Annotated in this window: 56 protein-coding genes (2 of these 56 running past the window's edge); 20 read left to right on the forward strand and 36 right to left on the reverse strand. The window is 55.4% G+C overall.

Annotation, left to right across the window (positions count from 1 at the left end):
• Both flgC and IBT47_RS07080 read right to left on the reverse strand, forming a co-directional pair.
• Positions 1–211: the start of a flagellar basal body rod protein FlgC gene (gene flgC, locus IBT47_RS07075; protein ID WP_105590942.1), read on the reverse strand. The gene continues 215 nt to the left of window position 1, outside the view; 211 of the gene's 426 nt are visible here — the first part of the coding sequence; it begins with the start codon at positions 209–211; its stop codon lies beyond the left edge, outside the window.
• A 2-nt stretch (positions 212–213) separates the two neighbouring features.
• Entirely contained in the window at positions 214–564 is a 351-nt protein-coding gene (locus IBT47_RS07080; RefSeq protein ID WP_200559921.1) for a flagellar basal body protein, read from the reverse strand.
• 97 nt (positions 565–661) lie between these two features.
• Here IBT47_RS07080 and flgA point away from each other — a divergent pair, with 97 nt between their 5' ends.
• The 3 genes from flgA (at position 662) to flgN (ending at position 2,243) form a co-directional block, all read left to right on the forward strand.
• Complete coding sequence (flgA, locus tag IBT47_RS07085; RefSeq protein WP_200559922.1) at positions 662–1,405, forward strand: flagellar basal body P-ring formation chaperone FlgA; 744 nt, start codon at positions 662–664, stop codon at positions 1,403–1,405.
• Positions 1,406–1,590: 185 nt separating this feature from the next.
• Positions 1,591–1,815: a flagellar biosynthesis anti-sigma factor FlgM gene (gene flgM / locus IBT47_RS07090; RefSeq protein ID WP_200559924.1), complete on the forward strand. Its 225-nt coding sequence runs from the start codon at positions 1,591–1,593 to the stop codon at positions 1,813–1,815.
• The gene (gene flgN / locus IBT47_RS07095) at positions 1,812–2,243 is read left to right on the forward strand and encodes a flagellar protein FlgN (protein WP_200559926.1); all 432 of its coding nucleotides are present in this window, start codon (positions 1,812–1,814) and stop codon (positions 2,241–2,243) included. Before flgM ends, flgN begins: the two co-directional genes overlap by 4 nt.
• 899 nt (positions 2,244–3,142) lie before the next feature.
• On the opposite strand, the gene IBT47_RS07100 is transcribed toward flgN, so the two are convergent.
• The 9 genes from IBT47_RS07100 to IBT47_RS07140 form a co-directional block, all read right to left on the reverse strand.
• Entirely contained in the window at positions 3,143–4,042 is a 900-nt protein-coding gene (locus IBT47_RS07100) for a hypothetical protein (protein WP_200559928.1), read from the reverse strand.
• Positions 4,039–5,469, reverse strand: a complete 1,431-nt coding sequence (locus IBT47_RS07105; RefSeq protein ID WP_200559929.1) for a glycosyltransferase family 2 protein — start codon at positions 5,467–5,469, stop codon at positions 4,039–4,041. Before IBT47_RS07105 ends, IBT47_RS07100 begins: the two co-directional genes overlap by 4 nt.
• A gap of 16 nt (positions 5,470–5,485) precedes the next feature.
• Positions 5,486–5,932: a flagellar export protein FliJ gene (locus IBT47_RS07110; protein WP_105590935.1), complete on the reverse strand. Its 447-nt coding sequence runs from the start codon at positions 5,930–5,932 to the stop codon at positions 5,486–5,488.
• 65 nt (positions 5,933–5,997) lie between these two features.
• Positions 5,998–7,317 (reverse strand): flagellar protein export ATPase FliI, encoded by a 1,320-nt coding sequence (gene fliI, locus IBT47_RS07115; RefSeq protein ID WP_200559931.1) that lies wholly within the window; start codon positions 7,315–7,317, stop codon positions 5,998–6,000.
• Entirely contained in the window at positions 7,314–8,027 is a 714-nt protein-coding gene (fliH, locus tag IBT47_RS07120; protein WP_200559933.1) for a flagellar assembly protein FliH, read from the reverse strand. The genes fliI and fliH overlap by 4 nt, the downstream gene beginning before the upstream one ends.
• Before the next feature lie 4 nt (positions 8,028–8,031).
• Complete coding sequence (locus IBT47_RS07125; RefSeq protein WP_200559934.1) at positions 8,032–9,075, reverse strand: flagellar motor switch protein FliG; 1,044 nt, start codon at positions 9,073–9,075, stop codon at positions 8,032–8,034.
• Entirely contained in the window at positions 9,050–10,675 is a 1,626-nt protein-coding gene (fliF, locus tag IBT47_RS07130; protein WP_200559936.1) for a flagellar basal-body MS-ring/collar protein FliF, read from the reverse strand. The genes IBT47_RS07125 and fliF overlap by 26 nt, the downstream gene beginning before the upstream one ends.
• An 8-nt stretch (positions 10,676–10,683) precedes the next feature.
• Positions 10,684–11,040 carry a flagellar hook-basal body complex protein FliE gene (locus IBT47_RS07135; protein WP_370569867.1) on the reverse strand — a complete coding sequence of 119 codons (357 nt, stop codon included), beginning with the start codon at positions 11,038–11,040 and terminating at the stop codon, positions 10,684–10,686.
• Positions 11,041–11,073: 33 nt separating this feature from the next.
• A complete protein-coding gene (locus tag IBT47_RS07140) occupies positions 11,074–12,081 on the reverse strand; it encodes a sigma-54 dependent transcriptional regulator (RefSeq protein ID WP_200559937.1) in 1,008 nt (335 codons plus the stop codon).
• A gap of 554 nt (positions 12,082–12,635) precedes the next feature.
• On the opposite strand from IBT47_RS07140, the gene IBT47_RS07145 reads away from it, so the two are divergent.
• The 8 genes from IBT47_RS07145 to IBT47_RS07180 all read left to right on the forward strand — a co-directional run bounded on the left by IBT47_RS07145 (position 12,636) and on the right by IBT47_RS07180 (position 19,579).
• Entirely contained in the window at positions 12,636–13,457 is an 822-nt protein-coding gene (locus IBT47_RS07145; RefSeq protein ID WP_234471762.1) for a FliM/FliN family flagellar motor switch protein, read from the forward strand.
• Positions 13,450–13,830 (forward strand): flagellar motor switch protein FliN, encoded by a 381-nt coding sequence (gene fliN / locus IBT47_RS07150; protein WP_105590928.1) that lies wholly within the window; start codon positions 13,450–13,452, stop codon positions 13,828–13,830. The genes IBT47_RS07145 and fliN overlap by 8 nt, the downstream gene beginning before the upstream one ends.
• Positions 13,827–14,594, forward strand: coding sequence for a flagellar type III secretion system pore protein FliP (fliP, locus tag IBT47_RS07155; protein WP_105590927.1), 768 nt, complete (start codon positions 13,827–13,829; stop codon positions 14,592–14,594). Before fliN ends, fliP begins: the two co-directional genes overlap by 4 nt.
• Complete coding sequence (gene fliQ / locus IBT47_RS07160) at positions 14,591–14,863, forward strand: flagellar biosynthesis protein FliQ (protein WP_172606528.1); 273 nt, start codon at positions 14,591–14,593, stop codon at positions 14,861–14,863. Before fliP ends, fliQ begins: the two co-directional genes overlap by 4 nt.
• Before the next feature lie 2 nt (positions 14,864–14,865).
• Positions 14,866–15,639 carry a flagellar biosynthetic protein FliR gene (fliR, locus tag IBT47_RS07165; RefSeq protein WP_200559939.1) on the forward strand — a complete coding sequence of 258 codons (774 nt, stop codon included), beginning with the start codon at positions 14,866–14,868 and terminating at the stop codon, positions 15,637–15,639.
• A complete protein-coding gene (gene flhB, locus IBT47_RS07170) occupies positions 15,639–16,772 on the forward strand; it encodes a flagellar biosynthesis protein FlhB (protein ID WP_200559940.1) in 1,134 nt (377 codons plus the stop codon). The genes fliR and flhB overlap by 1 nt, the downstream gene beginning before the upstream one ends.
• Positions 16,759–18,864, forward strand: a complete 2,106-nt coding sequence (locus IBT47_RS07175; protein WP_200559941.1) for a flagellar biosynthesis protein FlhA — start codon at positions 16,759–16,761, stop codon at positions 18,862–18,864. Before flhB ends, IBT47_RS07175 begins: the two co-directional genes overlap by 14 nt.
• Positions 18,865–19,420: 556 nt before the next feature.
• Positions 19,421–19,579, forward strand: coding sequence for a hypothetical protein (locus tag IBT47_RS07180; protein ID WP_172606527.1), 159 nt, complete (start codon positions 19,421–19,423; stop codon positions 19,577–19,579).
• Positions 19,580–19,623: 44 nt separating this feature from the next.
• On the opposite strand, the gene IBT47_RS07185 is transcribed toward IBT47_RS07180, so the two are convergent.
• The 10 genes from IBT47_RS07185 to alsR all read right to left on the reverse strand — a co-directional run bounded on the left by IBT47_RS07185 (position 19,624) and on the right by alsR (position 30,564).
• Positions 19,624–20,055, reverse strand: coding sequence for a PTS sugar transporter subunit IIA (locus IBT47_RS07185; RefSeq protein WP_105590923.1), 432 nt, complete (start codon positions 20,053–20,055; stop codon positions 19,624–19,626).
• Between the two features lie 39 nt (positions 20,056–20,094).
• Positions 20,095–21,492 (reverse strand): sugar porter family MFS transporter, encoded by a 1,398-nt coding sequence (locus tag IBT47_RS07190; protein ID WP_200559942.1) that lies wholly within the window; start codon positions 21,490–21,492, stop codon positions 20,095–20,097.
• Positions 21,493–22,305: 813 nt separating this feature from the next.
• Entirely contained in the window at positions 22,306–23,541 is a 1,236-nt protein-coding gene (locus IBT47_RS07195; RefSeq protein ID WP_200559943.1) for an MFS transporter, read from the reverse strand.
• Positions 23,542–24,375 carry an MBL fold metallo-hydrolase gene (locus IBT47_RS07200; protein WP_200559945.1) on the reverse strand — a complete coding sequence of 278 codons (834 nt, stop codon included), beginning with the start codon at positions 24,373–24,375 and terminating at the stop codon, positions 23,542–23,544.
• Positions 24,376–24,533: 158 nt separating this feature from the next.
• Positions 24,534–25,469: an allose kinase gene (gene alsK / locus IBT47_RS07205; protein ID WP_200559946.1), complete on the reverse strand. Its 936-nt coding sequence runs from the start codon at positions 25,467–25,469 to the stop codon at positions 24,534–24,536.
• Positions 25,453–26,148: a D-allulose 6-phosphate 3-epimerase gene (gene alsE, locus IBT47_RS07210; protein ID WP_105590918.1), complete on the reverse strand. Its 696-nt coding sequence runs from the start codon at positions 26,146–26,148 to the stop codon at positions 25,453–25,455. The genes alsK and alsE overlap by 17 nt, the downstream gene beginning before the upstream one ends.
• Before the next feature lie 10 nt (positions 26,149–26,158).
• On the reverse strand, positions 26,159–27,139 hold the full coding sequence (alsC, locus tag IBT47_RS07215; RefSeq protein ID WP_105590917.1) for a D-allose ABC transporter permease: 981 nt from the start codon (positions 27,137–27,139) through the stop codon (positions 26,159–26,161).
• Entirely contained in the window at positions 27,118–28,650 is a 1,533-nt protein-coding gene (alsA, locus tag IBT47_RS07220; RefSeq protein ID WP_200559947.1) for a D-allose ABC transporter ATP-binding protein AlsA, read from the reverse strand. The genes alsC and alsA overlap by 22 nt, the downstream gene beginning before the upstream one ends.
• A gap of 26 nt (positions 28,651–28,676) precedes the next feature.
• Positions 28,677–29,612: a D-allose transporter substrate-binding protein gene (alsB, locus tag IBT47_RS07225; RefSeq protein ID WP_105590915.1), complete on the reverse strand. Its 936-nt coding sequence runs from the start codon at positions 29,610–29,612 to the stop codon at positions 28,677–28,679.
• Between the two features lie 61 nt (positions 29,613–29,673).
• Positions 29,674–30,564, reverse strand: a complete 891-nt coding sequence (gene alsR / locus IBT47_RS07230) for a D-allose utilization transcriptional regulator AlsR (RefSeq protein WP_105590914.1) — start codon at positions 30,562–30,564, stop codon at positions 29,674–29,676.
• Positions 30,565–30,913: 349 nt separating this feature from the next.
• Between alsR and rpiB the strand changes: the two genes are divergently transcribed.
• Both rpiB and clcA read left to right on the forward strand, forming a co-directional pair.
• Positions 30,914–31,363: a bifunctional allose-6-phosphate isomerase/ribose-5-phosphate isomerase RpiB gene (gene rpiB, locus IBT47_RS07235; protein ID WP_200559948.1), complete on the forward strand. Its 450-nt coding sequence runs from the start codon at positions 30,914–30,916 to the stop codon at positions 31,361–31,363.
• 137 nt (positions 31,364–31,500) lie between these two features.
• Positions 31,501–32,835 (forward strand): H(+)/Cl(-) exchange transporter ClcA, encoded by a 1,335-nt coding sequence (gene clcA / locus IBT47_RS07240; protein WP_200560058.1) that lies wholly within the window; start codon positions 31,501–31,503, stop codon positions 32,833–32,835.
• A 76-nt stretch (positions 32,836–32,911) separates the two neighbouring features.
• Here the strand turns inward: clcA and IBT47_RS07245 are convergent, their stop codons facing one another.
• The 7 genes from IBT47_RS07245 to IBT47_RS07275 all read right to left on the reverse strand — a co-directional run bounded on the left by IBT47_RS07245 (position 32,912) and on the right by IBT47_RS07275 (position 41,308).
• Positions 32,912–34,198 (reverse strand): MFS transporter, encoded by a 1,287-nt coding sequence (locus IBT47_RS07245; protein ID WP_200559949.1) that lies wholly within the window; start codon positions 34,196–34,198, stop codon positions 32,912–32,914.
• Positions 34,199–34,225: 27 nt separating this feature from the next.
• A complete protein-coding gene (locus IBT47_RS07250) occupies positions 34,226–37,327 on the reverse strand; it encodes a beta-galactosidase (protein ID WP_200559950.1) in 3,102 nt (1,033 codons plus the stop codon).
• A 71-nt stretch (positions 37,328–37,398) separates the two neighbouring features.
• Entirely contained in the window at positions 37,399–38,547 is a 1,149-nt protein-coding gene (gene dgoD / locus IBT47_RS07255; protein ID WP_105590909.1) for a galactonate dehydratase, read from the reverse strand.
• Positions 38,544–39,161 (reverse strand): 2-dehydro-3-deoxy-6-phosphogalactonate aldolase, encoded by a 618-nt coding sequence (locus tag IBT47_RS07260; protein WP_200559951.1) that lies wholly within the window; start codon positions 39,159–39,161, stop codon positions 38,544–38,546. The genes dgoD and IBT47_RS07260 overlap by 4 nt, the downstream gene beginning before the upstream one ends.
• Complete coding sequence (locus IBT47_RS07265; protein ID WP_200559952.1) at positions 39,145–40,023, reverse strand: 2-dehydro-3-deoxygalactonokinase; 879 nt, start codon at positions 40,021–40,023, stop codon at positions 39,145–39,147. Before IBT47_RS07265 ends, IBT47_RS07260 begins: the two co-directional genes overlap by 17 nt.
• Positions 40,020–40,709: a D-galactonate utilization transcriptional regulator DgoR gene (gene dgoR, locus IBT47_RS07270; protein WP_200545478.1), complete on the reverse strand. Its 690-nt coding sequence runs from the start codon at positions 40,707–40,709 to the stop codon at positions 40,020–40,022. Before dgoR ends, IBT47_RS07265 begins: the two co-directional genes overlap by 4 nt.
• Positions 40,710–41,077: 368 nt before the next feature.
• Complete coding sequence (locus IBT47_RS07275) at positions 41,078–41,308, reverse strand: DUF333 domain-containing protein (RefSeq protein WP_264546810.1); 231 nt, start codon at positions 41,306–41,308, stop codon at positions 41,078–41,080.
• Between the two features lie 112 nt (positions 41,309–41,420).
• On the opposite strand from IBT47_RS07275, the gene IBT47_RS07280 reads away from it, so the two are divergent.
• Genes IBT47_RS07280 through IBT47_RS07295 form a run of 4 tightly spaced genes read left to right on the forward strand, consistent with a single transcriptional unit; the run spans position 41,421 to position 45,364 of the window.
• On the forward strand, positions 41,421–42,323 hold the full coding sequence (locus tag IBT47_RS07280) for a YafY family protein (protein ID WP_200559953.1): 903 nt from the start codon (positions 41,421–41,423) through the stop codon (positions 42,321–42,323).
• A gap of 51 nt (positions 42,324–42,374) precedes the next feature.
• Positions 42,375–43,472 (forward strand): chemotaxis protein, encoded by a 1,098-nt coding sequence (locus IBT47_RS07285; protein ID WP_200559954.1) that lies wholly within the window; start codon positions 42,375–42,377, stop codon positions 43,470–43,472.
• A gap of 48 nt (positions 43,473–43,520) precedes the next feature.
• Complete coding sequence (locus IBT47_RS07290; protein WP_200559955.1) at positions 43,521–45,092, forward strand: cobalamin adenosyltransferase; 1,572 nt, start codon at positions 43,521–43,523, stop codon at positions 45,090–45,092.
• The gene (locus tag IBT47_RS07295) at positions 45,089–45,364 is read left to right on the forward strand and encodes a YkgJ family cysteine cluster protein (RefSeq protein ID WP_200559956.1); all 276 of its coding nucleotides are present in this window, start codon (positions 45,089–45,091) and stop codon (positions 45,362–45,364) included. The genes IBT47_RS07290 and IBT47_RS07295 overlap by 4 nt, the downstream gene beginning before the upstream one ends.
• Before the next feature lie 21 nt (positions 45,365–45,385).
• Here IBT47_RS07295 and IBT47_RS07300 read toward each other — a convergent pair whose 3' ends face one another.
• The 8 genes from IBT47_RS07300 to IBT47_RS07335 form a co-directional block, all read right to left on the reverse strand.
• Entirely contained in the window at positions 45,386–45,688 is a 303-nt protein-coding gene (locus IBT47_RS07300) for a cupin domain-containing protein (RefSeq protein WP_264546812.1), read from the reverse strand.
• A 139-nt stretch (positions 45,689–45,827) separates the two neighbouring features.
• The gene (locus IBT47_RS07305) at positions 45,828–46,757 is read right to left on the reverse strand and encodes an ROK family protein (RefSeq protein ID WP_200559957.1); all 930 of its coding nucleotides are present in this window, start codon (positions 46,755–46,757) and stop codon (positions 45,828–45,830) included.
• A 101-nt stretch (positions 46,758–46,858) separates the two neighbouring features.
• Positions 46,859–48,037: a carbohydrate porin gene (locus IBT47_RS07310; protein WP_200545476.1), complete on the reverse strand. Its 1,179-nt coding sequence runs from the start codon at positions 48,035–48,037 to the stop codon at positions 46,859–46,861.
• An 82-nt stretch (positions 48,038–48,119) separates the two neighbouring features.
• The gene (locus IBT47_RS07315; protein WP_200559959.1) at positions 48,120–50,030 is read right to left on the reverse strand and encodes a transcription antiterminator; all 1,911 of its coding nucleotides are present in this window, start codon (positions 50,028–50,030) and stop codon (positions 48,120–48,122) included.
• Positions 50,031–50,039: 9 nt separating this feature from the next.
• Positions 50,040–52,673, reverse strand: a complete 2,634-nt coding sequence (gene mngB, locus IBT47_RS07320; RefSeq protein ID WP_200559960.1) for a mannosylglycerate hydrolase — start codon at positions 52,671–52,673, stop codon at positions 50,040–50,042.
• A gap of 27 nt (positions 52,674–52,700) precedes the next feature.
• Entirely contained in the window at positions 52,701–53,807 is a 1,107-nt protein-coding gene (locus tag IBT47_RS07325) for a PTS fructose transporter subunit IIC (RefSeq protein WP_200545473.1), read from the reverse strand.
• 13 nt (positions 53,808–53,820) lie between these two features.
• Entirely contained in the window at positions 53,821–54,144 is a 324-nt protein-coding gene (locus tag IBT47_RS07330; protein ID WP_105590900.1) for a PTS fructose transporter subunit IIB, read from the reverse strand.
• A complete protein-coding gene (locus IBT47_RS07335) occupies positions 54,141–54,602 on the reverse strand; it encodes a PTS sugar transporter subunit IIA (protein ID WP_072046265.1) in 462 nt (153 codons plus the stop codon). The genes IBT47_RS07330 and IBT47_RS07335 overlap by 4 nt, the downstream gene beginning before the upstream one ends.
• 377 nt (positions 54,603–54,979) lie before the next feature.
• Between IBT47_RS07335 and IBT47_RS07340 the strand changes: the two genes are divergently transcribed.
• From IBT47_RS07340 to IBT47_RS07350, 3 genes are all read left to right on the forward strand, one after another.
• Positions 54,980–55,330, forward strand: a complete 351-nt coding sequence (locus tag IBT47_RS07340) for a DUF1304 domain-containing protein (RefSeq protein ID WP_105590898.1) — start codon at positions 54,980–54,982, stop codon at positions 55,328–55,330.
• An 87-nt stretch (positions 55,331–55,417) separates the two neighbouring features.
• Positions 55,418–55,963, forward strand: coding sequence for a hypothetical protein (locus IBT47_RS07345; protein ID WP_200559962.1), 546 nt, complete (start codon positions 55,418–55,420; stop codon positions 55,961–55,963).
• A 306-nt stretch (positions 55,964–56,269) separates the two neighbouring features.
• A protein-coding gene (locus IBT47_RS07350; protein WP_234471763.1) for an MFS transporter crosses the window boundary here: on the forward strand, positions 56,270–57,177 show its 5' portion. The gene runs 382 nt beyond the window's last position; only the first 908 of its 1,290 coding nucleotides appear in the window; its start codon is at positions 56,270–56,272; its stop codon lies off the right edge, out of view.

Here is a 57,177-nt window from a genome sequence, read left to right on the forward strand (position 1 = left end):
CCTGTACACGGGCTCCCGGCATAGCTGAGGAGTCCATCAGCTGACTGCGCTGATAAACCGCCGCAAAAACCGGGCGGCGCGCTTTATACGTCGCTTCTTCGCTGGCCGCCGGGGATTCCGCATTCGCCAGGTTGCTGGCGATGGTATTCAGGCGCACCGTCTGCGCCGTCATCGCTGAACCTGACACGCGATAAATGTCGTTAAATGACATGGTTATTTCCCTTCAATGGCCTGCTTGAGGCCAATTAGTTTCGAATTCAAAAATTGCAGGCTGGTCTGATAATCCAGCTGGTTCTTCGCGAATTCGGCCTGCTCCACTTCAAGGGCAACGGTGTTGCCATCCGTAGAAGGTTGATAAGGCACGCGATATTTCACCGAAGGAGAGGAACTTAACGAACTTTTGTTCTGATAACGTTGCATCTCAGCGGCAAAATCAATATCTTTAGCCTGAAAGTTTGGGGTGTCGACATTAGCCAGGTTGGCCGACAACAGCTCTGCTCGGGAAAGTCGAAGCTGTAGTGCGGCTGGATGAATGCTCAATGCCTTGTCAAAACTTATTCCCACGTTAAAACCTCAGTTAAACAATGATTCACACGCTTATAGCAACAAGCGTGCCAACTTTTTAATTGATTGATTTTTCGAGGTTTATATGAATAATCCGATGACAAAGGGGAAGGCCTCTTTCCTCTGCCTGGCACTGTGGGGAGTAACCTTCTTTTCCGCTGCCGCCCCCGAACCGCAAACCGCCCGCAAGCAGATCTACAACCAGGCCGTGGCCAGCGCCGACGCGGATATCAAACGCGTGGCCGCACTGAAAAAATGGCAGGGCTATCAAACCAAAATCAACGTCTTTATCCCTGGGGAAGCCAGCCGCTTTGCGCGCTGTTCCCGCCCGCTAAGCGTGGCCATGCCGGTCAGCGATCGTCCTGATTTGTCGCGAATGCGCTACGATATTCGCTGTGAGGGAGCGAACGGCTGGGAAATTAACGTTACGGTCAAACCCGACATCTACCTGCCGATTCTGGTCGCAAAAAGCACGCTGGAGCGCGGTAAACTGCTGGCGGCCAGCGACGTAGAGATAAAAAAGAAGAACATTACCGGGCTACGCGACGGCATTATCGTTAACCCTGACGACGCCATCGGTCTGACGGTGAAGAAGCGCATTCGTGATATGCAGCCGATTTCCCCTTCGCTGCTGGATCAGCCGGTGATGGTGGAACGCGGCCAGCGCGTGGTAATGCTGGCCGAGCAGGACGGCGTGCAGGCGAAGATGATTGGCGAAGCCATGAAGAAAGGTCGTAAGGGCGACGTGATCAAGGTGAAAAACCTGACCAGCCAGCGCACCGTCAGCGCCGTGGTGGAAGGGCCTGGGGTGGTGCATATGCTGCTGGCCCCTTCTCAGTAATGGCCTGAGCGGAAGGAAAACTTCCGCTTTGGCACTGCCCGGCGGATATCAGGCGGAAATTATTTCATCACTGATTTAAGTTCGTTTTCTGCGGGTCGCTATTTGAAGTCAGACGATATTTAAACGAATTTGGGTTATAACCAGCGATGAAAATTACTTCTAATCTCTTAGTCCCAGGCAGCGCCATGCAAAATACGATAAAAAGCCCGGCAGCAGAGAATGTGAAAACCTCTGTTGCGGCCCCCTCCGTTTCAGCTGCGCCGATCAGTCAGGCCCAGCAGGCGCTGCGCGGTATGCCTGAAGTGGATAGCCAGCGCGTGGCGGAACTGAAGGCGGCCATCAGCAAGGGTGTGCTGGATACCGACCCGGCATCACTTGCACAAACCATGATGGATTATTACCGCCGATGAGTAACCCGACCGAACGCGTTAAGACGCTGCTGCACGATCTGCAGCAGGATACCGATCGCTATCAGCGGCTGCTGGCTTTACTGGAGCAGCAGCGCAAGGCGATGCTGGCCTGTCATGCCGCTCGCAGCGAGGAGATTGGCGGTGAGCTAATGACGGTTTATCCGCTGCTACAGGCCAGCGCGCGCCGCCGGGCTGAGACGCTGGTCGGTTTCTCGCTGTCGCCGGACGGCCGCGGGCTGCTGGCACTGTTTTCCCGCCTGCCCACCGCGCTGCGTGAGCGGGCCACCGGGTGGTGGGCTCAGCTTGAGCAGCAGGCACAGCGCTGCCAGCAGTTGAATCAGCACAACGGTTTGTTGTTGAGCAGCCAGCAGGAGATGCTGGGTTCACTGTTGCATAACGATCCGCAGGATTTCCTTTATTCCCGGTAAATTCGGGGAGCGCTGGTTGCTGGCATCATGGTGCACCGGGGTTCGGCGTGGGGGGCTACCCGGCGGTCCTCGCGTCGCTACGCGATGCCTTCGTTTCCGGCATCGGGCCGACGGATCGGCCAGGAGTGGGCTTCCTGCCCACGCCTGGCCTGATGTCAGCGTCCATGCTGCCATCTCCTGGCCCGCTGCCTCCACCTCAGCGCTGCGGATTGCCGGGTAGCCCCCCACGCCGATCCCCTCGATACATTGTGCTTGCTGTTTTTCCTGTCCCCATTTCGCTTACAACGCCGAACTCACACAACCGGTCGACAAGTAACACTTCCGTTGTAAAAACCGCCAAACTAAAAAGTCCAAAACACCTTCCCCATCGTCATTGCACGCTCTTTTAACCCGCAGGTGACGCATTATTAATCTCAGGCAACACGAATATCAGAAAGCAGGCTGGCTGTGCCCCCGAGCGGGCAATCCACAGCGCTGACGGAAAGTGAAAACAGATTCACCATCAGGGACACTCTTTTAATTTCAGGCAACACGAAAGTCAGAAAGCAGGCTGGCTGTGCCCCCGGGCGGGCAATCCACAGCGCTGAACGGAGAAAGGAAGCCAGGATTCGGCCGCATGGACGCGGCCGAAAGTCACAGCCGCGCAGGACGCGCGTCTGTGGCGGTCCGTCAGGCTGACGAACGCAGTGAAGGCACTGCGAAGCGGCGCGAGGACCGCCCGAACGGGGGCACAGCCAGCCTGCGCCAGCCACCGATTCCGCAATAAACACGACACAGTTACTCGCCTGTGACAGTCCGTCAGGCTGACGAACGTAGTGAAGGCACCGCGAAGCGGCGCGAGGACCGCCCGAACGGGGGCACAACCAGCCAGCGTAACGCCCCGAAATTGCAGGCTAAACCTATCTCAATAACGAAATCCCCGCCAACAGCGGATTGTCACCGCCCCTGACATCCTCCGAACGATGCCAGGCAGCAAACAGCGCAGCGATCGTCTCATCATCCAGCACCAGATAACCTTGAATAAACAACCCACAAAGCATTTTCAAACTAAAGAAATGCTGACACAAACGGTTGAACTCCTGCTCCCATGCCCGCTCGTCCGCACCGGGAAAAACATGGTGATAAAACGCATACAGCAAAACATTAATAAACACACTGCGCCGCGACTGCATAAACGCCGCCAGCTCACTATCGCTCTCCAGATCGCTCAGCATCTCCTGCAAATAGCGCGGAGTCATCACGTTAATTTCATTCAGCTTCAGCACCAGCGTCATCCCGGTAAGCGGATCGAGGCTGGCATCCAGATCCCTGCGGCTTAATGCCTGAAGCTCGGCAAGCTTGTAGGTATCCACCGGCGGCAGCTGGGCAAACGCCTCTGCCATCGCGCCCTGCTGCATCATCATCACCAGCTCGTCACCAAACGCCGAAATCTGCTGTGGCTCAGCAAGCTGAGGACTTTTCCCAATCAGCACACCCAGCGCGTAGAGGATCAGTTCCGGCGGAGCATCGCTGGCAATCGCCAGATTGATCGCCGCCTGATTCATCGCCTGCTGGCGTGGATCGAGCGCTGCGGCTTCCGGCTGCACCGACATCTCACTGTGCAACACAAAAGCATCTTCCCGGCACAAAATCTCCTCCGCTGCGCGATCGCAGCCGGGCCGTGCGCTGTGGCGGATCTCATCCTGCCAGCGCCGGGTAACCTGCCACGGCTGCTGCTGGCAGCCGGGACAATCACAGGCCACGGCAAAATGCCGCAGGCGTAAAACATATTCAGGGGTATAACTTTCTGTCGAATTCACGTTGGCTCCCCGGCGCTGTCCGCACCGCGTAAGGCATTCAGTTTATTGAAAAAATGATGGGCCAGCGGCCGACCGGATTCGTCGCTATCCTGATAGATGTAGCTGGGATAGAGCGCAAACCAGCGCCCGCTCTCACACAGCCGCTGCCACTGCAGGTTCTGCTGAAGGCTCAGATCCTCCGGCGCTGCCAGCTGCCGTTCGAGGCTGGCTTCCAGCATGGCGATAAAATCGTTATATCGCGGCTGGTTAACCGCGTAGGCCACCGGGCGGGAAGCGTTGATCGCGCGAATCGCCGCCGGTAGCGCCTTCAGCGGCTGGCCTCTTTCCAGTTCGCAGCCCAGCAGCAGTACGTCCCAGTGCAGCGCGCGGCAGGCGGCAAGCAGTTGGTTAAGGTTGTTAACGGTTTTTTCCTGGCGGACAAAACGGGTACGGTCGTCCAGCAGCAGATAGTTACGCCAGCCCACTCGACGGGCCAGCTCGGCTGCCCGCAAATGGCCCGCCGCCAGCGGCTCATCTGGAACGGAGTAGAGCACCTCGATCTGCTGCGGCTGCACGCCCTGCGCCACCAGCTCGCTGATGTAGCCCGTCAGCCGCTCTGGCTGCGCCGGGCAGGCGCTGACCACCACTCGGTCGAAAAAGGACCAGTCGATCTGCGTACGTACTGGTGCATGCCGCAGCCGTTGATAAAAGCGTTTCAGGTGCGGATCGGTGACGTAATCCACCAGTTGTCGGTCGTCGCGCTCACCGCTGCCCATCACAAAATCTTTATCAAAAGTGTTGGCATTATGAGAGATGCACAGGATGCTGCGCTCCGGGGCCAGCTGCAGCACCGGCGTGCTGAAGTCGTTGAGGAAACTGCCCTCTTCCGCCAGCCGAGCGTCGTCATCATAGCGGTGCCGTTTAAGATGCGATCGATGATAGGCAAAGGTGCCGTTCAGCGCGTGCTTCGCCCCGAAGGTGTGGCTGTGATAGATGCGGTCGATATGGCTGTACCAGATTGGAATACTGTCGCAGCCGGCGAATGTTGCCCGGTGGCGCTGCATCTCGCTAATGGTGTAGCTGAGTTTATCAGGGGGATAGAAGTCGTCGTCATCCATGCAGATGATGTACTCCCCCTTCGCCAGCGCGTTCAGCCGGTTGCGTTTTTCGCCGATGGTTAGCCGCTGTGGTAAATGGTAGTAGCGGATCTGCTGCGGCGAGGCGGCGTACTTTTTCATCCCTTCAATCAGGTCGGCACTGCTGGTTGTGGAGTCGTCAAGAATCACCAGTTCCCGCCGTTCAGCGGGATAGTCCTGATACTGAAACATATACAGCAGATAGGGCAAAAACGAGCGGCGGTTCCACGTGGGGGTCACAACGCTGACAAACGGCAGCGACTCTGCCTGCCCGGCTGACCGGGAATGGAGGTTTATTTGAGCATGTTTCATTGCGGTTTCACTGCGTTTACTTTTTTCCGGACCGGTGCCTGCGCATCCAGCTCTGCATCGCCTGAGCATCGGTGAGTTTTTGCCTGTCGCGATCCAGCGCCTGTCTGATGGCGACTTTTTGCTGCTCCATCACCACATTGAGGGTCATCTCGCGACTGGCGTGTTCCAGCAGCTCGCGCTGAGTGGCTTCCTGTTCAATGGCCGCCAGCGCCTTCTCCTGCTGCTGCCAGTCAATCACCCGCTGAATCGTGGCCTTGAAGCGGGCCTGGTTATGCAGCTGCGCAGCGTCGGAGGCAATGCCGCTGCTGCTGTCGCTTAGCGTTCGCAGCGCCTCGATATTATTGCTGTAGCGCTGCTGTAGCTGTTTCTGCTGCGAGAGTTTGCTGCTGCTGTCTTCCACCGCGCGCTGACGGATCTGATGCAGTTTTTCCAGTACCTGGAGGCTGGCAGGTTTCTTACTCATGTCGCGATATCCTTGCGCTTAATTGTTTTCGTTTATTGTTTTCTTTGAGCGCCCGGAGCACCCACTCAGGCTTTCGCCAGGTTTTCCAGTCCGCTTATGCAGCTCTCCAGCGTGCTGCATTCGTCTACCTGCTGGCGTAAAAAGTTTTCCACCGCCGGGAACAGGCGCACCGCGCGATCCGCCGCCGCGTCTACCCCGGCGACATAGCCACCGAGCGGCAGCAGCGGTTTGATTGCCATATAATCGGCGTACATCTGCTTCAGGTCGCGCGCCGCCTGCTGATGGGGTTTCGCGGTGACCAGGCTCATGCAGCGGCTGATGCTCTGGCCGATGTCGATTGCCGGATAGTGGCCGGTTTCCGCCAGCTGGCGCGACAGCACGATGTGGCCGTCAAGTACCGCTCTGGCGCAGTCAACGATCGGGTCCTGCTGATCGTCGCCTTCGGCCAGCACGGTATAGATCGCGGTCATCGTGCCCTGGCCCTCTGCGTTGCCCGCGGTTTCCACCAGCTTCGGGATAATGCCGAACGCCGAGGGCGGATAGCCCTTGGTTGCCGGGGGTTCACCCAGCGACAGGGCGATTTCACGCTGTGCCATGGCGTAGCGGGTCAGCGAGTCCACCAGCAGCAGCACGTCTTTGCCGCGATCGCGATAGTGGCTGGCGATCGCGTGGCACAGTTCGGTGGCTTTGATGCGCATCAGCGGTGATTCATCCGCCGGGGCCGCCACCACCACCGATTTCGCCATCCCGGCGGCCTGCAACGCGTGTTCGATAAACTCTTTCACTTCACGGCCGCGTTCACCGATCAGCCCAACCACCACCACTTCGGCGCTGGTGCAGCGGGTGATCATTCCCAGCAGCACGCTTTTACCGACGCCGGAGCCGGCCATCAGTCCGACGCGCTGGCCTTTACCAATGGTCAACAGCCCGTTGATCGCCTTCACCCCCACATCGAGCGGGCTGTCCACCGCCTTACGGGTCAACGGATGGATCTGCGGGATCTGCTGTTGCAGTACCGTGTCTCCTTCCAGCCTGCCGCGTCCGTCGATCGGCTCCCCCACGCCGTTAATGACCCGCCCCAGCCAGCCGTCACCAATCAGCAGCTCGCTGTTTTTTTCCGCCGGGAACACCCGTGCGCCGGCTCTCAGCCCCTGCGGCTGTTTGAACGGCATCAGGTAGGTGACATCGCGGTCAAATCCCACCGCCTGGGCATCTATCAGCTCGCCGCTGCTGCTTTCAATCTGGCAGCGCTGCCCCACCGCCAGCTGGCAGCCGAGCGACTCCAGCAGCAGGCCGTTAGCGCGGACCAGCCTGCCCGCCACGCGTACCAGGTTAATGTTTTCTATCGATTTAAGCGCCTTATCCAGGGCCAACTGAGTAATCATGATGCGTCAGGCTCATCCTGCGGCTGCGCCAGGTTCTGCGACAGCACGTCCATACACTGCTCCAGACGATGGGCGCAACCGACATCCATCTCCGCCGCTTCGGTAACAATCCGGCATTCGCCTTCGGCAATGGTCGGATCGCTGGTCAGGCCCCACTCGCTGACTTTCTCCGCTTCGCTCTCGCTGATGCGGGCAAACTCCAGCGGATTCAGCAAGACCCGCAGACGCTTCGGCGCTTCCGGCAGAACGCTAAGCGCCTCTTCGACCAGCGCCAGCAGCTGGGTGGGCTGCAGTGCCAGCTCGCAGCGGATCACCTGGCGGGTGACTTTCTCCACCAGCTGTAACAGCTCGCTGCGGCGTCGCTGTTCGTATTCATCCAGTTGCGTCTGCATCTGCGAAATCAGATCGTCCAGCGGACGTGCGGCGAGCATAAATTTGGTATGGGCAATGCGCCTGCCGTCCTCGCGCCCCTGCTGCATCCCCTCTTCGCGGCCCTGATTCAGCCCGTCCTGATAGCCCTGCTCTTTACCTTGTTCCATCCCCTGGCCGAAGCCATCGCTGATCCCCTGCTGGAATCCGGCCATCAGCTGCTGCTGATATTCCGCCGCGTTCAGCGACTGGCCGTCGCCCTGCGGCCATGACTTGCGCAGCGGCGGGAACTGATGGAGGCGCGGCCGTGGATGGCTTACCTGTTGGTTCTTTTTACTCATTGGCCTACTCCATGGTCTGTTCGCTGAACAGCTGAACCTGGATCTCGCCCTCTTCCGCCAGCTCGCGCACGCGGGTCATAATATCTTTACGTACCTGCTCCACGCGGCTTACCGGTAGCGATCCCAGCCGCGAGGTGGTGCTTTGCAGCAGCTGCACCTGGCGTTTCGGCATTGCGGAATAGATCGCCTGGCTGAGTACCGCTTCGGTGCCCTTGAGCGCGATAGCCCACTGTTCCATCGGGATCTCTTCCAGCAGACGTTGTAGGGTGGCCTCGTTCTGGCGGCTGAGAATGTAGAATTCGTACATTTCGGTTTTCAGTTCATCCACCACGTTGGCATCCCGCGCGTTTAACTGCTCCAGCAGCGTCTGCTGGCTGCCAGGAATGCGGTTGACGATATTCGCCGCCTGCTTGATACCCTGCACTTTCGACCCATGTTCGGAGAGAACCGCCACGCCGCGTTCGATCAGACGATCCAGTTCGTCCACCACGTCGCGGTTCACGTCGTCCAGCCGGGCAATGCGATAGAGGATTTCATCCTGCCGCGTGGCGTCCAGATGGGTCAGCACCGTGGCGGCCACGTCCGGCGGCAGGAAGGCAAGGAACACCGCCTGTAGCTGTAAATGCTCCTGGTCGATCAGCGCCGCCAGCTGCGGGGTATCCACCCACTGCAGGCGCGCCATGCGATAACGTATCTCGTCGCCGTAGATGCCGTTAATCACGCTGCGGGCGATTTCCCCGCCCAGTGCGCGCTCCAGAATATTGCGCAGATAGCTGCGCGACGCGCCGTTGATGCCGCTCAGTTCGCGGTAGTCCTGGAAGAAGTTATTCATCGCCTGCCGCGCCTGCGACACCTTAATACCGTGCAGCCGTGCCATGGTTTCGCTCAGGCGCAGCACTTCCTCACGGGAGAATTTGCTCATCACCGTCGCGGCGGCATCTTCGCCAATGCTGAGTAACACAATGGCGGCCTGTTCCAGTCGCGGGCGCTGCCCGGCAGCGCTGCTGCTTTTGCTGCTGCTTTTATTTTCTACTGCTGCTTCGCTCATTGCTGCTTATCCACTGTTTAATCACTTCAGCCACGCGATCGGTTTCGCTCTGGGCCAGGGTTTGTAGGTAGGCGATTTTCGTTTCAAGACCTGAGCTCTGCGGCGGCAGGTTTTCATCGCCCTGGAAGGAACTGGCGGGCAGGACACGAACCTGGCCGTCGCCGTCATCATCCTCATCTTGTGTGTTCAGATTTGGCTCTCTGACGACAGCAGCGGCGGCGGCTTCTTCCCTGCGCTGACCAATACGGCGCATCATCGGCAGCAGACCGAACAGGGTGATCACCCCGACCAGCAGTGCGATACCGCCGCGTTTACTCCAGTCGATCACGCTCTGGTTTTCCCACCACGGCGTTTCCGGCTCCACGTAAGGTTCGGCTTCGGTGAAGCTGAGCAGGCTCAGGGTCAGCGCATCGCCACGCGCGGTATCAATACCTGCGGCCTGGCTGAGCATTTTTTCCACCTGCTGCTGATTTTCTTCCGTCCACGCTTTTACCGCAGCGGCGTTCTGGTTCAGCACCACCGATACCGACAGTTTTTCCAGCTGGAAGCCGGGATGGCGAATATGACGGACGTCGCGGTCGTAGTTAAACTGGCGCTGTGCCTGATTGCGTGTTGCCAGCTGCGGCTGGGCACCCGCCCCCGGCGCAGCCGCAGGTTGGTTAGCCGGGCGATTGCTGAGCGATCCCGGTATCCCTACCGCCAGCTGCTCGGTGGTGTTTTCCTGCATCAGACTTTCGCTGGCCGGGCGCGGTTCGCCGTTAAAGCGTTCCTGAGTCTCTTCCACCTGGCTAAAGTTAATGCGCGGCACCACGCTGATGCGGAAGTTGTCCTGGCCGATCACCGGCATCAGCACGTTAGCCAGGTTGCGTTCGGTTTCCTGCCGCAGTCGCTGAATCGCCTCGCTGCCCGATTTTCCACCCTGACGCCCGTTCAGCTCATCCAGCCCGGCGGAGAGCAGCGCGCCATGCTGATCGACGACCCGCACCTGCTGCGGCTTCATACCCGGAACGCTGCCGGCCACCAGATTCACAATCGCCGCCACCTGATCGTCCGCCAGCGTTTTACCGTAGCGTAGCCGCAGGATGACCGAGGCACTGCTGTCCGGTTTGTTGCTAAGCACGAAGGAGCTGGTTTCGCTAATGCCCAGATGGACACGGGCAAATTCAACGGTATCCAGCGCCATGATGCTCTGCACCAGTTCGCCTTCCAGGCTGCGCTTAAAACGAACGTTCTGGATAAACTGGCTGCTGCCCAGCATCTCTTCTTTATCCATCAGTTCGTAACCGGCAGGCGTCCGGGCACTGATGCCTTTCGCCGCCAGCGCCATGCGCGCCTTCGGCAGATCGCCTTCCCGCACCAGCAGGTTGCCGCTCTGCGGCTCCACGCGATAGGGGATCTGTTCACCGCTCAGCACTTCCACCACCTGCGGTACCGGGATGTTCTGCTGGGAGCCGAACAGCATGGTGTAGTGGTTATTGTTCTGCCACAGCAGGGCAACAATAATCGCCGTAGCGGCCAGCGCGCCTGCGGCGGGCAGCCACCATTTTTTCAGTTGTGCTACCGGCAAGCCTGCCAGCAGCGATTTCATTTTATCGCCCACGATGCACCTTAAATTGAGATATTCATGACTTCATCAAAGGCGGTGTTCAGCTTGTTACGCACCTGCATCATGGCGGAAAACGCCACGCTGGCCTTTTGACTCTCCAGCATCGCGCCCGTCAGATCGTCGCTGGTCCCCATATCAACCGCCTGCTGTTTTTCAGCGGCCGAATGCTGGAGGTTATCGACGTGCCTGATAGCCTGATCCATCACGGAGCCAAAAGAAGGCGTGGAGAGCGAAGCCGTTTGCGGCATAGCGCTGGCCGGGTCGATACTGCTGCCGGTTGCCTGGGCACGCATCTTCGCCATATCGGCAATCATCTGTGCCTGTCCGGCTGATGCGCCGTTGGCGGTTATTTTGTCGATCATAAAAATGTTCCTGGTAAATGGATTACGAGGTCAGGCTGGAATCAGTCCCTGCTGGCGCATCGAAGCCAGCCGGTAGCGCAGTGCGCGCGGCGTGATGCCGAGAGATTCAGCGGTTTTGGATTTATTGCCCTGATGGCAGCGCAGCAGGTCAACGATGTACTGATACTCGGCCTGCCGTCCGTGGTGTTTGATCGGACGATCGCCGTTTAATTCTGGCTCAGCAGCGTCATCGTCAAGCGCGACAGCAAAGGCTACAGGCCTGGCAGCGATGCCAAAACAGCCGGCATCAAGTACACCATCGGTAGACATGATCAGCCCACGCTGCACCACGTTTTCCAACTCGCGGACGTTACCCGGCCACGGATAGTGCTGCAGCGAGCTGCGGGCCTCGGCGGTTAATGCAGGACGCGAAGCAGAGAACTGCTGATATTTCCGCATAAAGAGTTCGACTAACGGAATAATATCCTGCGGACGATCGCGCAGTGGAGAAATATGCATCGGCACTACCGACAAACGGTAATAAAGGTCCTCACGGAAACGCCCTGCGGCAATTTCTTCCTCCAGGTTTTTATTGGTAGAAGCAATCAGTCGAATATCCAGATTTATACGCTGATGGCTGCCCAGCCTTTCGACTTCCTGCTCCTGTAACACGCGCAGTAACTTCGCCTGAAGCGCCAGCGGCATATCACCAATTTCATCTAACAATAAGGTTCCACCGTTAGCCTGTTCAAATTTACCCGGCTGACTACTTACTGCCCCGGTGAATGCACCTTTCTCATAACCAAAAAGAATCGCTTCCAGCATACTTTCCGGAATCGCCGCACAGTTAACCCCCACGTAAGGGGCATTATTGTCAAAGGCATGGTAGTGAATGTATTTTGCCACGCACTCTTTACCCGTACCGGTTTCCCCGGTAATTAAAACGGGCACATTATGCTTTGCCACTCGGCGGGCAAGAGCCAGAAGTTTTACGCTTGAATCCGCATGGGCAATAAACCCTGAACCGTCCTTTTCTGAATGCTTATCTGCTACTCTCACAACAGGTTCCTCTCTTATTCACCCGTATAGAAACCTTCGGGATAAGTAAGTTGTTATTCATCAGAATAAAAAAGTGGCGGAGGATTTAAACACCTCAACACATGAGGCAGTGATAAATGGGGATCAGCAGGCCCTCACCACAACTAAATTTTGCAGCGAGTATACTTAGGTTATTAAAACAGGTCACATTAATTGAGATTAAAAAAATATTATCAATAAAAATCAACAATTTAATATGATATTATTAATCAAATAAGATCTATCAATAATTTCACTAAGAATTTTAAAAAATTAATAATCACATTTAAATTGCCATCACCACAGGTTGTTGTTCTAATCCACACACGCCAGCGAGCCACACTATTTTAACGGCGACCTGATAAATAGCGAAAGCGACAGCAATTCATAAAACTTAAATATTTTTTCACTGACAGATAAACGTTCCCTTTGCTACTGATATTACTCAGACACAGGAAGTACGAATCTAACGGAATCAAATCATGCGACAGATCTGTAGCCATGTAAAAATTTATCATACTGGTCATCACCCGGATATGATGAAGTTAGAAGTCAATAAATTGGGTCGTCCATATCACAAAATCCCGAAAATATTTAACGATATGCACGACAGTTTAGATGGCAAACTGAATACCTACTTTTTAAAGAAGTATCGCGTTAACGTTACGCTCAGGACGATGCGTTTTGAGATGGACGTCTGGCAAAAGCATACACAGATTTTATCCAGCGATATTGGCAGCCTGGCCTTTGATATTGACCGCAGCCTGTTATTAAGCGTACTGCACGATTATTACGGTCTGAACAAAGAAAGACAGGAAGGTTTTACCGCAGAGGAAACGCCGGTAACAAAAACGGAAGAGCGCCTGAAGAATAAACTGGCTCTGGAACTGGTGGCATTAATTACCGGTGAAGGATTGTTTGGTAAAGCTCTACAGATTAAACCCGATCCGGCATCGTTAATTAATCAGTGGTCGTACAAAATTACCTTTACCCTTGAAGGCTATCAGGGTGGTTTTTCTTTACTGCTGGATAATACCCATGTCGATCGCCTGCTGGCTAATTTACGTCAGCAGGCGGAGATGTGCCCACTGGCCCACGCCGAGCAGCCGGTAGTCAATGTGCAGACGTCATTTATGACGCTGCCTGTGCGCTTAACCGGCAGGCTGGTCAGCATCCCAATGACGGTAGCTGAGCTGCTGACGCTGAAGCACGGCGACATCCTGCCGATGTCGCTGAGCGACCGCGTTCCGCTACTGATTGGCAAACAGCCGTTGTTCAACGCGGTGATTGCTGAAGACCACGGAAAGCTGTTCTTTTCAGAATTTAACGAGTTAAACAACGAGACATCCCATGACTGAAGTAAATATCCCGGCGGAAAACGCCCTCGATTTTGATTTTTCTCTCGATGACGCTACGGCTATCGATACCCAGGATAAAGACGATGCCGATCGTCATGCCGTGCAGCGTGAAAAGCAGCGCCATCTTTCGCTGTTCAGCCGTATTCCTGTAACGCTGACGCTGGAAGTGGCCTCGGTAGAGATCTCTCTGGCTGAACTGATCGGCGTGAACAACGACTCGGTGCTGGAGCTGGATAAAATGGCGGGCGAGCCGCTGGATGTGAAAGTGAACGGCATCCTGCTGGGTAAAGCCGAGGTGGTGGTGCTTAACGATAAGTACGGGCTGCGCATCATCGAGTTTAACAACAAAGAACTGGGCGAGCTGGCGCTATGAGTCATTCACTCTGGAGCAGGCTGGCGCAGGTATTACTTGCGGGCAGCCTGCTGTTCCTGCCGCTGATGGCAGAAGCGGAGGGTAACGGGCTGGCGCTGTTCAGCGCCACCACCCTGCCCGACGGCAGCCAGGATTACAGCGTCAAGATTGAAATTCTGATCCTGATGACCCTGCTGGGGCTGCTGCCGATCATGCTGCTGATGATGACCTGCTTTACCCGCTTTATTATCGTGCTGGCACTGCTGCGCCAGGCGATTGGTTTACAGCAGAGTCCGCCTAACAAAATCCTGACCGGCATCGCGCTGGTGCTGACCATTCTGGTGATGCGCCCGGTGTGGACCCAGGTGTATGAAGACGCGGTGATCCCCTATCAGGCGAACGAGATCACGCTGAAGCAGGCGCTGGCGACCGGTGAAGCGCCGCTGAAAAAATTTATGCTGTCGCAAACCAGTTCCACCTCGCTGGCACAGATTATGACCATTGCCAACGCCAGCGGCGAACCGGAGCAGCAGGATCTGACCATTGTGGCCCCGGCGTTTGTACTGAGCGAGCTCAAAACCGCCTTTAAAATCGGCTTTATGATCTATATCCCCTTCCTGGTGATCGACCTGATCGTCGCCAGCATCCTGATGGCAATGGGGATGATGATGCTGTCACCGCTGATCGTCTCGCTGCCGTTCAAGCTGATTTTGTTTGTGCTCTGCGACGGCTGGTCGCTGGTGGTGGGTACGCTGACGCAAAGCGTACAGGGGCTGTCGCCATGATGACCATCGATGTGGCGGGCGACATTATCGCCCAGGGGCTGAAGCTGGTACTGATGATTTCGGTCGTCGCCATCCTTCCAAGCCTGATGACCGGGCTGCTGGTGAGCATCTTTCAGGCCACCACGCAGATTAATGAACAGACGCTGAGCTTTCTGCCGCGCCTGGTGATGACCATGCTGGTGCTGGTCTTTGCCGGTAAGTGGATGCTGACTCAGCTGATCGATTTCACCCTGTTGATTTTTGAACAGGCCGCAACCTTAGTGGGCTGACCGTGGGCATTCCTATTCACCAACTGCTCGATCCGCTGCTGGCGCTGTGGCTGCCGTTTGTGCGTATTGCGGCGTTTTTCCACTTCTGCCCGATTTTTGAGCACCGGGCGTTTCCGCGTAAAGCGAAGGTCGGGCTGGCGCTGCTGTTAAGCATCCTGATCGTACCGATGCTGGATAACAACGTGGTGCTGCACGAACTGATGACCATGCAGACTTTGCTGCTGAGCGGCGAGCAGATCCTCTGGGGCCTGCTGTTCGGTCAGATGCTGAACTGGGTGTTTTCGGCGCTGCAAACCGCCGGGGCGATCCTGTCCATGAATATGGGGCTGGGTATGGCGGTGATGAACGATCCGGGCAGCGGTAACTCGACGATGGTGATTTCTCAGATTGTGTTCGTTTTTTCGGTGCTGCTGTTTTTCAGTATGGACGGCCACCTGCTGCTGATCACCATCCTGCATAAGGGATTCACCTACTGGCCGATCGGCCAGGCCATTAATGCGCTGACTTTGCGCACCGCCGCCACCGGCGTCGGCTGGCTGCTGACCGGCGCGCTGCTGCTGGCGCTGCCGACGGTGTTTATCATGCTGCTGGTGCAGGGGGCGTTTGGCCTGCTGAACCGCATTTCGCCAACGCTGAACCTGTTTGCACTCGGCTTTCCGATCAGCATGCTGTTTGGCCTGTTCTGCCTGATGCTACTGAGCGGCAGCATTCCCGACCATTATCTGTCGCTGACCAACCAGATTCTGGCGCAATTTGACCAGTTAAGGAGCTACTGATGTCTTCGAACAGCGGTGATAAAAGTGAAAAGCCTACCGCCAGTAAGCTGAGCAAGTCGCGGAAAAAGGGCGATATTCCCCGTTCGCGGGACGTCACGATGGCCGCCGGGCTGGTGGCCAGCCTGTTTACCGTCAGCGCCTTTTTTCCGTATTACCGTGACCTGGTGCAGGCGTCGTTTACCGCGGTCAGCCAGATGGCCGGCCGCATCCACGATGACGGCGCGCTGCACCAGTTTATGCTGACCCAGGTGCTGATTATTTTGAAAGTGCTGGCGACGCTGGTGCCGATCCCGCTGGCCGCCTGTCTGGCCACGCTGGTGCCCGGAGGCTGGGTTTTTGTACCGACGCGCATCAAGCCGGATTTCAAAAAGCTTAACCCGATCTCCGGCGTTAAGCGCCTGGTCGGCAAGCAGCACCTGACCGACGTGCTGAAGATGGTGCTGAAGTGCGCCATCCTGCTGGGTCTGCTGTGGTCCAACATTCAGGACGAACTGCCGGGAATGATGGCGCTACAGTCCCGCTTCCTGAACGAAGCGATTACCGCCGGGCTGGAGCAGTACGCCGGGGTGATGAAAATGTTTGTGATTACCATCGCCCTGTTTGCATTTATCGATGTGCCGCTGAGCAAGTTTATGTTCACCAAAAAAATGCGCATGACCAAAAAAGAGGTGCGCGACGAGCATAAGAATCAGGACGGCAACCCGCAGATTAAAGGACGCATTCGCCAGCTGCAGCGCCAGATGGCAATGGGGCAGATTAATAAGCAGGTGCCGCAGGCGGATGTGGTGATCGTCAACCCGACCCACTATGCGGTGGCGCTGAAATACGCGCCGGAAAAAGCCGCCGCGCCCTGGATCGTCGCCAAAGGTCTGGACGATGTGGCACTGCATATCCGCAGCGTGGCGAAAAAACATCAGATTGAAGTGGTGGAGTTCCCACCGCTGGCACGTGCCGTTTATTACAGCACGCGCGTTAACCAGCAGATTCCGGCATCGTTGTTCCGGGCCATTGCGCAGGTGCTGACCTACGTTATGCAACTGAAATCCTGGCGTACCGGGCAGGGCGAAAAACCGCACCTGGATCTGCATATTCCACTCCCAGAAAGTGAGTTCAAAAAACATGGCAACGTTTAATTCAGGCCAGATGAAATCCCTGCTGCGCAACAGCCACGTTGGCGTTCCGCTGCTGCTGCTCAGCGTGCTGGCGATGGTGATCCTGCCGCTGTCACCGATCGTCCTCGATGTGCTGTTTACCTTCAATATCGTGCTGGCGGTCATGGTGCTGCTGGCCAGCGTCAACAGCAAACGTCCGCTGGATTTCTCGGTGTTCCCGACCATCCTGCTGGTGACGACGCTGATGCGCCTGACGCTGAACGTGGCCTCCACCCGCGTGGTGTTGCTGAACGGCCACGACGGCGTGGGCGCGGCCGGTAAGGTGATTGAAGCCTTCGGTAACGTGGTGATCGGCGGTAACTTCGTCGTCGGTTTCGTGGTGTTTGTGATCCTGATGATCATCAACTTCGTGGTGGTCACCAAAGGGGCCGAGCGTATTTCCGAAGTGTCGGCACGCTTCACCCTCGACGCCCTGCCCGGTAAGCAGATGGCGATTGATGCCGATCTCAACGCCGGGCTGATTAATCAGGAGCAGGCGCGCATTCGCCGCAAGGACGTCGCTAACGAAGCCGACTTCTACGGTGCGATGGACGGCGCCTCGAAGTTTGTGCGCGGCGATGCCATTGCCGGGATTATGATTCTGATCATCAACGTGGTCGGCGGTATTCTGATCGGGATTTTCAAGCACAATCTGGATGCCGGCCAGGCGTTCGATCAGTACGTGCTGCTGACCATCGGTGACGGCCTGGTGGCACAGATCCCTTCCCTGCTGCTGGCAACGGCAGCGGCGATTATCGTTACCCGCGTCAGCGATGACGACAGCAGCGGAATTTCCGACGATATTCACCGCCAGCTGATGGCTAAACCCGCCACGATTTATACCGCCGCCTTCGTGATGTTCGTACTGGCGATTGTGCCCGGCATGCCGCATCTGGTGTTCCTGGTGTTTACCGCCCTGCTGGCGTTTACCGCCTGGCGACAAAGCAAGGTTATCGAAAAGCCCGCGCAGAGCGAGCAGGATATCGCTGCGCTGACCAGCGCGCTGGACGACAGCGACAGCGTAAACGTCTGCTGGGAAAGCATCCCGCTGATTGAGCCGCTGGGGCTGAACCTCGGCTACAAGCTGGTGACGCTGGTGGATAAATCGAAGGGTAATCCACTGACTCTGCGCGTGCGCGGCGTACGCCAGGTGGTGTCAGAAACCAGCGGCGTGCTGCTGCCGGAGATGTCGATTCGCGAAGACTTCCGCCTGAAGCCGGCGCAGTATGCGATCAAGGTGAACGGCGTGCGCACGGCGGTGGGCGAGGTTCATCCGGATCGCCTGATGGCGATCCCAACGGCGGAACAGTACGGCGAGATCGACGGCGTGCTGGATACCGATCCCGCCTACGGCCTGGCCGTCACCTGGATCACCCCGGAAATGAAACCGCAGGCGCTGAACCTCGGGTATCAGGTGGTGGACTGCGCCAGCGTTATCGCCACGCATATTAACCGGGTCACCCGCGAGCATCTGCCGGAGCTGTTTAACTATGACGATATCACCCAGTTGAATCTGCGCCTGTCGGGTACGGCACCCAGACTGGCTGAAGATCTCAACGCCGCGCTGAACTACAGCCAGCAGCTGAAGATTTACCGACTGCTGCTACAGGATCAGGTTTCGCTGAAGGACATCGCCACCATTGCCACCACGCTGGTAGAAAGTGCGGCGATCACCAAAGATGCGATTCTGCTGGCCTCCGATGTGCGCTTCGCCCTGCGCAGGGCGATGGTGGCGGCGATTGCGCCTGACAGCAAGCCGCTGTCGGCCTACACGCTGGACAATACATTGGAAAATCTGCTGCTGGGGTCCCTGAACCAGGCACAGCAGGCTGGAAAAGTCAGCCTGGACAGCTTCCCGGTCGATCCCAATATTCTGACCCAGCTGCAAACCACGCTGCCGGTGGTGCTGGAACAGCTGAAGGCGCAGAACCTGACCTCCGTGCTGCTGGTGACGCCGCAGCTGCGGCCGCTGATTGCCCGCTACAGCCGCTTGTTCGCCGCCGGGCTGCACGTGCTGTCGTACAACGAAGTGCCGGATGAGGTGGATCTGCGCATTGTGGGTACGGTGAGCTGACAAAGCGGCGCGGAACTTTCCCGCAGCAAAAGAATGGGGGCATAAATTCGTCAATGTGGGTGAAACCGGTGCATCCTTAATTAAGATTATTCGTGCTGCATAAACGGTCACCACCTGCGAAAATTTCCACGGCGGTAAAATACGCGATGACAAATCGGTTCACCGTGGATTGACGAATCAAATTCCCAGAAACGTCTGAATCTGTATCTGCCTGAAGGCAATGGACCGAAAGGTTGCGGCGGTTCACAGCGGTTAAGGCCAGCCCAGGTTTATATCAGCCTGCGGAGACAGGTTTCTTTCTGGAGTGGAATCAGGATTGAGTACGGATTCGATGCAAAAATAACGCCATGCCTTCACACGTGATCCGATGTCCGCCATTCAGGCCGATTCGGTTATCAGTCGCGTTAAGGTTTTATGGAAATAATAAAAAAAATTTCACCACTAACCCATTGATAAAAAATGAAACACCTCATGATAAATGATAATTATTTTTTAACTGGGGTGGCATTTCAGCAAAGTCAGTATAGGATTATTCTCAATAGAGAAAGGAGTCAGCATGTCAACATTTTCCATCATTTCCCTGCCGATGTTTGCGGTCGGGCTGGGTTTAATGACGCAATTTTACAGCAAGAAAGATCTCAACTTCCTGGTACCCGGTGTGGTACTGATGACCGCAGGGCTGGTGAATACGTTAATTGGTATTGGCATGAGCTGAGGGAAGAAAACCCATAGATACACTCGTACCTATGGGTGAGGATATTATTTCCGGTTAAGAATTCTCAGGAAATCTTTTTCACTGGAAATTAATGACAGTGCATTTGAGATAATTTCATCGCTAAAGATTGAGGCCACATCACGCAGGACATCGATGTGCTCTTTTTCTTTGGCTATTACGCCAATTGCAATAAACATGACGTTATTCCGATCCCAGATCACGCCATCCGGGAACTGGAAAATCTCAATGCCGGTTTTCACGATGATATGATTTTCCGACTTCGGTAAATGCGGCAGGGTGATGCCGTTGCCGAGGAAAGTCGAAACCTGGTGCTCCCTTTCATTCAGAAAAGCCACGCAGTCCTGGCTTACATACCCTTTAGCCTTAAACTCTTTGCCGACCATCTCTAACACTTCGGCTTTGTTTTTTGCCTGCCGTCCAAGATGCAGGTTTTCAACGGTAATAATATCAATCATAGTCCGCCTCCTTTTTATTGAATCCACACTATCACGCTATCAGTTTCCGGCAGACAGTTCTTCTTCCAGCTGCTCCAGCGATTTGTTGGAGGTTTCAGGAAGTGCCTTGACGACGAACAGAATGGCCAGATAGTTAATAACGGCGAAGATCAGGAAGACAGGACCCAGACCCAGTTTTGCCTGCAGTACCGGGAACAGGTAGCTGACGATCGCGTTCATCACCCACATAAAGAAGACTGAAATACCCATCGACAGGCCGCGAACTTTCAGCGGGAACAGTTCAGCCAGTACCACCCAGGTCAGGAAGCCCATGGTGCCCTGCATGACGCCAACGAAGATCGCCCCCAGCAGCCAGATAACGGTGGCTTTCATATCTCCGACCAGGAAGTAGTCGGCACCGGCAATAATCAGGTGCAGCGTTGCCATCAGCGCAAAACCGTAGACGATCAGCGTCTTACGTTTGAAGCGGTCAACCAGATACATTACGCCAAAGATCATACCGCCAACGGAGAAGACACCGTTCAGTACGTTACAGATCAGCGACATTTTTTCGGAGAAGCCGGCGGTTTTCAGGATTTCCGTGCCGTAATACATAATGACGTTAACGCCGGTGGTTTGCTGCAGGGCGGCCCAGGCAATACCCACCAGAATCAGTTTCATGATCCACGGCGTGCTGAAGATCACCGAGGTGGCGCTTTGCGAGTGCAGCTTCTTCTCTTTTTCAATCTCAATTAAGGTGATGATGTCCTGGTACTCCTGCACCGCGCGTGCTTCAGGACGGATCTGTTTTAAAATCGCCAGCGCTTCTTCCCGGCGGTTTTTACTGATTAACCAGCGCGGACTTTCCGGTGCACGCCACATACCGATTAACAGGAAAATGGACGGCAGCGCCTGTACCAGCAGCATATAGCGCCAGACCTCCGGCAAATGCCCCCAGATAAGGCCGATTACCGCGTTCACCGCAAAGGCGGCCAGCTGGCCAATAACAATCGCGACTTCATTCAGCCCGGTTAGCCTACCGCGCATTTCCGTTGGGGCGACTTCCGAAATAAAGGTTGGGGCGGTTACCGAGGCTCCCCCTACGGCGAAACCGAGGATAAATCGGGCAATAAGCAGGCTGGTGACGTTCGGGGCAGCGGCAGATAAGATTGCGCCAATAAAGAAGACAAAGGAGAGATAAATCAGGTACTTTCTGCGGCCGAAGAAGTCAGCCAGCTTACCGCCACCGACACTGCCGAGTGCAGCACCAATCAGCAGGACGCTCATCACCAGACCTTCGGTGTCCGGCGTCAGAGCCATGTTTTCTTTTAATGAAGAAAAGGCACCATTAATAACACCGGTATCATAGCCAAACAGCAGGCCGCCGAACGTTGCTACTAATGTTATCTGATGTAATCGTTTTCGTTGTTGCGTATTAAGATTCATCAATAAAGACATATACATATCCTTTCATTAAATGACTCGCAAACCCCGGAAATTTAATAAAGTAATACCTCACCGCCTCATTTATGAGGAAATGAAATTTTTCCTGGCGTTTTTAAGCAGGGTAAAGGGTTCTATTTAATAATTAAAAAATACGAAATAACCAACCTGGCACGATAATAAAACTTAGTGTTACTCCCCCTGATACATTTTACTTATTCAATTTAAACCTTAAATTTTTCGCACAATCTATTAACGGTCATGATGAGATAATATATTTCACCCACGTCAGCTCATACCGCCATCCAGACCGTTTTGGTCTTCGACTGTATGCTTCCCCCAGGGAAGGTCCGCAACAACGATTCAGGTTCCTTTCTGCCTCAATCGCGTCAGACGCGTTGGTGACCCCATTTCATCATCTCAGCAAGATTCATCACTCTTCCGTTTTTTACCTGCTGATAACATAGCATTCAAATCGAAACCAAAATTCTACCTAAATCACAAAATGACCTTTTAGTTTCATTAATATTCAATTTTTCGACTTTACATTTCATTACACGAAATCGCCATTACTGCATGATTAACCATGTTTTTTTTACCAAAACCAATAACCAAAGGGGATATTATTGAAACCGTTACGGGTAACCGCTTCATAGAATTTCATCATTAACAAGCATTTCATTTCAAAAAATCCAAGTTTTAGAAAAAAAATTCCACGTAGTATAGCGCCATGAAAATAGCAAGAAGATGCAGGTTTTCGCGAAAAACGGTTAGAGGATCGGGCCGGCCTGCAGAAATGCGTTCCGCAGGTCGGTGGGGCGGAGAGCGTTAAGAATTGGTGGATTTCAGCGGCGCTGCGGTTTTCCGCTGCGACAAATCGTCCCTGAAGAAGATAAAGAAGAACAGGGAAACCACCGCCGCGACAATCGCCGGGTAGATCCAGAAGCTTTCCCACTGCGGCAGCGCTTCCGCACCCTCCCCGGTCACCGTGCTGTTAAAGATCTGCCCGCACAGGGTCGACGCGAAAAGCAGGCCAAAACCATTGGAAACGATAAACCGCAGCCCCTGCGCCTGCGCGCGAATCTCGGAAGGTGCTTTACGGTCCACATAGATATCGCCGACGGTAAAGAAAAAATCCCAGCAGAAGCCCTGTAGCATCAGACCGATCAATACAAACATCATACTGGCGTCGATTGCCGCGTGGGAGAACAGCAGCGAGCGCACAATCCAGCACACCGCCCCCATCATCAGCGTCACCTTGAAGCCCGCCTTCAGCAGGAAATACGACAGCAGGAACATAAAGATCACTTCGCAGGCGATGCCAACCTGCATCATTGAAGCGGCGTTATCAAAGCCCAGCGCCTTGAGGAACACCGGAATGTAAGCCGAGTAGGCGGTTTTCGGCACCATCAGTACAAAGATGCTGAGCATCAGGATGGAAAAGTTACGGTCCTTGAACAGCGCCAGCGCATCCAGGCACAGCAGATCGCGCAGAGTCAGTGCACGACCTTTGGCCTTCGGCGGCGTGTCCGGCAGAGTAAAGCAGTAGAGCCCCAGCAGCACCCCGGTTGCCGACGCGATGTACCACGTGGTGATATCGCCGGAATAGCCCATCTGGCCGATGATAAAACCCACTGCCATAAAACCGAAGGTGCCGAGCACGCGGATCACCGGAAAGGACTTCACGCCGTCGATATGGCTGAAGCTAATGCTGTTCGCCAGCGCGGTGGTGGGATAAAACAGCAACCCTACCAGGAAGATCAGCAGCAGAGTCATACCGGTGTTGTGCGCCTCAATAAACTGCGGCACGCACAGCAGCACGGCGGCGTTAATCAGATGCAAAATCGCCATCACCTTCTGCGAGGCAAAAAAACGGTCTGCCACCATGCCGATAAACAGCGGCGACAGGATGGTCGCCAGGCCCAGCAGCGCATACGATGAACCGATAATCGTCGCCATGCCGTAAGTGCTCAGAACCAGTCCCATGGTCATGTTCCATGCCCCCTGCATAAAGTACTGCACAAACATCATGATCAGCAGCCGGGGGGTTTTATTTAAATCCATTTACGCTCTTCCGTGATTGAGTTCGACGATCAGTCCGTCGTAAGCGACGGTTATGTTTTTTTCGCGGCAGGCGGCCACCAGCTCCTCGTGCATCAGACCGCCGCTGTGGGAAATATGGGAAACCACCATCTGGCTGGCGTCGTGCAGGCAGTGCATATCGCGCAGCTTCTGCTGAGCGGCGAACACCGTTTCCAGACTCATATGGTTATCGCTGCGGTCGTTGCCGTTAAAGCCGTAAGTGCATTCCAGCACCACCAGATCCAGCGACTTACCCGCCAGCCATTGCCAGGTATGTTCCGGGAACCAGCCAGAATCGTGGCCGTAGAACAGCGTTTTACCCTCTTTTTCAATCAGCCAGACGTAGCACAGCTCCCATTTGGCATGGTTTGCCAGCAGCGGGGTTAACCGATAGCCGTGGCTTTCGACGGTGACAAACGGCGGCAGGCAGTTGAACTCAAAACGCTGTTTGGTAAAGCCGGGCAGCACCGCCGCACAGCCGTTAATCGCCCGGTCGTTACCGAACACCGCCAGCGGATGGTCCAGCTCAAATCCGTAGCCCTCCATGCGGCTGAACAGATCGCCAACGTTAAAGTGGTCGGGATGGGTGTGGGTGAACAGCAGATCGGTGATGCCGTTCGCATCCAGCCCGTCGCGCAGCAGCTGCTGGCTGAACTCGGGCGCCACATCAATCAGCATGACGTCATCAATGATGGCGGAGGAACGGGTGCGGATATCTTTGCCTTTAAGGCGTCTCGCCTGCTGGCAGTGATTGCAGCGGCAGAACGGATTGGGAATGCCTTCAGACGCGGCCGATCCCAGGAAGTGTATCTTCATGTTATATCCCTTTTATTCAGTGAAAACTGATTCGTCGTTCCGGAATTCTCCCTTAAGCAGATGAACATCAGTAAGCCTGGGAACGCGTCGGTAATATAAAACGAAACACAAACGGGACAATCGCTACCTCAGGCATTATTGACCTGGTGCAAGATAAGCTAATTTAAAGCGGTTGAGTGCTGAACCTGCTGGACAAAACGCCCGCACGCCAGGGTGGCAGCGCCCTGCGCACCGTTGAAGTCCGAGGACGACGCGGAGATAAACTGCACAGCCTGATACGGCAGCGGGCGGCGCAGGTGCTGCTTTATCTGCCCGATCAGCGCAGTGCGGGGGAAGTTGACCATATCCATCACCCCACCGCCGAGGATCACCGCATCCGGATCGAACAGGTTAATGCCAGTAGCAATCGCCCGCGCCGCATGGGCAATCAGCTGCTGCACAAAGGGGTCATCGGCGGCGCGGATAAAAATCTCACCCATGGGATAATCGCGCGGCTGCCGTTCATACCAGTGCTGCAACGCAATGCCGGAGCAGACGGTTTCCAGGCAGCCCGGATTGCCGCAGGCGCAGCGCAGCGCCATATCCCCCAGCGGAATATGCCCCAGCTCCCCCGCTACGCCGTGCGCGCCGGTGCAGGGTGCGCCGTTCAGCCATATGGCAAAACCCATGCCGGTGCCGAGATAGGCCGCCAACACCTGCTGCTGCGTCAGGCCGTTTTGCGCCACGTCAAAGGAGAGCTGCAGGTTCACATCGCGGGCAAACTCCACCGGGCAGCTCAGCTTCACCTCCAGCTTTTCGGCCAGATTAAGCAGTTCATCGGCGGCCAGCGGCAGGTTGGGCGTGGAAATAATGGTTCGTTTGTCCTTACCCACCAGCGCCGGAAAGCCCATCACCAGGCCGCGGCAGCGCGCCTCCAGCAAAGTGAGTTGGCGCTGAAGCAGTTCGGCAACGCCTGCGGCCACACCGGAGGAAATCACTTCCGAGGTGCGCCGTTTTTCACAGTGCAGCACCGCCCCGTCGGCATCCATCAGGCAGAAGCGGATATGAGTCGCCCCCATATCCACACCGGCGACCACATCAGGCCGTATATGCATGTGGCTTAACCTCTTTTTTCGCCGCCAGGATCTGGCTGGCCATTTCGAGCCAGGCGTCGTCAATATTCTCGGCATGGTTGAACAGGCCGGAGCTGCCAACGATAAACACGTCGGCACCCGCCGCCATCAGCTTCTTATAAGTGTTCTGGTTACAGGAGCCGTCGATTTCAATTTCATAGTGCAGCCCTTCGCGCTCGCGCAGATTTTTCAGCTCGGTGATTTTCTCCAGCATTTCCGGGATAAACGGCTGACCGGCAAAGCCAGGGTCGACGGTCATTACGGTGATTTTATCGGCCTTGTGCAGATAGTATTTCATCGCTTCCACTGGCGTTTCCGGGTTGAGGATCAGCCCCACCTTCATGCCAAGGCGGCGAACTTCATCGATCAGCCGGAACGCCTGCCCGTTCAGCGTTTCCGGATGCAGGGTAATAAAGTCCGCCCCCGCCTGCGCCAGCTGGCTGATGTAGTCCTGCGGACGGGTAACCATCAGGTGGCAGTCCAGCGGCCGGGTTGCCAGCTTTTTCACCTGAGCAACGAAGAACGGCGACAGCGTCAGGTTCGGCACAAAATGGCCGTCCATAATGTCGATATGAAAATAGTCGGCGTGCTGGTCAATAAACTCGATCTGCTCTTTAAATTTCAGCAGGTCCATACACATCAGGGAGGGAGAGATTTTCATCGTTCGTTCCTTACTTGCTAATCAGTCTGTCGAGGGCAACGGCGGCAATAATCAGCCCGCCCATCACCACCAGTTGGTAATAGGTTTGTACCTGCAGGATATTGAGCCCGTTGTTGATGGTGCCGATGATCAGGCCGCCGATAACCACGGAGAAGATGCGCCCCTTACCGCCGAAGAAGCTGGTGCCGCCGATAATGGCGCTGGCGATGGCGTAAGTTTCAAACCCCATACCGGCCAGCGGTTCGGCGGCGCCCAGACGGGCGGTAGAAACCACACCCGCCAGCCCCGCACAAACGCCGGAGATAATAAACACCACCAGAATGTGAAACTTGACGTCGATGCCGGAGTAGAACGCCGAGTTCTTGTTACCGCCAAGGGCATAGATATTGCGCCCCAGCCGCATACGGGTGGTCAGGAACCACAGCAGCACGGCAACAATCAGCGAGAAGATCACCGGGACGGGAATGCCCAGCACGCTGGCGGCGAAGAAGTTAACGAAGTCGAAGGAGAAGCCGTAGACCGAGTTGGCGTCGGAAATCACCAGCGTAATGCCGCGGAAAATAGCGTTGGTGCCGAGGGTGATGATAAACGGGTGCAGCCCCGTCCAGTTAACCAGGCAGCCGTTGATCGCCCCCAGTGCGCCGCCGACCAGTACGCCGCCAATCAGCGCCGCCAGTACCGGATCGACGCCCGCCAGCATCAGCTTGGCGGTGACCATGCCGGAGAGCGCAAGGATCGCCCCAACCGAGAGGTCGATCCCCGCCACCAGGATCGCGAAGAACTCACCCATGCCGATCAGCACCGTCACCGAACTTTGCACGAAGATCTGCGTGATATTGTTGGCGGTCAGGAAATATTCCGTCGACAGCGTGCCAAAGATGGCGACGATAATCGCCAGAATAAAGAAGGTGCCGTACTTGTCCCAGAACTGCGCGAAGTTGAACGGCTTTTTCTCTGCCAGATCGCCCTTCACTCTTGTGGTAATGCCCATGCCATAATCTCCTCTTCGCTCAGGTTGTCGCGATTGGTCAGAATTTGCGTCAGCCGCCCTTCGCAGAACACGGCGATGCGGTCGCAGACGGCGATAATTTCAGGAAGCTCGGATGACACCATCAGGATGACCTTGCCTTCGTCGGCAAGCCCGCGCATCACCTTGTAGATTTCTGCCTTAGCGCCGACATCGATGCCGCGCGTGGGCTCGTCAAAAATGATCACCTCCGGATTGCAGCACAGCCACTTGGAGATCAGTACCTTCTGCTGATTGCCGCCGGAAAGCTCGGTGATGTTCTGCGCCACCGAGTGGCACTTCAGCGCCAGCAGCTGGCGCTGTGCTTCCGCCACGGTGCGCTCCTCCGCTTCGCGAAACAGCCCCATTGCCCCCTTAAAACCGCCGGACTTCAGGCTGTGGCTGATGGCCATGTTCTGCGCGATGGAGAAGTTGGGGAAAAAACCGTTATCCCGGCGGCTTTCGGTGATGTAGGCCATGCCCTTTTTCACCGCGTCCAGCGGCGATCGCGGCGAAATGTCCCTGCCGTTGAGGCGAATTTCGCCACTGCTGCGCTTATCCACGCCAAACAGGCAGTCCATCAGCTCGGTGCGGCCGGACCCCACCAGCCCGGCAAAGCCGAGGATTTCACCGCGGCTGACGCTAAAAGAGATATCCCGCACTTTCTTGCGGTCGCGGCTGGTGACGTTTTTCACCTCAAACACCGTGTCCCGTTCGACGTTGCCGGTGCTCTCTTTCATCCGGTTGAAGCGGTTTTGCAGCTCGCGCCCCACCATCAGATGCACGATGTCGTCGTTGCTGACCTCGCTGACCCGGCCAGAACAGACACTGCTGCCGTCTTTCATCACCGTATAGCGATCGCAAATCCGCCGGATCTCCGCCAACTTGTGGGAGATATAGACGATCGCCGTGCCCTCTTTGCGCAGCTGATTCATAATCAGGAACAGGTAATCCACCTCTTTATTGGTCAGTGAAGAGGTGGGCTCATCCATAATGATGACCCTGGCATCGAGCATTAGGGTTTTGGCAATTTCCAGCATCTGTTTATGGCTGATGGACAGGTTTGCCACCTTTTCTTCTAAATCGACTTTTAAACCGATACGCAGCAGCATCATCGCCGCCCGAACGCGCATCTCTTTCCAGTCGACGATATTTACGCCGCACACTTTTTTGGTCAGGTGGCGGCCAATATAAAGATTCTCCAGCACGGTTAATTCATCAATAACGCTCAGCTCCTGGTAAATAATACCGATACCCAGCTTCGCCGCCATTTTATGATCGAGCTTGTCGTAATCTATTTCATTAATCGTAATGGTGCCTTTTGTCGGCGCATGTATTCCCGACAGTACTTTCATCAGCGTGGATTTACCTGCGCCGTTTTCCCCTAACAGCGCATGTATTTCGTGAGGATATATCGTTAAGTCAACGGATTTTAATGCGTGAACCGGACCAAAGGATTTGCCGATCCCCGCCATCGATATATATGGCGCAACCATAGCACTGACCTTTTATTAAATAACGGTTATTTCGTTACCAGAATGGAATCCACCAGCTTAAATTCGGGCGTTTTATCCAGTGCGATGACTTTGCCGGATTTAGCGGCATCCACCATCAGCTTCAGCCCGGTTGCGCCAATATCCGCCGGATTTTGCGCCACGGTGGCGGTCATCAACCCGGCCTCCACCATTTTGCGTGCTTCCGGGATGCCGTCAGTGCCGACCACCAGTACCTTACCGGTTTTGCCCGCATTCGCCACCGCCTGCGCCACGCCCATCGCCATCGTGTCATTGGCGCAGTAGAAGGCCTTCAGGCCAGGGTTGCGCTGCAATACGTTAGTCGCCACATCCAGCGCCTTAATGCGGTCCCAGTCGGCGGGCTGGCTGGCAACCAGCTTGATCTGTGGAACCTTTTTGAACGCATCGGTAGCTCCGCTACGGCGCGACTCGCCGGAGGCGTTACCCGCCTTACCTTCAATGATGGCCACCTCTCCGCCTTCCGCGCCGAGCTTATCAATAATAAAGGCCGCCCCTTTGGCTCCCACCGCCGTATTGTCGGTAGTAACAAAACCTTCCACATTACCGCCCGCTTTCTTCAGGTTATCCATATCGATCTTTTCGTCGATATTCACCAGATAAATTCCTTTCTGCCAGGCGCGAGCGACAGGCATCACCAGATTCACCGAGGAGAGCGGTGCAAAGGCAATGCCCTTATATTTTTTATTACTTAAATCTTCAAACAGCTGGAGCTGCGATTGAAAATCCCCTTCCGAGGCTGATGCAAATATATCCACGCTAACGCCCAGCGTTTTTGCTTCCTCCTCAATGCCTTTTTTCATATCAACCCAAAAAGGATTCGATAGCGTTTTTAATATGACCGCATAGTCTGCGGCGGCAAATACATTAGCGGATAACATTAAGCCCATAGCGCAGCCGCTGAACAATTTCAGATATTTATTCATGGAAAGAGTCTCATTGTAGGGGTACGGGTTGCCCGTTTCCTTGCGGAACGGGCTTATATTATTACTTCAGCGCGCCGGGGGAAAAGAAATCCACAATTGCGCCGGTCTTTTGCATATTCAGTGTTGCCTGTTCAATATTCTGCTGCGCGACGGAAACAAATAACGCATCCAGTAAGGTAAGCTGTAATATCCGCGCGGAAGCGTTGCGCCCTAATAGCGGCGTTTCCGGTGCGGGTGAGCAAATAATATAATCCGCCAGCTTGGCAATCGGGGAATGATAGCTGTGCGTAATGCAGATGATTTTCGCCCCGTTCTTTTTTGCCAGCTCCACGGCGGATTTCAAATCGTTGGTGCGCCCGGAATGGGAAACCACCAGCACCACGTCGCCCTCTTTCAGCAGCGAGGCGGACATCATCATAATGTGTGCGTCCTGATAGGCCTGGCAGCGCACGCCGATGCGTAAAAACTTGTGCTGGATATCGGCACAGATGGCGTTCGACCCGCCGACGCCGTACAAATCACGCTGCTTCGCCTGATAGAAGAAGCGTGCCGCGCGGTGGATTTCGTCAACGTTGACGATTGACTGCCCCTCCATAATGGTGCGCAGGGTGATGTTAAACACCTTGTTGACGACGTCCTGCGGCGCTTCATCAAACGCCAGCTCGGCGGGAAGCACCTGCTCCGATTGCGAAAAGTAATCGATCAGCGCCGCGCGCAGGTTGCGGAAACCGCTAAAGCCCAGCAGCTTCGCCACTTTGACGATCATCGCTTCCGATACCGTTAGCGCCTCCGCCACGTCTTTGATCGCCGGTGCATCGCTTAAATTGCCCGGCTGCAGCAGCCAGTCAACAATGCGGCTTTCATTGTCGGTCATGCCTTCCTGCTTCATCCTCAGCCAGGGGGCAAGCCCAATGCCCTGGGGAAGCTCTTTTTCAAATTCAGACTGGCTCATCGCGCTCTTCTGTCCTGATGAATGATGACGACACTATAACACCACAGTCGCGGCTTGAAATATGCTAACAACTTCACAATATTTCCAAATTCATAAAGTTTTATCTTTCGTGAAGTAACACGTTTTTGTAATCACATCTTAACGATAAAATTCATAACGTTAGCGATAAAGGCCGTATTGATAGCGGAAACATTAATGCCAACCACTCACTAGATCGCTGTTGAAATGGCTGAACCGTCGGTGTAGAACAGAGCCGAAACGGGATTTTATTGCTCTAATTTTGCGCACAAAGACGCAATTAATCACAAATCCAAACAAACCGTGAAGTAAACATGTAAGGAGGAAAGGTATGAAAAAGATCGTTTTTGGCTGCGATCACGTTGGCTTTATCCTGAAAGAAGACATTATTGCCCACCTGCAAAGCCGAGGCATTGAGGTTATCGATAAAGGAACCTGGGGTGCAGAACGCACCGACTACCCGCACTTTGCCAGCGCCGTGGCGCAGGGGATTATTGACGGCGAGGCGCAGGCCGGGCTGCTGATTTGCGGGACGGGGGTGGGGATTTCGATTACCGCCAACAAATTCCCCGGCATTCGGGCGGTAGTGTGTAGCGAACCTTACTCCGCCCGGCTGTCGCGCCAGCATAATGACACCAACGTGCTGGCATTCGGCTCGCGGGTCGTCGGACTGGAGCTGGCAAAGATGATTGTTGATGCCTGGCTGGACGCGGAGTTTGAAGGGGGGCGCCATCAAACTCGCGTGGAAGCGATTGCGGCACTGGAACAGCGGGTTGATTAAGTTCCGGGCGTAACCTTTGTATCGCACGGGATGTGGGTCTAGAATTCCGGGCATCTTTCAGCAACCTTGCCCATACCATGAGCCACGAACCCGCTTCCGTCGTCAATGTGCCGCAGTCGCCTCCCGCCCGCTACCGGATGTTTCGGGCCTTACTCAATCGGGATAAAACGCCGGTCGCCGTGCTGATTTCCGCCGCCGTGGTCGGCACGCTGGTCGGTCTGGTGGGGGTAATTTTCGCCAGAACCGTAGAGGCGATTCAGCGCTGGCGCGCCGTCAACCTGACCGCCGACGTGCTGCCGGGCTGGCAGCTGTACCTGTGTGCCTTCGCCGTTTCGGCAGCGCTGGCGGCGGTGGGATACTGCCTAGTCCGGCGGTTCGCTCCGGAAGCCGGTGGTTCAGGTATTCCGGAGATCGAAGGTGCGCTGGAAGAACTGCGCCCGGTTCGCTGGTGGCGGGTGATCCCGGTGAAATTTTTCGGCGGGCTGGGCACGCTGGGTGCTGGAATGGTGCTGGGCCGTGAGGGGCCAACCGTACAGCTGGGTGGCAATATTGGCCGCATGGTGTTTGACCTGTTCCGGCTGAAAAGCGGCGAAGCCCGCCACTCGCTGCTGGCCACCGGTGCCGCTGCGGGCTTATCCGCAGCGTTTAACGCACCGCTGGCCGGGATTCTGTTTATCCTGGAAGAGATGCGCCCGCAGTTCCGCTACAACCTGATTTCGATTAAGGCGGTGTTTATCGGCGTGATTATGGCCAGCATCGTCTTCCAGCTGTTTAACGGCAGTCGGCCTATTATTGATGTCGGCCAGCTGACGGATGCACCCGTGCCGACGCTGTGGCTGTATCTGCTGCTTGGCGTGCTGTTCGGCGCGGTAGGAGTGCTGTTTAACAAACTGATTTTCGTGATGCAGGATCTCTACGCGCGGATTTATCAGCGCCGGATCTGGCGAGTGGTGGTCACCGGGGCGATCCTCGGCGGTGCCTGCGGCGTGATGACGCTGCTGTTTCCGGCCATCGTCGGCGGCGGTAACCTGCTGATCCCCGAGGCTGCTTCGGGTACGTTCTCGTTACAGATGCTGCTGCTGATTTTTGTTCTGCGCCTGCTGACCACCCTGCTGTGCTTTTCCTCCGGCGCGCCCGGCGGGATTTTCGCCCCGATGCTGGCCCTGGGAACGGTATTGGGGACCGCTTTCGGCCTGGCGATGTCGCAGTTTTTCCCACTGTATGCGCTCCAGCCCGCTACGTTCGCCATCGCCGGAATGGGCGCGCTGTTCGCCGCATCGGTGCGCGCGCCGCTGACCGGGATTGTGCTGGTGCTGGAGATGACCAATAACTATCAGCTGATTCTGCCGATGATTATCACCTGCCTCGGTGCCACGCTGGTGGCGCAGTTCCTCGGCGGCCAGCCGCTCTACTCAACGATCCTCGCTCGCACGCTGGCGCGGCAGGGTGGACAGCAGGTGGAAGTGAAATAGCGGCTAATTTATTGTTATACCAGCAGTAATAATGACACCGTCGGCATAATGGCCCCGGTGTCATTTTGCACTCGCGTTAAGGTGAAGAATGCTGCGGATCGCGGGTGGCGGTTTCCTCTTTTGCCGTCCTCGCTTCCGGCGGGGTTCCTTTCAACAAGAAGAAAGAGAGCACAGTAAAGCTCAGGGTGATGCAACCAAGGAACAGGTAGGCCTTATGGAAGCCCATCGTGTCGTACATCTGCCCGACGTATGAGGAAAGAAATATCGCCGAAACGTGTTTTGCCACGTTAAATCCGACCAGATAAATAGTCGCAGAAAGGCGTGGATCGAAGACTTTGTTAATGTATTTAAAGGTGCCGATATACAGGAATGGCATCTCAAACATATGCAGTGTTTTCAACAGCACCACTTCGACCGGCGTGGTGGCGATGGAAGAACCAAGAATACGAATAGTCATTATCGTCCCGGCCAGCAGCAGTACCTTTTTTGCCCCCACCTTCCACACAACAAACGGCGCGATAAACATGATGCAGGCGTTCAGCAGCTCGCCGCCGGTGGTGACAAAGCCAAACACCTGATTGCCACGCTGCGGATCGGCAAAGAAGCTTTTAAAGAAGTTAGCGAATTGCTGGTCGAAGACATCATAGATACTGGCCACGCCCAGCACGTAGATTAAAAAGGCCCAGAAACTCGGCAACTTAAACAGGCTGAACGCAACAGGAATGGAGATGTCGCCTTTTTTACCGGTGACCTCGATAATTTTCTCTTTTGATTCCGGCTCGGGGCGGGTAATGACCAGCAGCACCGCCAGGATCAGCGCAAAGCCGGAGGAGATCCAGAAGATGATGTCCGGGTTAACCCCCATCAGCATACCGGTTAATGAGGCGCACACCGCCCAACCAATACAACCGGAGGTGCGTACTTTACCGTATTCGAAATTATTGGCGCGGCTGACCTTTTCAATATAGGCATCCACCGCGCCGGACCCGCCGGAAAAAACGAACCCCAGATAGATCCCGCCCACCACGCCGCCGAGGTAAATGCTTTCCGCCAGCAGCGGTTTAAACACCAGCAGGAAGAACGGCGCGAAGCAGACCAGCCCGGCAACAATCACCCACAGCAGGTGTTTACGTAACCCCAGCTTGTCGGTGATATAGCCGAAGAGAAACTGGAACAGAATGCCGAAGAACGCCACGCAGGAGAAGACAATGCCGGTTTCGGTTTTGGTCAGATGATTGACGTCCGCCAGCCAGACCGGAAAGAACGGAAAGTAGGCGGACATAATAAAGTAGTAAAAGAAAAAGAAGAGGAAGAACGAAATAAAATTCTTTTTCTCAGCAGGGTTCAGAGTACCGATGTTCATAGGTTCACCTTTACGATCGGATAATAATTATTGTTGTTGTGAGAACGCGATAGTGACGCTGTAGCGCCAGTTCTTTTCGGTTAATTGATCCGCTTCCGGCACGATATTGGTGGTCCATGAGTCATCTCCGCCGATCCCCATATGGCGGGCGTCGATATTGACCCAAACGCCGGGTTCCTCGCGCAGTAAATGCCGGTGATCGACCGCCTTCAGCTGCCGGGTACTGTAGCGCTGCAGGGAGAAATGAAACTCCCCGTACAGATGAAACTCGCCCCAGCTCAGCTCCCGAGTGTGGGTACGCAGGCCATTTTCGCAGGGGAAAATATAGGGCGTGGTCATCGCCTTCAGCGGCAAGGTCCAGCGGGAATAACGTGCGGAGGCGGCGCGGTCGGGATAGTTTTCCCACGGACCGTTACCCAGCCAGGATACCGGTGCCTGGCGATCCGCGAGCTGCGCGGTTATGCCAATTCGCGCCAGCGGCGGCAGTGATGCAGCACGGCTGCCTTCCACCGTCAGATGCAGCTGGCCTTCTCCGTCGAACCGCAGGTGCCAGCGACTGGCAATCGCCAGCCTGCCGTTGGCCCTCCAATGCAGATCGGCGACGATTTCCACGCTGTCCTCCAACTGCTGTGCCGAGCAGCTGATGCACTCGCTCTCCATGTCGTACAGACCGGCCGTACGCCAGCGTACGGCCCAGGCATCCGGCTGCTCCTGGCCCAGCTCACTGGTGCCGATGTCATTATCCAGCGGCGCACGCACAAACTGATCGCGGAACGGCGTCAGCAGCTGTGGTTCACCTTCCAGCCAGCACTGCGTCAGTAGCCCCTGCTTGCGGTTAAATGCCCAGCGGCGGCTACCGGCGGTGACGTAATAGCACTCGCCCTCTTCGCTAAGCTGAACATCACCGCGTATCCTCGGCGGCAGCGCCAGCCAGTCGGACGGCAGCGCGATCTGCTGCCACGCAGCCACGTGCCCCGCTTCACTCCACGGCGTGGCGTTCGGCTGGCGGATCTCCAGCATTAAGCTCAGTTCGGCTAGCTGACTGAAGTCTGAAATATCGCAGGGTAGCGTCAGTCGGACGTGGCCCTCCGGGGCGATATTCAGCGTGATTTCTCCCTGTGCCACATCCACGCCCCGGCTTTGAACCGACCAGAACAGCGTTTCGTTATCGCTGGTGCGGAACTGGTATTCGCTGGCCACTTCAATTTCCAGCGGCTGGCTGCTCAGCAGGCGACAGTGGAAATATTGCTGAAGGTACTTCACCTCATGCAGTGACGGATGTGGAGTGCGGTCCGGGAACAATAGCCCGTTCAGGCAGAACTGCTTGTCGTTCGGCGTATCGCCAAAATCGCCGCCGTAAGCGTAATGCGGCACGCCGCTTTCATCTTTGCGGATCAGCGCCTGATCCATCCAGTCCCAGAGAAAACCGCCCTGCAGGCGCGGATACTGACGGAAAGCCTGCCAGTATTTTTCAATCCCCCCCAGACTGTTGCCCATGCCGTGAGTATATTCGCAGAGGATCAGCGGCCGCTGTTCGCCGGGCAGGCCAATCCATTTCTTGATGGCCCATTTCGGCACCGCCGGGAACGGCTGGTCCTGATCGACCCGGGCATACATCGGACAGATAATATCGGTCGACGACGTAGCCGCACCGCCGCCTTCATACTGCACGGGCCGCGTCGGATCGTTTTTCTTCACCCAGTGATAGAGCGCCTCGTGCGAACTGCCGATGCCGGATTCGTTACCCAGCGACCAGATAATAATCGCGGTGTGGTTGCGGTTACTGTGTACCATCCGCGTGACCCTGGCGGAGAAGGCGTGGAGCCATTCCGAATCTTCCGCCAGGCGACGCATCGGGATCATCCCCTGGGTTTCAATGTTTGCTTCATCTACCACGTACAGGCCGTATTCATCGCAGAGTTCGTACCAGCGGGACTGGTTGGGGTAATGCGAGCAGCGTACGGCGTTAAAGTTGTTCTGCTTCAGCAGCAGGATATCCTGCAGCATTGAAGCTTCATCCACCGCCTGCCCCAGCGCCGGGTCATGCTCATGGCGGTTAACGCCCCGGATCAACAGCGGCTTACCGTTGATTTTCAGCAGACCGTCAGCAATCTCCACACGGCGGAAACCGGTATTCCACGCTTCGCTCTCCACGGCCTGGCCGTGTGGGTCCAGCAGCGTAGCCGTCAGGCGGTAGAGGTGTGGCTGCTCTGCACTCCACAGCAGCGGGCTGTCCAGCGTCAGGCGAGTGTCCAACCGCTCGCGCCACGGACCGCGGGCATCAATTTTTTGCGTGCCAAAGGGAACGATTTTTTGCACGCAGACCCGTTCGCCCTGCCAGAGCGTCAGTTGTACCGCCCAGGCTTCGGGTTCACTAACATCGCCGCCCAACGTGGCCTGAATGTGCAGGTAGCCGCTATCGAAATCCTCGTTAAGATGCGGGCTGATGATCACATCGGCAAGATGAGCGGCGGGCCGATGCTGTAACCAAACCGGGCGGAAAATTCCGCTCATCCGCCACATATCCTGGTCTTCAAGCCAGGTACCTACACTCCAGCGCATTACCATCACGCAGAGCCGGTTTTTACCCGGCTTCGCCCACTGATTCAGAGAAAACTCCGCCGGCAGTCGGCTGTCTTGCGAGTAGCCCACCCAGTTGCCGTTGCACCATAAATGAAACGCCGAGTTCACGCCGTCAAAAATAATATTCACGACGCCCTCAGCCAGCCAGCTTTCGTCTATTTCAACGGTAGTGGTATAGCAGCCCGTCGGGTTATTTTGCGGAACCTGCGGCGGCGTGGTGTTAATGGGATAAGTGACGTTGGTGTAAATAGGAACATCGTAGCCCTGCACCTGCCAGTTAGAGGGGACTGGCGTTTTATTTACCGTTTCATCGCTGTATTCCAGCCAGCGGGCCGGAACCTGCTCCGGGCTATTATAAAGGGTAAATTCCCACTGGCCGTTGAGGCAGCGGCGGTTGGGTGAAGGGGTATTATCACGGGCATCACTTTCACTGCGCCAGCTGTTCATCCGCGCATGTGCAGGTAATCGATTAAGATGGGTAATAACCAGGTTCTGCCAGTCTTTACGCTTTATTATTTCTGCAAAAGCGTTGCTATATTCGCTCATTTTTATTCCCGTTTTATTGCGGACGGTGATCTTGCTTAAATAAATTAAAGGGAAGGATATTTAATTTTTTATTACCATTCAGCAACCACGCCATCCTGTAAACGCCAGAGTGGATTTCGCCAGTCCGGCGCGGTTTTACTCATTTCAATGACTTTGGCTTCATCAATTTCCACACCCAGTCCCGGCTTCATTAACGGTTTAAAGAATCCGCCCTGCATCGCGAAGTCCTCCTTATTTTTTACAAAGTCGAGAAGTTCGGCACCCTGGTTGTAGTGAATGCCCATACTTTGCTCCTGGAAGACGGCGTTATAGGAAACAAAGTCAACGTGCAAACAGGCAGCAAGGGCAATCGGACCCAGCGGGCAGTGTGGAGCCAGCGAGACGTCATAGGCTTCAGCCATTGCGGCAATTTTAACGCATTCGGTAATACCGCCCGCGTGGGACAGATCGGGCTGCAAAATAGCCAGGCCGCCGGCTTCCAGCACGCGCTTGAACTCAAAGCGGGAATACATGCGTTCACCGGCGGCAATCGGAATGGCGGTCTGCGCCGCAAGCCGGGGATAATATTCTGCCTGCTCGGCCAGGACCGGTTCTTCAATAAATAGCGGGCGATACGGCTCCAGTTCTTTAATCAGCACTTTTGCCATCGGCGCGCTGACCCGACCGTGGAAGTCCAGCCCAAACTCAATCTGATTGCCGAAGGCTTCACGAATTTGCGCTACGGTGTTCACCGCTGCATCTACCGCGCGGGAGCTGTCGATCATGCCCATCTCTTCGCAGCCGTTTAGCTTAAAGGTGTCAAAACCGATCGCACGTAGCCGGTTGATGCCGTCAATGACATCCGCCGGGCGATCGCCGCCCACCCAGCTGTAGGCCTTCATTTTGTCTCGCACCTGCCCGCCCAACAGCTGCCAGACCGGCGCATTCAGTACTTTGCCTTTGATATCCCACAGGGCCTGGTCAATGCCGGCAATCGCACTCATCAGGATCGGGCCGCCGCGATAAAACCCCGCACGGTACATCACCTGCCACAGATCGTTAATGCGTGCAGGATCCTGACCAATCAGGTAATCGCCCAACTCGTGTACGGCTGCTTCCACCGTGCGGGCACGCCCTTCAATAACCGGTTCGCCCCAGCCCACCACGCCCTCATCCGTTTCGATCTTCAGAAACATCCATCGCGGGGGCAAACGCCAGGTCGTGATTTTGGTAATCTTCATTGCACTGCCTCTCTATACGCTTTAACAAATGCCGCTGCCTGCCGTGCGGTCTGCGCCGCAGGCTGACCGGCGCGATACAGGTCGCTACCCAGCCCGGCACCGGCGCAGCCCGCGCCGATCCACTGCGCCAGATTTGCCGGCGTAACGCCACCCACGGCAAAGACGGGCACGTCGGGTGGCAGGACCGCTTTCAGCGCCTTGATATAATCCGGACCGAACGCCGATGACGGAAAAATTTTCAGCCCGTGCGCGCCCGCCTCCAGCGCGGTGAAAGCCTCGGTGGCGGTGGCACAGCCGGGGTAGACCGTCATGCCGTGCTCCACCGCACGGCGGATCACCCCGGGATGCGTATTCGGCGTGACGATCAGGCGGCAGCCTATCGCCGCCAGTACATCGACCTGCTCCGGCTGAAGTACGGTACCTCCACCCACCTGCGCTCTGTTGCCAAACTCCTCCACGATAGTGGGGAGACTTTGCTGCCAGCGCGGGGAATTCAGCGGAATTTCAACCATGTCAAAACCGGCTTCGATCACCGCCCCAACATGCTCCGGCGCTTCTTCCGGCGTGATACCGCGCAATATAGCGATAAGCGGTAGTTCAGATTGCCACTGCATAAGCGATGCTCCTTATTCCTGCCTGAAATGCCGTGTCGCCCTCCACCACCGTGACGTTTCGTCCGATGGCGTCCAGCGCCTGCCGATAGCGTGCGGCCAGATTCGCTCCCGCTACCAGCGTCATGGCCTGCTGGCCGGAGTACAGAGTGGCCATCGCAGCCACTTCGGCGCCGATCAGCACGCCGGATAAAAACTCGCTGACCTGCTCGCGCGGCAGTGCGCCAAGCACGTACGCAGCGCGAACTTCAAACAGCATCGGCAGTACGGCAGGATCGTTCAGGCCACGCGTCAGCCCCTCGCTAAAAGCCTGCGGGGCGATGACCTGCGGAGGCAGGCCCGCGCCCACCAGCGTATGGCGCAGCAGAACATCGTGCAGTTCACCGGTCATCTGGGTACGAAAATCTTTGATACATTCGCTGTCGGCCTGCACCCATTTACTGTGGGTGCCCGGCAGGACGTAAAGAGAGGATGGGGCCAGCTGATACGCGCCAAGAAGCTGCGTTTCTTCCCCGCGTATGACGTTATGGTTGTCGCTACGATTGACGCTCAGACCAGGAACGATCCACACCTGGCCGGTAACGTGGGTTAACCGTTCGCCGATACCGTTAAGCGTCACCGGTAAAGGCAGGTAGGGAGCCTCTTTCCAGCCGACGTTGCTCCCGACCATGCCCGCCATGATTATCGGCGTGTCGCTGTCGCACCAACCGTGGGTCAACTCCGCTAACACCGCCTGCGGGGTTTGACCATTCAGGCGCGTAATGCCCTGTTGCGAATGCCTGCTTTGTGTTGCTGTGCCGTTTTGGCAGAGCCAGGCACGCAGGTTGGTCGAACCCCAGTCAATGGCGATGTAGCGAGATGTCATGTAATTTCCTTTAGCCTTCGTGTTGAGCTGGCGATCATCGTCAGCGCCGCCTGTTCTGCCGCATCGCTGTCCTGATGGCGGATGGCATCAAACAGTGTTTTATGTTCCTGGAGCGTTTTTGGCATATTGGCCTCATCGCCCATCCAGGTGCGTTCAAATACGGCCCGCTGTAGCGAACTGATGGCCACACCCAGCTGCTGTAGTACCGGGTTATGCACAGCGGCGAGTACCGCTTCGTGATAGCGAATATCCGCTTCATTAAATGCATCCCGATCCTGGTTGTTGGCGATCATCTCATTGAGCGCCAGTTCGATTTGAGCCAGGTCGCTGGAAGTGGCTCTCTCCGCCGCCCAGCGGGCAATAGAGGGTTCTACCAGGTTTCGCACTTCGCTCATCGCGCCAATCAGTCGCGGGTCGTAGTCCTGTTCCAGCACCCACTGCAATACATCCGTATCGAGATAGTTCCACTGGTTGCGCGGTGCCACGTAGGCGCCGCGATAGCGCTTCACTTCAATCAACCGTTTCGCCATCAGCGAACGGAACACTTCGCGAATGATGTTGCGTGAGGTTTCAAACTCTTCACACAGCTCGGCCTCTGCCGGTAGCGATGCACCAGGCACATACTTTCCGCCGACGATCTGTCGGCCCAGTTCCACAATCAGGCGGTCGGTTTTATTCAGGGTCATGGTGTGTCCTTTGAGTCGTTGTCCCGAGTTACTTTACCCTGAATGCCCGTTTTTCCCTCACGATTGCAGTACAAACGTGATCGTGTTCGCCTTGCCATGCGCCAGATTGTAGTACTAATTATTTAAGTTGTACTACAATCTGGATCACAAAAAGAACAATTACTATTGGGAACTCGCAGCCGACTGACGGAGATATGTCCGTGATGGAGCCAGGCATGTTTGCCGTTGTTTTAGTAGAGGGAGAGATAAAGATGGGGAAAATTAGGGGATTACCGCGATCGCAGCCACTTTCTGGCTGAAACGGCAAGGCGTGAGCTGTTAGCCGGATACTGAGATCCGGCCTTTGGCTGTTGCTGCGGCACAAACGTTTATCTGGCTCTGCGGTACAGCGCCCACTCTTCAATACGCTCTCCGTTCGGGAGCGTACAGTAGCCTACCTCCCCTTTTTCTTCTTTTACGATATCCAGCCTGCCCCCCAGATTTTTACAGTAAACGGAAGCCGGGTTGGCGAATCCAATCGGTGCCTGATCTGGCGATGGCTTTTTCGTCGCGCAGGCGGAAAGAGAAATAATGGCTACCATCAATAATGTTTTCTTCACAATAATCCCGCAATTATCTGACAAAAAAATGTGTACTGGTAAAGTGACTGACAAATGATGTCAGTCGCGTATGCACAATGTACGTCTTACGCACAGTGAATGGCAGGATACCATGACAACTTCATCAAGGAGCCGCTCGGCAGATCGGTTGGTCGATATTCTTTCGGAACTACATACGCGAGGTGTGGTAAACCGGCATGCTTTGATGAAAAAATTTAATATTACCGAGCGTACGGTGTATCGCGATCTGAACGCACTCTCTTCGATTGTGGAGATCTGCGCTGACGGACAATACCGTCTGATTTCACCGCGCCCGCTTAATATCGGCGTTGGCCTGCATCAACCGCTGGCCGATCTGATGAGCGCCGATACCTGGTTCCCGGAACGCCCCGACGAGTTCTGGCAGAAGTTGGAGATGCGCGTCGCTGCAAATCACATCCAGGTTCATCCCGTCAGTGCGGAGCATAGCGTTAAAGTCGACCTACAGCGTTATTTGCATTTAATTGAAAAAGCAATTCACAAGAACAGCGTCTGCCAGATCGTTTATAAAAATAAAACGCGGATTATTCATCCCTATAAGCTCACTAATCAGCAGAGTATCTGGTATTTACAGGCCACCGAAAACGGCAAACTTAAATCGTTTGCGCTGAGTCAGCTTAACTGGCTGGATATCAGAAAAGAACATTTCACCGTTGATAAAGCCACGCTGGCGCTGATTAATCAGCATCAGGATCCCTGGGTTAGTGAGGAGACGTTTGAAGTCCGCCTCAAAGTGAAACGGAACATCGCTGTTTATTTCCAGCGCCGAGATTTGCTGCCCCAGCAGCAGCTGGTGGAAGAAGATCGGCACAGTATTACGCTGCTCTGCCGGGCTGCACATCAGAACCAGATTATTCCGCTCATTCTGTTTTGGCTTCCCAATATTGAAATACTGGAGCCGGCATGGTTGAAAACCACCCTTGTTAACATGCTTCACGACTACTTAGCCGGGAACGAGCCGTTACCGTCTGCCTAAGCAGCGGAGTAGTTTTTCGGTAAACGCAGACATACACACAGGAGAGTTAGTATGGCCCTACCCTTTATTATTCTTGGCGTTGCTGCGGCAGCGTCCGCGTTTGGCGGTAAAAAAGCCTATGACGGTTATCAGAAAAAGTCGGAAGCCGACAAGATGCTGGCCAGCGCTAAAAGTCGATATGAAAATCGAGAAAAGCACCTTGAATATACCCGTGGGGTATGTACGGATAAACTCAATGCGCTGGGCATGAAAGAACTTGCTATCGGTAAGGATTTTGATGAATTCAACAGAGTGGCCAAAGAGCTGCTGGCCCGCCTGCAAAAAGAGGGCCATAAAGACCTCAAGCTGAGCATACCGCAGCACAGTATCAGCAAGATGCAAAATCTGGCGATTTCCGCCACCGAATATATGACGACCGTACTGGGTGCGGGTGCATCGGGTGCAGCGGCAGGTTTTGCGGTCTACGGCGGGGTCATGGCGTTTGCTGCCGCGTCAACCGGCACGCCAATTGCCGCCCTCTCCGGGGCGGCAGCCTATAACGCCACCATGGCGGCGATTGGCGGCGGATCGCTGGCGGCTGGCGGCTGGGGGATGGCCGGCGGGGCGATGGTGCTGGGCGGAGCTGTAGTGGCACCGCTGATTGCCATTGCCGGATGGGCCTATGACAGCCATGCTGACAAAGCGCTCGAGAATGCCCGCAAATCCGTGAAAGAAGCTGACAAAGCTGTAGAAAAAATGTCCTCGATTATCAAAAAATTAGTAGAAGTCAGAAAATACGCTGAGAGTATTTCTCTGCTGATCTCCGAAATGCATGACATCTTCACCGAGCACTATTTCGCGCCGCTCAAAGAGATGCATCAACGAATTATTGCCAGCGAAGGAACGCAGGCGAAAGCGGCAGACGGCCTGTCTGAAGACATTATCCGGACCATCGGGAACGGTTATAAGCTGGCCGCGATCATGGCCGACGTGATCACCACACCGCTGTTTAAACCGATGAAAACCAGCGACGGGGAAGCCGTGATAGAGAATGGTGCAATCAAGCTCAAGGTGGATAGCGATGGCATGAACGTGCTGAATAACGACGAGCTGGATGCCGCGCTGCAACAATCGGGTACCGATTTCGTTCAGTTCCAGATTAACGCTTAACCTACTGACCGGGCCGCAAAGGCCCGGATTGATAAGGGACTGAATGCCATGAGCACAACCGAATTCGACTGGGCCGAAGAACTGCATCAGACGGTGGTGAAAAGTCTGACCACGTCATTCGGGCTTGATTTTCTGTTGCTGAACGACCAGCAGGGTGGTGATGTTAACACCATTCACAATGCTCGCCAGGGTATCTATGCGACAGAGGCGGAGCGCCAGCGTTATGAACAACGCGGCGATTATGATTCACACCACTATCACCGCCACGAAAGTTATATCGCCACTAACCGAGAAGGTAAGCGCCAGCATGAAGCGGGCACGCTAACCGATACCTATACCGGTAAACAGTTTGCCCCCGAGGATGTCAAAAACCTCGACCATATTATTGCCGCTCACGAGATCCATCACGATGCGGGACGGATTCTTGCCGGGCAGGACGGTGCCGATCTGGCGAACGATGCCAGCAACCTGACCTTTACCAATGAATCGCTTAACAAGTCAAAAAAAGCGAAGACGATGGCGGATTTCGTTACGGTGCTGCAAAAACAGCATCAGGCGACCACGCAAGAGATTGCGGCACTGCGCAGTAAACCCGCCCTCAGCGAGCAGGAACAAAAACATCTTAGCAAGCTGGAAAATAAAGCTGCTGCCGATTTTGAACGAATGAAAGACGCTGACCGGCAGGCGCGGGAAAAATACGAAAGTACCGTCAACGAGGCCTATTACGGCAGCAGCAAATTTGCCAAAAACGTAGCCGGTGCCGCGCTGAACAATGGTCTGCGCATGGGTACCCGCCAGATGCTGGGACTGGTTCTGGCCGAAATCTGGTTTGAGTTTCGGGAACGCATTCCGGCGATGATTGATACCCATCGCCACGCCTTCAATGCCGGGAATTTACTCTCCGATATGGGCGACGCTCTGCGTGCCGTCTGGGCGCGGATACAGGCGAAATTCCATGTTTTTCTCACCACCTTTAAAGACGGTGCCATCGGCGGAGTGCTTTCAAGCGTAACCACCACGCTGTTGAATATCGTCTTTACCACGCAGCGATCGATAGTGCGGCTGATCCGTGAGATGTGGAACAGTCTGGTGCAGGCCTTCAAAGTCATGGTATTTAACCCCGAAGGGCTGCCGCCGGGGCAGTTGGCAAAAGCGGTCAGTAAGCTGCTTGCTGCCGGGCTGGCAGTTGTCGCCGGGGTCATCGTGAATGAAGCTTTGAACAAAATGTTTCTGTTTCCCTTCGGGCCCGAACTGGCCGCATTTTGCAGCGCGCTGGCTACCGGCCTGCTGACGCTGGTGATGAACTACTTCCTCGAACACAGTTCGATGATGAAGAAAGTGTGGGCGTTTCTGGACGCCTTCAAAGATAAGAGTCAGAAAGCGCTGGAATACTATCAGCGGGTGAATGCTGAACTGGACCGTTATCTGCTGGAACTGTCGGCTCTGGAGTTTGCCATTAATACCGCTGAATTAGCGGAGTTTTCCCGGCATCTGGCTGCGGTCAACGGCGAGGTTGAGCGTGGGCTGCTGCTGCAGGCTGAAGTGGAGCGGCGTAAGATTGAGCTGCCTTTCGAAGCTGGCAGTACCGCCTCGGTGCGCGACTGGTTAAACACGCTGTGACGCTGACGCCGGACTTTCCCTGTAACCAGTGCGGTGCCTGCTGCCGCCACGTTAACCGGGCCAGCGAAACACAGTTTCTCGATCGGGGTGACGGCATCTGCCGTCACTATCAGATGGGAACAAAACGCTGTGCGATTTATGCTACGCGTCCGCTCATTTGTCAGGTGGAAAAACAGTTTCTGCTGAATTATCAGCAGCAGTACAGCTGGCTGGAATTCATCGAGCTGAATCAGATCGCCTGCCGTATTCTGGAAAATATGGATAACGGCTAAGCTGTCGTTCGCTGACTCGCATTACTCCCTGTCTACCAGCAGCAACGTGCCATAGCTGCCCGGCGGCACCCGATGTGTTGCTCCTGCCGGGATCAGATAATAGTCGCCGGGGCTGAGCAAGACGGTCTTATCCCCGACGATAAGCGGCATTTCACCGTCGATAACCACCAGCAGTTCATCAAATTCGGCGTGGGATTCTTCAGGAATCCCCTCGCCGCCCATTTTGATCAGTTTGATATTGGCATTGCCGACGCTGCCGAGGAGGGTTGACCGCCAGACGGCGGGTAAATCTGCGGCCAGCGTTGCCAGGTTTCCGTGACTCACCGCGTGCTCCTTTTGCTAAGTAAAACGCTATCACTACCCTGTTTCTGTCCGAACGCAAATTCGTCATTGTTCTAAGCTATGCCGCCGCCGCGAGCGAGCAGCCAGCCGGTGAACCATTAACCGTCCGGCAAGAGAACCGTCAGCCTGCAAAAGAACGGTCATTCTGCGAGCGAATAGCCAGCCAGGCCGCGCCGCGCATACCGCTGCTGTCGCCGTGCTGCGCCACCACGATCGGAGTGAGGAACCGGTCGGTAAACACCCGCTCGCCGGTGGCTTCCGCCAGCCCCTCCAGCAGCAGCGGCTCATTCGACAGCCCGCCGCCGATCACAATGATGTTCGGATCGACGATATTAACGATCGTCGCCAGCAGCCGCGCCAGCTGACTTTTGAAGCGTGCTATCTGCTGTAACGCCTGCGGATCGCCCTGCTGCGCCAGCCGGATGATACCCGGGGCCGAGCGCTGCTCGCCGGTCAGCCGGAAGTAGCGCTCCGCCAGCCCGGTGCCGGAAACAAATGACTCCACGCAGTTCTGCCTGCCGCAGTAGCAGATCGCCAGCGGGCCATCCTGCTGTTCGGCGTAGTCCGGCAGGGTGATATGACCGCACTCCGCCGCGTTGCCCCACGCCCCGGTATATATCTGCTGCTTAACCGACATCCCGCCACCGCAGCCGGTGCCAAGGGTGATGCCGAATACCACCTCTGCGCCCTTTCCTGCTCCATCGCAGGCTTCCGACAGTGCAAAGCAGTTAGCATCGTTGGCAATCACCACCGCTGTATCCAGACGCTGCTCCAGATCGGTTTTCAGATCCTGGCCGTTAAGCACCAGAATATTGGAGTTTTTGATTTTGCCACTGGCGGGGGAAATACCGCCGGGTAGCGCAATACCCATCGATAATGACTGCTGGCTCTGTGTACGTATTTCCGCCACGAAATCGCACAGCTCATCAATAAATGCAGGATAGTCGATTTTTACCGTGGTGCGTCGGTAGCGGGCTATTTCCTCGCCCGTGGCATTCATCACCACCGCCGCCATTTTGGTGCCGCCAATATCCAGACCGAGATAATGCATAATGTCCCCTGCTGTGAAATACATTCCCGTGCGCCACCGTTATTCAGGCAGCAAGCGTCCTGCACTGATGAACAGCGCGCACGGGAAAACGGTTATTTTAATTAGAAGTGATATTTAAATCTTACACGAGCGCCATAGCGATCTTTATCATCACCCTGCTCGTTATCCATGCTCAGCCTGGACCAGTAGGCGCCTAAATAAACATCGAAGTTATCCATTTCCATCACGTTGCGAATGCGGTATGAGGCATGCACGGTGTGAATATCATATTTACCCAGAATAACCTCATCGGCATTAACGATGTCGGTATTAGCGAAATTAAATTTCTGCACGTCGTTTTTCGCGTAAATATAGCCCAGCTCAAAATCATGCCACAGGGCGTTGGTTCCGGCGCTGAAGTCTTTCTCGTCGGTGGCATCCAGATAGGCGGTGCTGAGGTTAAATACTACCCCATCGTCCGGATTAGATTTTTGCCCGTTCCAGCTGAAGGTGGCACCGTAGCCGTTGCGTTTTGACTGGTCGTTAAAGTTGCCGTTAGCATCATTGTAGCCGTAGGCATTGCTCACCACGTTGGTTTCCATGGCGATGGCGGCGGTGACGTCATTTACCGTATAGGCAACGATCGGACGCAGATAGATGACGTTCTTTTTATTTTCCAGCGCGTTGCCGTGATAGGCCTGATCCTGGAACAGTTTGGTGCCGTCGCTGGCGAAGGTGTTCAGCTCAAAGTAGAACGGCCCGCTCGTTTTGCTCAGCTGGATAGCGCCACCGGCGCTGCTGCGGCCACGGCCCTCTTTCATCATATAGATGTAGCCGAAGCCGTCGTCGTAGAGGTTGTTTGCCGTATTACCGGAATACTCAATCAGCGTATCCTGGTTAAGCGGGAACATATCGAAGGCTTCATAGCGCCCCACTTTCACCTTCCAGTCTTTTTCCTGACCGAAGAAGAAGGCGGCATCGTCAAGATTCATATTACCGGAGAGATCGGCCAGCGGCTGGACGGTGAATCCGGCAAACTTATTATTCGCCACGCTGCGATAGCCATCCACGCCGAGTAAAATACGGCCATTGACGTCCCAGCGTTCGGTATTTCCGGCATTCCAGTTATTGCCTGAATTAGTACGCAGCGAGGTTAACTGGCCGGTCTTACTCGCGGCATCCACGTTAAACTCCACGTCGCCATAAAACTTCAGGCTACCTTCCGGCGTATCCACGGTGATTGCAGAAAGAGCCGGAACGGAAAACAGGAATAGACTACAGAGATAATGATTAAATTTCATTATTAATTCCTTTCTTATTTTAATCGGATTGGGTTTTTATTATTTAATTTGCCATCAACATTTATGACTCTGCCTTTCTTTATTAGATGAAATACCTCCCGGATAAACACATGAAATCGGCAAAGGTGCCGGACGCGCTTAATTTATCGATAATGTCATCATCGAGAATATTGGTCAGATAGTCGTAAATAATCATACTATCGACAAAGGCGTCTTCACTGATTGCCAGCATGAACACTAATTTCACTACTTTCCCCGCATCCCATTCGATGCCCTGCGGGAATACCGCCACGGTCACCTGGGTGGTGGAGGCCACCAGCCCCATCGGGTGAGGAATAGCGATTTTATCCGCCAGCAGCGTGGAGGCATGGGCTTCACGCTCCGCCACCGACGGCAAGTAGCGGGCGTCCACCTTGCCGGTGGACTCCAGCCGACGGGCAAGAAACTCAATCAGCGAGTCCTTGTTATGTTCGGACTGCTCAAAAATAAAGAAATGCGCCGGAGAGAAATAGTTCATCACCGTATCCGCCGGGGAGCGATGATTGGTCAGGTAATATTTGATGTTCTCCAGCTGCCAGCGCTCCGGCAGCGCGGGCAGATTAATCACCTTTCGGTTTTTCTCCGCCACCGGCACCATGCTGATCACCACGTCCTCGGCGATGTTTTCCATCGCCTGATACTGCTGAACGGAGATCGGCTCGCCAATCGCCATATTGGGATACATGCGTACGATCCGCTGGCTGACGATCCGCGTAGAGGCCATGCCCTGATCGCTGACGATCAGCGCACTGACCGCGCTGCCCTGATGCTGATAGAGGGTATCCTCCAGCACCGCGCCAATGTGCATCACCAGATAACCGATTTCATCGTCGCTCAGCTTGCCGGTGAAAAAGTTATCCAGCTCGCTGAAGGCGGTCAGGGTCATTTCGTACATCAGCGGATAGTGGCGCTTAATCTGATCCAGCAGCGGGTTGATAATGGTGATGCCGTGATTCACCCGGGTGCGCATCGCCTTAATGTGATTCAGCAGGTTCTTTTTCGACTGCTCGTCGTAGCTGACGTCGCAGTACCAGACGGAACTGACGTAGCTTAAGAAATGGTTCATCACCGTCAGTTCCGCATCGTAGCAGCGATCCGGCAGATCGCTGTCGCCGCTAACCGAGCAGAAGGCCGACAGGTTCATCGCCATATAGTTAACTTCACCAGGCGGTACGCTGCCGGATTGCTCCGCCAGCAGCAGTTGCAGAACCTGGCGCGCAATGGGCTTCCACAGCGTGTCGCACTGGTTAAAATCGTAATCCAGCAGCCAGTTGCCGCCGCGTATTCTTTCCAACGCAATGCCGCAGCAGAGCGTAAAAGAACGCAGATTCACGTCGCTAAAGCGCAGCTGGTTATTCACCAGCAGCTGGCTTAGCGCATTTTTGATTTCGGAGAAGGCGCTTTCGCAGGCAAACAGCTCGCGGTAGTCGCTTTCGGTTTCCGTTGAGCGCAGCAGGTGATCGTAGATGCAGCGGCGGATATTCACTTCATCCCCGGCGATCCTTAATCGTTCGTTCCCCACCGCGTTCACCGCAATCTGATAGAAAGAGAAGTGGCGTTTCAGCAGCGCCACGTCGTTTTTCAGGCTGTAGATGCTGATAAACCAGTCCGACTCCAGCTCTTCCAGCGCCACGTATCCCTGCTGACGCAGCAGCAGCGCCATCAGCTGCTTTCTGCGATCCGCCGCGGATCGGGTCTGGTTGACCGGCCTGTCGGACTCTTCCAGCAGCGCGTGATAGCTGGCGGGGTCGTCGCATTTCACTTCAAACCCCGTTTTGCGATCGTATAAGAGACTGATGCCGTAGCGGGGGATAATATCGCTTAACTCTTTCAGATCGCTGCGAATGGTGCGCGTTGACACGTTCATCTCTTTGGCAAGAAACGCCTGCGTCGCCGGACCTTTGGCAATCTGCACGAAAATATCTCTGACCCGTTTATTGGTGAACAGTCTCATATTTCTCTCTTAATCCCTGGTGATATACAGCGTCTGGACATCGTTTTGTTGCAGCTGCTGGCGTACCGGCATCGGCGTACGTTCATCCAGCATCACTGGGCGAGCATTCGCCAGATCCGGCAGAGCGACGGCCTGCTCCAGGTTCGGGTTGTACAGCCTGACGATGTAGCCCTCTTCCTGTTCGGCGCATTTCACCGTACTGATCAGCGCATCGTTTTCGCCGTGCGGCAACGTCAGCAGACTGAGCGTTTCCGGGTAGTCGCGCACTTCATCGTTCAGGCAGAAGCGCAGACGCCCGTTGAGAAAATCGCTGTCCTGATACACCGGGAAGGTGGTCAGCAGCTGCTTCGACACCCTTGCGTGCTGCCCCTGGTTGAAGCTGCCGCTGTGGATGCGCCAGCCGAAACTGAACGAGAGCGATCCCAGCAGCTGAGCATCCGGCGTGGCAATCACCGACTCGCCGGAGGCGCGGCCCGGGCGGTACAGCAGGTTTTCTTTGCCCATATAGCCGAAGGTACGGAACAGCGTTACGGCGATGGTATCAAAGCCGTCACCGACGATTTCATACTCGCGCACGCCGTTGGTATGCAGGGTGAAACCGTGCTGGTCGTCGTGCAGGTTGACGTAGCTCTGCATCGGCTCGATAGCGATCGGCTTCTCGTGCCAGTTTTCCTCTTCCCACACCGCCAGCGCGTTGCTGAGCTGCACCGGCCGGGTGACGACGCCAAACAGCTGATCCGCGCAGGAGACATTGGCCAGAATATCCGTGGCGAAGTGTACGCACAGGCGATGACTCAGCACATCATTTTCCACGTCCACCCTGAAGCGGATCAGATCGTCATCCTGCAGGGTGACGGTCGCCGCCACTTTCATCGGTGAACTGGCAATACCCTGCGCTCGCTCTTCCAGGCTGGCAGGCACCGAGAGCAGATACTCAAGATGCAGCGTCTGGCGCAGATCGTCCTGCTGGCGGCTGGCCTGCACCAGCGCATTTTCCGAGGTGATGAACATGTCCTGACGCGGTGGCGAATAGTTGTAGGAGTCGCCGTCGTCGCCGTTTTCCACCAGCAGCATCTGCCGCTGATAGCGCTTGCCGCTGGCCTTGTGGGTAATCGCCAGCAGGCCGTTGCCCTCCACTTCAATGCGATAGGCTGCATTTTCAATCACCGTCCCGGCATCCACCTGGCGTGAGCTGATGCCGTCGGCGGCGAAATCCAGATGCCAGCGGGTGTAGCCCAGCGCCGGAAGATCGCGGGCGGCCACCGTCAGGCGGGTACGGAACACTTTTTCCGGGCGGTGATACGGTTTGCCCGGGTTCAGGCGGATGGTCTGATTCAGCACGTACTGGGTCAGATCTTCCTGTTCTTCAATCACGCACGGCAGCGCATTGCCGTCGGCATCCCGCAGGGTGAACGGCAGGCCGGGCAGCCACGCCTCGAAGGTGATCTGCTGCGTGACCGGGTTCGGCAGCGGGTTGAACACGGTAAAGCTGTAGTCGTGATCGCGCGGAATGCGGATGCTAATCTGCCGGGTGGCCGACTCCAGCAGATTGGTAGCCAGATCGCGCGCCTGCTTATAGCGGAAGGCGATATCGCGGTTGGTGTCGTCGCTGTTGCAGCCGCCGATGCTGTCGTGTGCGGCGTTATAAAACATCAGCTTCCAGATATCCGCCACGATGCGCGACGGATAGTCATGCCCCAGGCCGCGACCGATCGCCAGTACCGGTTCCAGGGTGTTGACCAGCAGCGCTTCCACTTCGTTATTCAGCAGCTTAAGGTCGGCGCGGCAGGAGAAGATGGTTTTGTGCACGCGGGAGTGTTTGCCCTCGGTCAGCTCACCCTGCAATACGCGAACTTCCCCGCCTGACTCGTTTTCCACCGCCTGCACAAACTCCAGCGGGCTGCTGATTTGGTAGTGGCGGGCACTGTCGCATTCATTGAACGAACGCACCAGCTCCGGCAGGTTTTCCCGCACCGGGGCCTGGTCAAAGCCGTGCGGATAAAGCAGATGCTGGCGCGTGCTGCGAGCTTCGATCGGTGCCATTTTTTCGTCGAGAAACGCCTTCATGGTCGCCGGCGTTTCGTCGATCAGGCCGCCGTAGTGGTAGCCCCACGGCATCTGCACGGCAAAGACCTTGTCGCCGTTATCACCCTGCCAGAGAAACTCGGTTTCATGCAGGGTGTTATCGGCAATGCCGCGCCAGAAAAGCGCGTGGCGGATGCCGAACTGGCGATAAATCTGCGGCATGTTGCCGCCCTGGCCAAAGCAGTCCGGCACGTAGCCGAGCGGCAGGCTGTGACCGGCCTCTGCGGCAATGCGCTGACCGTAATACAGGTTGCGCACTACGGACTCCTGATGGATCACCAACTGGTCGGTCTGGGTGTACCACGGGCCGGTAATCAGGCGCTGTTCGGCAATCAGATGATGCAGGCGGTCGCGATCTTCCGGTGCCCACTGCAGATAGCTCTCAATCAGCGAGCTTTGCGCATCCAGCAGGTAGCTGGGGAAATCCGGGTTATCTTCCAGCACGCGCAGCACATTTTTAATATGGCTGAACAGGTAAATACGCGAGCGCGAGGTGGTGAAGTACCACTCCTGGTCCCAGTGCGTGTGGGTATAAACATGTACGGTTTTCTTGTTCATTACGTCGTCCCTAAACCACTCGGGTCATTAATCAAATTTGATTTCGATACTGTCCGCAGCAAAGTCATCGGCCTGCGCGCTGCCCGTCGGTTCGTCGTTAAAGTTCACCAGCAGGTTGGCTCCGAAGGCGATAACCAGCGTGCCGACCAGCGCCCCGGCGAAGTAGGCCCAGGCGTTACCGACGGTAAACCCGCCGTACAGCCCGCCCAGCGGCGGCATAATCGGATAGGCTTTCAGCAGGGCCACGGTCATGGCACCGGCGATACCGGCAAAAACGTTAAGCGGGATCAGGCGTGCCGGATTTTTCAGCGTGAAGGGGATCGCCCCTTCGGAGATGCCGAGGATGCCCATAATCACCGAGCCGTTACCGGCCTCTTTCAGCGTCTGGCTGTAGTTGGCCGGGCGCAGGAAACGTGCGGCGGCATAGCCCAGCGGCGGGATAATAATTGCCACGTTGACCAGGATAGCGGGCAGATACACGCCGCTGAGGAACAGCACGTTCGCCGTACCCCACGCTGCTTTGTTCACCGGGCCGCCGAGGTCAAAGCAGATCATGCCGCCGAGCACCGCCGCCAACACCACGGTACTGGTGCCGTCTTTAGTCATTTCCTGCACCCAGGACATCAGCGAACTGTTCAGCCAGCTCAGGGCATCGCCCAGCAGCAGCAGCATCACCAGCACCTGCAGGCCAACGGTGATAAACGGCAGGATAATCAACGGCACCGAGGTCGCCGCCGAGCCGGTGATCCGCACCTTGCGTGCCACCCAGTCGGAGGAGTAGCCCGCCAGCAGGCCGCCGATTGCCGCGCCGAGGAAGCCGGAACCGGTGATGGAGGCGATCAGCCCGGCGGCAAAACCGGCCGCCAGCCCTTTTTTCCCGGCGATGGAATAGGCCACATAGGCACCGAGGATATAATTCATCAGCCCGATTATTTTGAAGCCTATTTCCTGAGTCTGATACAGCCAGTTTTTAATTCCCTGCACGTCGGCAAACTGATTAAGATCGGAAGCACCAAAGGCAATGCCGATAATTTTTGCTACGGCCACCATCAGTGAACCGGCAATAATCACCGGAAGGGCAAAGGAAATACCCGTCATCAGATGGTTCTTTATATCCACCATTATTTTTTTCATAGGATCACCAGAGTTATTTATTTTTACGTTCTTCAACGGCGGCGACGCATTTCTTAATGACTTCAGCGGCGTGGCTGACGCACTGTCCAATTTTTACCCGGATTATGACTTTCCCTTCAAAACGCTCCTCTTCTTCTATGGATCGATCGGCGGCAATCAGCACAAAATCGGCAGCGCTAATGTCCGCCGGGGAAAGCTTGTTCATCATGCCCATCGCACCCTGCTGTTCAACTTTGACGTTGTGGCCCAGCTTTGCGCCCTCTTTTTCCAGCGATTTTGCCGCCATTGGCGTATGGGCCAGGCCGGCGATGCAGGAAGTGACTCCAACAATATTCATGCGTCCTCCTCAATCACCACACGCGACTGCATGTAGTTGAACAGTTCATCTTCGCTTTTGGCATCAAACAGTTGCTGACGGAAGTCGTCCTCGACGATCTGGCTGGCCAGGCTGTTGATAATTTTCAGGTGCAGCAGCTGCGCACCGGATTCCGGCACGAACAGGCCGAAAACGATTTTTATCGGGCTGTCGTCCAGGCTTTCCCAGTCCAGCGCCTGCTGCAGGCGGATAAAGATCACCCCCGCCTCGGTCACGTTGACCGTTTTGGCATGCGGGATGGCAATCTGGCCTTCAAACCCGGTGGAATACTGATTTTCGCGGGTCCACAAATCCGCCTCTATTTTTTCTGCATCCGCCGCCCAGCCCCGCTCAACTGCCTGCTGCGACAGAAACTGAAATATCTCCCCCTTACTACTAAAATTCTTATTCAGAAAAATGTTCTCTCTGGCAATCAACATAATTGCGACGTCTCCACTTTTGTCTTCAGCATGTCCTGGCAACATAATAAGCGGATTAACGAAAGCGAAAAGAGAAGCGGTTTCCTCCGCCAGGGGGAAACCGCTTGTTATTGCGGATAATAAAATGAGACTTGCTTCTCAAAAGGTGGAATAACTGTGATGTGACGCTTATTTTTGACGGGGTAATTAGCGGAAATGAATAAGGGAATTTTGTGAGGTGGGTGATATTTATTTTGATTTTAGTCAGGCTATTTCACTCAGTTTAATAGGGTCATCGGTGAAAATATCGCCGTATCAAACCCAAGGAGTGCAACTTTGTGCAGCAGTGAACAAGGATTGCCTATACTTTTAGTACAACGCGCTGACCGGGACACGCCATGCTAGCCAATACGCTTATCGCCCTTGTGGCGGCAATACATATCTATATCCTGATCCTGGAGATGTTTCTGTGGGATACCCCAACCGGCCGCCGGGCGTTTAATCTGAGCGAGGAGTTTGCCCGCAGCACTCGCGTGCTGGCGGCGAATCAGGGACTGTACAACGGCTTTCTGGCCGCCGGTCTGCTGTGGGGGCTGTGGCTTGGCGAGGGCGGATTCCAGTTTAAGCTGTTTTTCCTCAGCTGCGTGATGATTGCCGGCATCTACGGGGCAGCCACCGCCAGCCGGAAGATCCTTTACGTGCAGTCGATTCCCGCTTTGATTGCGCTGGCGGCGTTGCTGTATGGTTAATGTTTTCCTCCTCTGGCTGGACGATCGTAGGCGCTAAAACTGCTCCCGCCTCTGTGGATAATTTGAATTTCAACAAGGAACCCTGAAATGCCACTCCCCGCCCGTATGAAACCCGTCCGAGCCAGCCGCATGAAAATTAAAGCGCTGGCCGAAAAAGCCGACGAGATCCTCACGATGATTGATACCGGTTCAGATGAAAATGACGAAACGTTAAATGCGTTTATTGCTGAGTGGAATAGCCAGGTTCCGAATCCGTATGCGTATTCAAATTTCAGGGATTTTTCGTCCTGGACCAGCGCAAAACAGTTCACCAAAATCGCCTTTAATCAGGAAAAATTCTATGAGGATTTAACCTGGGAAGAACTGGTGCAGCTCATTACATTTATTTATCAGGCGGAAGGTAGCGAAGCCGATGTGGACTTTGCACTGCGTCTTTTGGAGAAAAACTTTACGGCGAACCCCTCCGATCTGATGTTCTGGCCGAATGAGTGGTTTAAGGATGAGACGAATCTTCATATCAGTCTTTCCGCCGAGGAAATGGGCGGGTATTTGATGGCGGCATCCAATCGCTATGTTGCGGGCGCGCCGGAAATTGAACTGAAGTATTCGCTGCCGGTGGGGGGGTGGGACTAGCGGGGTTAGCCACCAATTACCCACCCGGCCCCCCAGGGCGCGTTCATCAATGCGCCCTTCCCTGCAATCCCACTTTCCGCATGTTACTTATCCATGTTCCAAACTTTCTAAGCGCTATCACAACTCTGTTTTAAATCCATCAACTGCGCTGTTTGTCGCGCATCCGTTGTGTCATGTTATTTACTGTTATCGGTAACAGTAAACGCTGCCTGCCGCTAAAAAGACCGTGGAATGCCTGAAGGTGATGTGTCTATGGGTAGCAATCCATCGTCGCTAAATAAACGTTATTTGATACCAGGATGCCCAATGAGTAAAAACGTCAAACTATCGCAAAAACGTTGGCTCTATTTAATGCCGATAATATTCATTACCTACAGTCTTGCCTATCTTGACCGCGCCAACTACGGTTTTGCCGCCGCGGCCGGTATTGATAAGGACCTGGGGATTACCAAGAATATTTCATCGCTGATAGGTGCCCTGTTCTTCCTCGGTTACTTCTTTTTTCAGGTTCCCGGCGCGGTTTATGCCGTAAAACGCAGCGTCCGCAAACTGGTGTTTGTCAGCCTGCTGCTGTGGGGAGCACTGGCTGCCGCCACCGGCCTGGTGGCGAATATTCCGATGCTGATGATTATCCGCTTTACGCTCGGCGTGGTGGAAGCGGCGGTGATGCCAGCGATGCTGATCTTTATCAGCAACTGGTTTACTAAAGGTGAGCGCTCGCGGGCCAATACGTTCCTGATACTCGGCAATCCGGTGACCGTGCTGTGGATGTCGATTCTCTCCGGCTATCTGATCCAGGCCTGGGGCTGGCGCGAGATGTTTATCATCGAAGGTATCCCGGCGGTTGCCTGGGCCTTTTTCTGGTGGTGGGCGGTGCGCGATAAGCCGTCACAGGTGTCGTGGCTGTCAGAGAGCGAGAAGCGTGATTTAGAACAGGCGATGGCCGCCGAACAGCAGGACATCAAGCCGGTAAAAAATTACCGCGAAGCCTTCACCTCGCGCAACGTGATTTGCCTGTGCCTGGTGCACGTCTTCTGGAGCATTGGCGTGTACGGTTTTATGATGTGGATGCCGTCGATTATTAAGGCAGGCGCCAATCGCGATATCGTCTCCGTTGGCTGGCTGGCCGCCGTGCCTTACCTGGCCGCGATCGTGCTGATGCTGATTGTCTCAACGCTGTCGGACAAAATTCAGAACCGCAAACTGTTTGTCTG

Origin of the sequence: Erwinia sp. S43, assembly GCF_016624745.1 — a bacterium.
GTDB lineage: Bacteria > Pseudomonadota > Gammaproteobacteria > Enterobacterales > Enterobacteriaceae > Erwinia > Erwinia coffeiphila.

Coding starts and splice junctions, on each gene's coding strand:
- flgA (WP_200559922.1), top strand. CDS start 662: ATGACAAAGGGGAAGGCCTCTTTCCTCTGCCTGGCACTGTGGGGAGTA.
- flgM (WP_200559924.1), top strand. CDS start 1,591: ATGCAAAATACGATAAAAAGCCCGGCAGCAGAGAATGTGAAAACCTCT.
- flgN (WP_200559926.1), top strand. CDS start 1,812: ATGAGTAACCCGACCGAACGCGTTAAGACGCTGCTGCACGATCTGCAG.
- IBT47_RS07105 (WP_200559929.1), bottom strand. CDS start 5,469: ATGAAACATGCTCAAATAAACCTCCATTCCCGGTCAGCCGGGCAGGCA.
- IBT47_RS07110 (WP_105590935.1), bottom strand. CDS start 5,932: ATGAGTAAGAAACCTGCCAGCCTCCAGGTACTGGAAAAACTGCATCAG.
- fliI (WP_200559931.1), bottom strand. CDS start 7,317: ATGATTACTCAGTTGGCCCTGGATAAGGCGCTTAAATCGATAGAAAAC.
- fliH (WP_200559933.1), bottom strand. CDS start 8,027: ATGAGTAAAAAGAACCAACAGGTAAGCCATCCACGGCCGCGCCTCCAT.
- IBT47_RS07125 (WP_200559934.1), bottom strand. CDS start 9,075: ATGAGCGAAGCAGCAGTAGAAAATAAAAGCAGCAGCAAAAGCAGCAGC.
- IBT47_RS07145 (WP_234471762.1), top strand. CDS start 12,636: ATGATGAAGTTAGAAGTCAATAAATTGGGTCGTCCATATCACAAAATC.
- fliN (WP_105590928.1), top strand. CDS start 13,450: ATGACTGAAGTAAATATCCCGGCGGAAAACGCCCTCGATTTTGATTTT.
- fliP (WP_105590927.1), top strand. CDS start 13,827: ATGAGTCATTCACTCTGGAGCAGGCTGGCGCAGGTATTACTTGCGGGC.
- fliQ (WP_172606528.1), top strand. CDS start 14,591: ATGATGACCATCGATGTGGCGGGCGACATTATCGCCCAGGGGCTGAAG.
- flhB (WP_200559940.1), top strand. CDS start 15,639: ATGTCTTCGAACAGCGGTGATAAAAGTGAAAAGCCTACCGCCAGTAAG.
- IBT47_RS07175 (WP_200559941.1), top strand. CDS start 16,759: ATGGCAACGTTTAATTCAGGCCAGATGAAATCCCTGCTGCGCAACAGC.
- IBT47_RS07180 (WP_172606527.1), top strand. CDS start 19,421: ATGTCAACATTTTCCATCATTTCCCTGCCGATGTTTGCGGTCGGGCTG.
- IBT47_RS07185 (WP_105590923.1), bottom strand. CDS start 20,055: ATGATTGATATTATTACCGTTGAAAACCTGCATCTTGGACGGCAGGCA.
- IBT47_RS07190 (WP_200559942.1), bottom strand. CDS start 21,492: ATGTCTTTATTGATGAATCTTAATACGCAACAACGAAAACGATTACAT.
- IBT47_RS07195 (WP_200559943.1), bottom strand. CDS start 23,541: ATGGATTTAAATAAAACCCCCCGGCTGCTGATCATGATGTTTGTGCAG.
- IBT47_RS07200 (WP_200559945.1), bottom strand. CDS start 24,375: ATGAAGATACACTTCCTGGGATCGGCCGCGTCTGAAGGCATTCCCAAT.
- alsK (WP_200559946.1), bottom strand. CDS start 25,469: ATGCATATACGGCCTGATGTGGTCGCCGGTGTGGATATGGGGGCGACT.
- alsE (WP_105590918.1), bottom strand. CDS start 26,148: ATGAAAATCTCTCCCTCCCTGATGTGTATGGACCTGCTGAAATTTAAA.
- alsC (WP_105590917.1), bottom strand. CDS start 27,139: ATGGGCATTACCACAAGAGTGAAGGGCGATCTGGCAGAGAAAAAGCCG.
- alsA (WP_200559947.1), bottom strand. CDS start 28,650: ATGGTTGCGCCATATATATCGATGGCGGGGATCGGCAAATCCTTTGGT.
- alsB (WP_105590915.1), bottom strand. CDS start 29,612: ATGAATAAATATCTGAAATTGTTCAGCGGCTGCGCTATGGGCTTAATG.
- alsR (WP_105590914.1), bottom strand. CDS start 30,564: ATGAGCCAGTCTGAATTTGAAAAAGAGCTTCCCCAGGGCATTGGGCTT.
- rpiB (WP_200559948.1), top strand. CDS start 30,914: ATGAAAAAGATCGTTTTTGGCTGCGATCACGTTGGCTTTATCCTGAAA.
- clcA (WP_200560058.1), top strand. CDS start 31,501: ATGTTTCGGGCCTTACTCAATCGGGATAAAACGCCGGTCGCCGTGCTG.
- IBT47_RS07245 (WP_200559949.1), bottom strand. CDS start 34,198: ATGAACATCGGTACTCTGAACCCTGCTGAGAAAAAGAATTTTATTTCG.
- IBT47_RS07250 (WP_200559950.1), bottom strand. CDS start 37,327: ATGAGCGAATATAGCAACGCTTTTGCAGAAATAATAAAGCGTAAAGAC.
- dgoD (WP_105590909.1), bottom strand. CDS start 38,547: ATGAAGATTACCAAAATCACGACCTGGCGTTTGCCCCCGCGATGGATG.
- IBT47_RS07260 (WP_200559951.1), bottom strand. CDS start 39,161: ATGCAGTGGCAATCTGAACTACCGCTTATCGCTATATTGCGCGGTATC.
- IBT47_RS07265 (WP_200559952.1), bottom strand. CDS start 40,023: ATGACATCTCGCTACATCGCCATTGACTGGGGTTCGACCAACCTGCGT.
- dgoR (WP_200545478.1), bottom strand. CDS start 40,709: ATGACCCTGAATAAAACCGACCGCCTGATTGTGGAACTGGGCCGACAG.
- IBT47_RS07280 (WP_200559953.1), top strand. CDS start 41,421: ATGACAACTTCATCAAGGAGCCGCTCGGCAGATCGGTTGGTCGATATT.
- IBT47_RS07285 (WP_200559954.1), top strand. CDS start 42,375: ATGGCCCTACCCTTTATTATTCTTGGCGTTGCTGCGGCAGCGTCCGCG.
- IBT47_RS07290 (WP_200559955.1), top strand. CDS start 43,521: ATGAGCACAACCGAATTCGACTGGGCCGAAGAACTGCATCAGACGGTG.
- IBT47_RS07305 (WP_200559957.1), bottom strand. CDS start 46,757: ATGCATTATCTCGGTCTGGATATTGGCGGCACCAAAATGGCGGCGGTG.
- IBT47_RS07310 (WP_200545476.1), bottom strand. CDS start 48,037: ATGAAATTTAATCATTATCTCTGTAGTCTATTCCTGTTTTCCGTTCCG.
- IBT47_RS07315 (WP_200559959.1), bottom strand. CDS start 50,030: ATGAGACTGTTCACCAATAAACGGGTCAGAGATATTTTCGTGCAGATT.
- mngB (WP_200559960.1), bottom strand. CDS start 52,673: ATGAACAAGAAAACCGTACATGTTTATACCCACACGCACTGGGACCAG.
- IBT47_RS07325 (WP_200545473.1), bottom strand. CDS start 53,807: ATGAAAAAAATAATGGTGGATATAAAGAACCATCTGATGACGGGTATT.
- IBT47_RS07330 (WP_105590900.1), bottom strand. CDS start 54,144: ATGAATATTGTTGGAGTCACTTCCTGCATCGCCGGCCTGGCCCATACG.
- IBT47_RS07335 (WP_072046265.1), bottom strand. CDS start 54,602: ATGTTGATTGCCAGAGAGAACATTTTTCTGAATAAGAATTTTAGTAGT.
- IBT47_RS07340 (WP_105590898.1), top strand. CDS start 54,980: ATGCTAGCCAATACGCTTATCGCCCTTGTGGCGGCAATACATATCTAT.
- IBT47_RS07345 (WP_200559962.1), top strand. CDS start 55,418: ATGCCACTCCCCGCCCGTATGAAACCCGTCCGAGCCAGCCGCATGAAA.